Raw genomic sequence first — 42,050 nt, 5'->3', positions numbered from 1 at the left:
TGGCGAAAATGAGCAGCAGCAGAAACGCCAGCACGAAGCCCATGCCAAGAAACATCAGGGTGAAGCCCTCGCCTAACAGCGCAGCATCAGTCATAAAATAGCCTTTGGAGGGGCGCAATAATGGCGTGATGAACCCGCGATAGCAGAGTGGATTTCCCCAGACCACATGGTCAGAAGCCTCTTTATCGCGGAATTTAATTCTCGCCACTACTGCGCAATATATTTAGCCAGGAGTTATTTAATAAAACTTACGTGCTGACAGATCTCATCAGCGACAATCTCTTTGCGCTGATTAAATATCACTTTATTCTGCTCAAACAGGTTATTTCCATGGGTATCGATCGACACAATAAGTGGGCCGAATTCTTTTACCCGGCAAACCCATAAGGTTTCCGGCATACCTAAATCACGCCACTGGGCGTCTTCAATTTCTTCCACACAGACCGCGGCAACCACCGCGCAGCCGGCCGGGAATACGCAGTGCAGCGCTTTATGTTCGGCGCAGCCTTCTTCGGTACCTTTGCCCATGCCGCCTTTACCGACAATGAGTTTCACACCGGTCTTAGCAATAAATTCTTTTTCAAATTTCTCCATACGCATACTGGTGGTTGGTCCAACAGAGACCATTTCAAATTTATCTTCTGTACCTTTAATCGGCCGCACAATTGGCCCGGCATGTAATATCGCGCCGCCGGCAACGTTGACCGGCAATTCGCGACCGCCTTCAATTAAACGACGATGAGCAACATCACGACAGGTAACAATATGACCATTAAGATAAATAATATCGCCCGCTTTAATATCAGCTAAATCTTCATCTTTAATTGGCGTAGTAAGTATTTTTTTAGTCATCAGAAAGCCACTCCTGTGTGAGACGTAATGGTGTAATTCAAATCTTTATCGAAAACGATATGTCCTTTGCGGTGCGACCAGCAGCCGACGTTGACCGCCACGCCAATGGTGGAAGGGTGGCGTGCGGTATTTTCGATATTGACGCCCATCACGGAGGTATTGCCGGACATCCCCTGCGGGCCAAGGCCAATTTTATTAATGCCGTCTTCGAGCATTTTCTCCAACGATGCGGCGCGTTCATTCTCATTGCGCGATCCCACCGGACGCATCAGCGCTTTCTTCGACAGCAGCGCCGCCGTTTCAACGGAAGTCGCGACGCCAACGCCAACCAGCAGCGGCGGACAGGCGTTCAGGCCATAGCTGGTCATCACATCCAGTACGAAACGGGTTACGCCTTCGTAACCGGCGCCCGGCATCAGCACCATCGCTTTACCCGGCAGCGAGCAGCCGCCGCCGGCCATATAGGTGTAAATGCTGCACTGGTCGGAATCGGGGACGATCTCCCAGAATACCGTCGGCGTACCTTTACCCACGTTTTTACCGGTGTTGTATTCGTCAAAGGTCTCAACGCTGTTGTGGCGCAGCGGAGAATCCACGGTGGCTTTAATCACCGATTCGCGCAGCAGCGCTTCCAGCTCGCCAATCAGCGGGAAATTAGCGCCGCACTCAACCAAAAACTGAATGACGCCGGTGTCCTGGCAAGAGGGACGATCCAGCTCTTTCGCCAGACGCTGGTTTTCAATCATGGTGGTAAAGATGACGTCAGCCAGCTGGCTGGTCTCTTTCTTATGCAACTCTTTCAGTTTTGCAGTGACGTCATCAGGCAATACTTTGCCGGTATATCCCACGAATTTGGCCATAATATCGGTCATTCGGGATATCTGTTCGCTTTTGCTCATAAAGGCTCCTTAGTCAGAACAGCGTCCGTAAATTACGGGTGAAAAGGGAAAAGAATTGGCAGCAGTACGAGGCTGACAATGGTAGAAACGATAATCAGAGGAAGGCCCGATTTGGCGTAATCGACAAACTTATAGCCGCCTGCCGATAGCACCATCATGTTGGCGGGCATACCGATCGGCGTCGCGTAGGCGCAGGAACTGCCGATTACGGTCGCCATCAGAACCGCTTTCGGATCGGCGCCCATTCCGGCCGCGATCGACAAACTCACCGGTACCAGTAGCGCGACGGTGGCGGTATTGGACATAAAATTGGTCATGATGACGGACAGCGCAAAGACCACCACCATCAACATGAACGGGGAAGAGTTCTGGCCCAGCATGCCGATGACATGATCGGCAACCAGCTTGCCAGCACCGGTCATTTCCAGCGCTTTTGCCAGCGCCAGCGTGCCGCCAAAAATGAAAATAGTCTGTGAATCAATCGCCTTATAGGCCTGCTTTTCCGTCAGCACGCCGGTAAACACCAGGACTAACGCACCGATACAGCCTGCCACCGTCAGGCTAATGCCGGTCTGTTTCTCAAAAATCATGCCGAGGATCGTGGCGATCAGCACCACCAGCGACAGGATCTGTTTCCAGCGCGGAACGTGGCTGTAATCACGCTGTTCGCCGACGCTACCGACTTCACCGCTATTCGCGGTAGCAGGCAGAAATTTATAGCCGATAGTCAGGAAATAGAAGATGCCGCAGAGCAGCATCGGTAAACCCACTTTCGCATACTCAAAGAAGCCAAAGCCGCTACCGATATTCTGCAACGCCGATTGCGCGATCAGGTTGCCGGGCGCGCCAATCAGCGACAGGTTGCCGCCGAGCGCGGCGGCAAATACCAGCGGCATCAGCAGACGCGAGCGGGCAAAACCCGATTTCGCCGCGACGCCAATTACTACCGGGATCAATACCGCCGCCGTACCGGTGTTGGAAAGAAAACCCGACATCACGCCGACGACCACCATGATGGTGAAGATCAGCTGTTTTTCGGTTTTGGCGAAGTGAGTGATCACCCCACCGACTTTATTGGCCATCCCGGTTTCAAATAACGCCCCGCCGACGATAAACATGGCGACAAAAAGAATGACGTTGGAGTCGATAAAACCGGCAAAAGCTTGTTTTAGATCCAACACGCCGGTGAGCACTAACGCCACGCAGACCACCATGGAAGTCACTGCCAAAGGCACCTTCTCCCAGACAAACATGACGATAGCGAACACCAGCAAACATAAGGTGATGGTAATCGGTTCCATATTTATAATTATCCCTATCAATGATATATGATATTGTATCCAATATTGACGAGGGAGAAATTATGCCCATGCAAAAAGTAAGTCAATGCGTTTTTAAACAAAGATCGCGCAGTGCGATCTGCATCAAGATCCTCTGCAGATCGTCACAAGAGATGATTAATAGCGTTGATGAATACGACTAAAACCAACAGGCTTTAGCGCTATACAGAGGTTTCGGGAAGGTATCGCGTGAGCATATTTTCCATTGAGCGAATAATATGCTCGCGCATGCGCTGACGCGCCAGTTCTTCGTTATGCTGTTCAAGTGCCTGTAAAATCTCCTTATGTTCGCGAATGGAGATAGCGGCGTATTCTGCTTCGGTGACCTTGTGCCCCATCGACAGTCCGTTCCACATATTACAGAGCAGCATCTTCATTTTTTCGTTGCCCGCGGCGTTCCAGATCTCCATATGGAAGGCCTGGTTCAGGTCGGAATATTCAGTGAAGTTATTATCGGCCAGCGCTTTTTCCGCCGCATCGTGTACCCGGGCAATGGACGAAATATCCGTGCCGGGACGGGAGGCTTTCGCCACCGCCTCACTTTCCAGCAGCGCGCGAATTTCATAATGCTCGCGAATCGTCTGTTCGTTGATCCCCAACACCACCGCGCCTTTATTAGGGCGGACTTTAATCAGGCCATCGGCGGCTAAAATCTGAAACGCTTCGCGCACCGGCATGCTGGAAACGCCGACCATCCGGGCAATGCCTTCGAGAGTTATCTCCTGCCCTTCCACTAAATCCCGCGAAAGAATCGCTTTGCGTAATACCGCAGCGACCTGCTCTTTCGCCGAAAGAAGCTTAATTTTCCCTAATTTAGGCTTCTGCACTTTCCCAATCCTTCATATGTTGACGCATAATTTCCGCAAGCATGAGGAAATAACGCTGTGTTGCCTGAGCAATATTGCCCACATCGCCGCGGCTAATGGCTCCAGCCAGTTCATGTAGTATCAGTGCCGATTCCTGGCTATCGTCTTTCAGATACAGGATGACATAAGAAATATATCCATCCAAAAATTGCTGATACGCCTTCGCCAGATAGCGGTTATCGAGATAAGAAATCAGCAACTGATGAAATTCCAGTTCGCGAGTTTTGTCGCCAGGCTGCGCCAGCGCTTGCGCGCGCCCGAGCAGCAATTCCCCTTGGTTTGCCGGCACGAGAGTGAACAATTCGGCAGCCATCACCGCGATCACGCGAAAAATATGGCTAACATCATCGGGCACCAGCTTTGATACCTGCATATGACGGTTAGGCAAGCGCACCAGAAACCCCTCTTGTTCAAGAGACTGCAACGCTTCTCTAACCGGCATACGTGAAAGCCCTAGCTGCTCAGCAATACTCTCCTGCGCCAGCTCATCTCCCGGTTTTATCGCTCCGGAAAGAATTTGATAGCGAATGATTTGCGTAATGTGGTCCCTGGTCTGCTTTCTTTCGATCTTTTTCACAACGTCCTCATTGCGTGGGGCTTAAGACGCGGGGATTTTAGCAGATTTAGCCGCCAGGCGGCGCATTCGGCAGGGAGATGAGGCGATAAAAAAGCCGGAACGACGGTTCCGGCTTTTCTGCTAAGGAGATGTTACTTGTTGACGAAATCCTCGCCGAGGGCGATATCTTTCTTCAGCGTATCCAGCATGCCTTCCAGCGCCTGCTGTTCAAAAGCGCTGAGTTTACCGATAGACTGACGCTCTTCCACGCCATTTTTGCCCAGCAGCAGCGGCTGCGAGAAGAAACGGGCATACTGGCCGTCACCTTCGACGTAGGCACATTCAACCACGCCTTTTTCACCCTGCATGGCACGCACCAGTGAGAGCCCGAAACGCGCAGCCGCCTGGCCCATCGACAGCGTCGCCGACCCGCCGCCCGCTTTCGCTTCCACGACTTCCGTCCCGGCGTTTTGAATACGTTTGGTGAGATCCGCGACTTCCTGCTCGCTAAAGCTGACGCCAGAAATCTGCGACAGTAAAGGCAGGATAGTGACGCCAGAGTGGCCGCCAATGACCGGAACTTCAACCTCGGTTGCCGACTTGCCTTTCAGCTCGGCGACAAAAGTATTAGAGCGAATAATGTCGAGCGTGGTGACGCCAAACAGTTTGTTTTTATCGTACACGCCGGCTTTTTTCAGCACTTCGGCGGCGATAGCGACGGTGGTATTTACCGGGTTGGTGATAATACCGATGCAGGCCTGCGGACAGGTTTTTGCGATCTGCTGCACCAGATTTTTAACGATACCGGCGTTAACATTAAATAAGTCGGAACGATCCATGCCGGGCTTGCGCGCGACGCCGGCGGAAATCAGCACCACATCAGCGCCTTCCAGCGCCGGGGTTGCATCTTCACCGGAGAAACCTTTGATTTTTACATCTGTGGGAATATGACTTAGATCTACCGCCACGCCCGGCGTAACCGGAGCGATGTCGTACAACGAGAGCTCTGAACCTGAAGGCAGTTGGGTCTTAAGTAGTAGGGCAAGCGCCTGGCCGATGCCACCAGCGGCGCCGAGGACTGCAACTTTCATCCTAAACTCCTTATTATGGTTAATTTACACCCTGAATAATTCGAGTTGCAGGAAGGCGGCAAGAGCGTGAATCCCCAGGAGCTTACTGAAATAAGTGACTGGGGTGAACGATTGCAGCCAACGCACATGCAGCTCGAAGTATGACGGGTATAGTCTTTCGTTATTCCGTCGCCTGGACCTTAATTCACAAGATGAACAATTACAATAATTATGGCTGAAGAATGCGGGGTACGCGCAATGATGCAGCAAATTCGCATTTTTCTTCCTGAGACTGGCCATCCAGCAAAGCCGTAGTACCGGATCGACTATTGGTTACAATACACCCAGCTCGCTCGGCAAAACAATATCAATTTCATAACATTTATTTCACTTTTACAGCAATTTACCCGCTGTGATGCAGGCATGTTCCTCATCAGGGTTATTTGCTAAAATATGCGCCTTTCATAACATTATTTACGCTATTCCCTTGCGGATTATTTGCATAAAAATGCACTTGTATGCATAATGATGTTGTTTTTACCACCATAATCTGGGTGACTTATGCGTAGTTCGGCAAAACAAGAAGAACTGGTTAAAGCGTTTAAATCGCTGCTTAAAGAAGAAAAATTCAGCTCGCAAGGCGAAATCGTTCAGGCGCTGCAGGAAGAAGGTTTCGAGAACATCAACCAATCGAAAGTTTCCCGCATGCTGACAAAGTTTGGCGCCGTTCGCACGCGTAACGCCAAAATGGAAATGGTCTACTGTTTGCCTGCCGAACTCGGCGTGCCGACGACCTCCAGCCCGCTGAAAAACCTGGTGCTGGACATCGATTATAACGATGCGGTGGTAGTGATTCACACCAGCCCCGGCGCGGCGCAGCTGATCGCACGCCTGCTGGATTCCTTAGGTAAAGCCGAAGGTATTCTGGGTAGTATCGCGGGGGATGACACTATCTTTACCACCCCTGCCCGCGGTTTTTCCGTTAAAGATCTCTACGACGCGATCCTGGTCCTGTTCGAACAGGAACTCTAAACGCTCCCCCTCTGGTTCCCGCCAGAGGGTTCTTCCCCGTAAAACGCTCCCCCGCAAACCTTCAAATAAAGCAGCATTTTTTTAACATTTAGTGTGGTTTTCCACCTATATACATTCCTTTACCGAATGATAACGGCTAAAGCGCACAAAAGATCAAAGCGCAATATCTATTTGATTTAAATATAAATAATCATGACATTCACCCCATGAATGACATTTCTAATTCTTATACGTTATAAAAACGACATTTCTTGGAAATTATTTACACTGAAAACAATTAGCATGGTATTAATATTTTTGGTGATTAGTGTATACTTGATTTTGTGATGAGGGTCACGAAACAAAGCCCCCTAATAATAAAATTCGACGAGGTGAACATCATGAAAATCAAAACCACTGTAGCCGCACTCAGCATGCTATCCGTACTGTCCTTTGGCGCTTTCGCCGCTGATTCAATCAACAGCACTCAAGCGGAAAGCCGCCAGTCACTGGGCACCGTATCTATCGGCGCGGTAGGTTCTTCCCCGATGGATATGCACGAAATGCTGAACAAAAAAGCACAAGAAGAAGGTGCTTCTTCTTATCGCATTATCGAAGCTCGCACCGGCGACCACTGGCACGCCACTGCTGAACTTTATAAATAAGCTTTAACGATTGTCGGTCATTAACTGAAACAGTATCTCTTCAGCGGCCTGGGTTCATACGAAATCTCCCGCCGCTGCACAAATGGTTGGAGTAAAGATTATGAAAAGCGCAATTATCATCGCATCCCTGGGTCTGGCATCTGTTCTCTCTTTCGGCGCAAGCGCAGCCGTACAGCAAGTGAACGCCGATCAAGCACAAAATCTGCAACCAATGGGCACTATCTCTGTATCTCAAGTAGGTAGCGCGCCAATGGATATGCGCCAGGAACTGGCGGCTAAAGCCGAGAAAGAAGGCGCCAGCAGCTACCGCATTATTGAAGCTCGTACCGGCGACAGCTGGCACGCGACTGCTGAGTTGTACAAATAAACCCTCGTCGTCTTATCCGACGACTTGCCCCCGCCCTGCCGGGGGCTTTTTTATGCCCAACGGGCATTGAAACGTAGTAGTCCTTCCAGCTCCTCTTCCGCTTCATCGAACAGCAAAATGCACGAAATGCTGAACAAAAAAGCACAAGAAGAAGGTGCTTCTTCTTATCGCATTATCGAAGCTCGCACCGGCGACCACTGGCACGCCACTGCTGAACTTTATAAATAAGCTTTAACGATTGTCGGTCATTAACTGAAACAGTATCTCTTCAGCGGCCTGGGTTCATACGAAATCTCCCGCCGCTGCACAAATGGTTGGAGTAAAGATTATGAAAAGCGCAATTATCATCGCATCCCTGGGTCTGGCATCTGTTCTCTCTTTCGGCGCAAGCGCAGCCGTACAGCAAGTGAACGCCGATCAAGCACAAAATCTGCAACCAATGGGCACTATCTCTGTATCTCAAGTAGGTAGCGCGCCAATGGATATGCGCCAGGAACTGGCGGCTAAAGCCGAGAAAGAAGGCGCCAGCAGCTACCGCATTATTGAAGCTCGTACCGGCGACAGCTGGCACGCGACTGCTGAGTTGTACAAATAAACCCTCGTCGTCTTATCCGACGACTTGCCCCCGCCCTGCCGGGGGCTTTTTTATGCCCAACGGGCATTGAAACGTAGTAGTCCTTCCAGCTCCTCTTCCGCTTCATCGAACAGCAAAATTAACGCGCCAAAGCGACGACGCTGTTTTTCATCCAGATGAACAAATTCAATCTCCAGCGGGAACGGTAAGCGCCCTCCCGTCACCGCGCTCCACAGCGCGTCGAGGTTATCCACCTGCTTATCCGGTAGCGCGAAGGCGCGGGAAAACTCGCGATAGAAATCCTGTTGCTCAGCTATTTCATCAAAATCAAAGGTATAAATAGTCATTGCCCGGCGCCCCTTAAGCTCTGTCCCTCTACACCAAATAAGTATAGCGATAAAAAAACCGACGCCGGGGCGTCGGTTCGCAGCTTAGCTGTTGGTGAGCACGTGCTGATATTTCTTCAGCATATCGACCAGCCGTCGCACCGGCTCAGTGACCTGGGGCGACGCCTGCCAGTGAAGGAGTTTTTCCTGATAAACATCAAGCTCTTCCAGCAGACGGGTAAAGTAACGGCGGCGCTTATCATCGCTGCCGGCGGAGATAACGTGATCGGCGGTTCGCCGCAGCTGGCGGTGGAAGGCCGACAGATCCTCGTTTACCGGCACCGGGGCATCGCGTAGACGCTGGTGCGCGATAATCAGCGTCAGCGCCAGCCGGAAGCGGGCGATATCGCCGGGAAACTTGTTCAGCAGTAAAAATAGCTGTTGATACAGCGCCGGCAAATGGTTCTCTTTACGCCGGGCGCTATTCGTGGTGAGCGAAGAGACCGCCGCCGAGACGAACTGGTTCAATAGCACCCGTCCGGTGCGGGCCTGCGAGTTATCACGCACTAACAGAATCACCATCAGCGCGAGGAAACAGCCGACAATCTGCCCCAGGGCGCTATCGAGGAACTGGCTAAACTGGAACTGCATCGGGTTATCCAGCACCAGAATATTGATGGTGCTCGCCAGGGCCCCAAGCGATCCCAACCGCCGCTTTTGTACCTCAATGCCGATAAAGAACGCCATCGCGGCAAGGCTGATACACAGCAGCAGCATGCTCTGCTGCGTCGCAGGCATGACGACAAGGAAGAACAGCGCGCCGAGCGGTAGAGCGGCAAGGGTGCCATAGAGGAAGTCTAAGGCCACCATCCGCGGGTTAGGCAGACGCATCGCCAGCGCGGTCACCACGGCAATCATAACCATCGCCCCGCTACCGGATGTCCAGCCGGTCCACAACCAGAACAAGGTGCCGAGAATACAGGAAATAGAAGTTCGCCAGAAATTGACCATCGCGTGGTGACGCTCGGCGGACTCAACCTTCACCACCGTTTCGCCGCGTAAGACTTCATCTTCGATACGGCTGATTTTGGTATTGCCGACCACGCCGCGCTTCAGCAGCAGGTAACGCGTCGCCGCGCCGACCCAGCTATAAATCGTAACTGGCGTATTGTGTTCACCTTTCCAGGTCAGGAAGCGGCGCATACGCTTAAGCTGTTGATGCACATCCTGTACGGTTTCTACGGGCTCGGCAAACAGCTCGCGGTAGTCGTCAGTCACCATCTCCGGGCGAGAGTTCTGGATCAGATAGGTTTCGCAGGCCTGAGTAATCAGCGTCAGCGATAGCGTGTTGATCGCCTTTAGCCGCTGGTTTACCTTCGCCCAGCGCGAAGATTCCATGATCAGGTTGCCGCGCATCCCCTCCAGCGCGGCAGTACGACGCACCAGCGCTCCCCAGGCTTTATCCACCACCTCGCTATCGCCATGGGCGACACAAAGCTGCATCAGGCGATACTGATCCAGCAGCAGGTTATCCAGTTCGAGGTCGATCTCTTTTTTGATAGAACGCGGAGAAAATAGCAGGTCAGCGACGATGGCGCTGACGATCCCGATGACAATTTCGCTGCAGCGCTCGACGGCAAACTGCGGCGCCAGCATCGGGTCGGTATGAATGGTGATGATGATAATCAGCGCCGTATAACCCGCCAGCCCCCAGGCGTAGGAGTTTTCGACCTTCACCAGCGAGGAGATCCAGGTGCAGAAACCGGCCCAGAGACAGCAGACCAGCATCATCAATAGCGGCGCGCGGATCATGAGGATGATGATCGCCAGCGCGGCAATACAGCCGATAAACGTCCCGGCAATACGCAGCATCCCGCGGTAGCGAATCGCCCCGGAATAGGGCTCACCGCCAGCGGCAAATGCCGGACCGGCGGTCACGATAGCCGCGGTCAATACGGCCCAGCGCGGCGTCTCAAGCTGAAAATGAAAGCCGACGAACAGCGCCAGCACCACCGCGCATGCAAGCTTAATGGCAAAGCGGAGATGCCGGGGAGCAATGGTATAGGTCCCCATGGCGATTAACCAAACTCACGCAAGCGCATGGCGACTTTCTGGAAGAAGTTGGCCTGGCTGGCGTCGCGATCTTCTTTGCCGGTGATGACAACGGTCGCAGTGGTGCCCGACGGCCAGAGGTTGCCCTGCTGCTGGTCAAGACGGATACGTACCGGCACGCGCTGCGCCAGACGTACCCACTCAAGGTTGGAGTCAACGGAAGCCATGCCTTTCGCATCGCTGCTGCTGCTGGCGTTGGTTACGCCCGCGGCAACGCTGTCGACGGTACCTTTTATCACCTTACTACTGCCGAGCGGGGTGATTTCGGCGCGGTAGCCTGGACGCACGCCTTCCAGCTTGGTCTCTTCCAGATAGGCCATCACGTAGAAGGTATTTTGTTTCACCAAAGCGACCGCGGTCGAACCGCGGGTGATGAATTCGCCGGAGTAGACGTTCAGGTTGGTCACCCAGCCATCAGCAGGCGCACGGATAACCGTACGTTCAAGATCCAGCTTGGCTAAGTCGCGGCTGGCCACCGCTTTCGCCAGCTGATGCTCAACGGTTTGCAGTACGTTGTTGGCCTGGTCAATCTCTTCGCGCGACATGGCCTGCACGCCGAGCCTGTTACGGCGCCCGGCTTCAACGCGTTTTTCCTGAGCCAGCGTCTGGTAATAAGAGACGTCGGCTTCCGCCTCCGCCAGCGCTTTTTGGTAACGAGGTTGGTCAATAACGAACAATACCTGGTCTTTCTTAACCAGTTGGTTATCCTTGACATTCACTTGCGAAATGAGCCCCGACACGTCCGGCGCGATGGCGACGATATCGGCGCTAAAGCGCGCATCGCGCGTCCACGGCGACGCGGTGTAGTACACCCATGCGCGAAAAATAGCGATAAACGCCAGAATAACCAGTATCACAGTGATGGCAGTACGCAGGATATTTCTTGTTAGTGTTTTCACATCGACCTCAAACGAACAAGCGCGATATCAGATAAAACAGACAGCAATACAGCGCAGTATTAAACAGTGCAGGGTGCCAGACAAAATCATAAATACCGGTCGGAACCAGCAAACGGTGCACCAGCCAGAAGATGGCTAGCGACAATAGCAGCTCAAAGAAGATCGGCGGAAACGATAGGCCGAAAATCACTATGACAGGAAACAGACTCATGATGACCTTGATAAGAAGCGTACAGGTGGTAGCGTGATGCGTTTATTATGTAGCTAACTATATATTAACGTAACAATTGCAGCCTTATCTATAATATGTGATCTAAATCACTTTTAAGCCAGAGTGAATAATGGAACGACTAAAACGCATGTCGGTGTTCGCCAAAGTGGTTGAGCTGGGCTCTTTCACCGCCGCCGCACGCCAGCTCCAGATGAGCGTTTCATCTATCAGCCAGACCGTTGCTAAACTGGAAGACGAGCTTCAGGTAAAGCTGCTCAACCGCAGCACCCGCAGCCTGGGCTTAACAGAAGCGGGTAAAATTTATTACCAGGGCTGCCGAAGAATGCTCTTTGAAGCGCAGGACGTCCATGAACAGCTGTATGCCTTCAACAATACCCCTATCGGCACGCTGCGCATCGGTAGCTCTTCAACTATGGCACAGAATGTGCTGGCGCGCATAACCGCCGAAATGCTCAAAGAATATCCGGGTTTATCGATTAATCTGGTGACCGGCATCCCCGCGCCGGACCTGATTGCCGACGGCCTCGACGTGGTGATACGCGTCGGCGCATTGCAGGATTCCAGCCTCTTCTCGCGGCGGTTAGGCTCAATGCCAATGGTGCTCTGCGCGGCGAAAAGCTATCTTCAGCACGCGGGATGTCCGGAAAAACCAGCGGATCTTGCCAGCCACTCGTGGCTGGAATACAGCGTACGGCCAGATAATGAGTTCGAAATTATCGCTCCGGAGGGGATCTCAACGCGCCTGATCCCACAAGGACGCTTCGTCACCAACGACCCGATGACGCTGATCCGCTGGCTGACTGCCGGCGTTGGCGTGGCCTACGTTCCGCTGATGTGGGCGATCGACGAGATCAACCGCGGTGAACTGGAGATCCTGCTGCCGAGCTATCAATCGGATCCGCGACCGGTCTATGCGCTGTATACCGAAAAAGATAAGCTACCGCTGAAGGTGCAGGTATGTATTAACTATCTGACGGATTATTTTGTCGAGGTGGCGAAGATCTATCAGGGAATGCACGGGCGCGGGATGACCCGTTAACTGACATCCCGGCAGCGGCTTCGCGCCGCCGGGACCAGCCGTTATCAGGCGGTGCCGCCAACGGTAAGGTTGTCGACTTTCAGCGTCGGCTGGCCGACGCCGACCGGCACGCTCTGCCCTTCTTTACCGCACACGCCAACGCCGCTATCCAGCTTCAGGTCGTTACCGACCATGGAAATCTGCTGCATCGCTTCGATACCGGAACCGATTAGCGTCGCGCCTTTGACTGCCTTGGTCACTTTACCTTTTTCAATCAGATAGGCTTCCGAGGTCGAGAAGACAAATTTACCGGAGGTAATGTCCACCTGACCGCCGCCAAAGTTCGGCGCATAGATACCGTAATCGACCGATTCGATAATCTCCTGTGGCGTCGACTTCCCTGCCAGCATATAGGTGTTGGTCATCCGCGGCATCGGCAGATGCGCATAAGATTCGCGGCGACCATTACCGGTCGGCGCGACGCCCATCAGACGCGCGTTGAGCTTATCCTGCATATAACCTTTCAGGACGCCGTTTTCGATAAGCACGTTGTATTGACCCGGCGTACCTTCGTCATCAATCGCGACCGAACCACGGCGATCGGCCATGGTGCCGTCATCCACGACGGTGCACAGTTCAGAGGCGACTAATTCGCCCATGTGACCGCTGAAGACCGAGGTGCCGCGACGGTTAAAGTCACCTTCCAGGCCGTGGCCGACGGCTTCATGCAGCAGCACGCCAGGCCAGCCCGCGCCAAGCACCACCGGCAGCATACCGGCTGGCGCCGCAACCGCGGACAGATTGACTAATGCCATACGTACCGCTTCACGCGCCCAGACATCCGCCCGTACGTCGCCATCCAGCGGCGCGAGGAAATAATCATAGCCAAACCGTCCTCCGCCGCCGCTGGCGCCGCGCTCGCGTTTGCCGTCTTCCTCCACCAGCACGCTCACGGAGAGACGAACCAGCGGACGGACATCAGCGGCCAGCGTCCCGTCCGTTGCCGCTACCAGGATAAGCTCGTAGACGCCGCTCAGACTGGCGGAAACTTCCTGCACGCGCTTATCGGCGGCACGCGCCACCTTATCGACGCGGCGCAGAATATCCAGTTTCTCTTCGCGGCTCATGCTCTGCAGCGGATCGACGCTGGTATAGAGAGAGCTGTACTCCACCGCGCCGAGCGTCTGCACTTTGCCGTCGCCATGATCGCGGACGATAGTACGCGCCGCCTGCGCGCTCTGCTCAAGCGCCAGTTTGCTGATTTGGTCCGCATAGGCAAAACCAGTTTTCTCGCCGCTTACCGCCCGGACGCCTACGCCCTGGTCAATATTGTACGACCCATCTTTAATGATGCTGTCTTCCAGAACCCAGGATTCGTGATAGCTCGACTGAAAATAAAGATCGCCGTAATCGAGACGGCGCTCAGCCAGTTGGCCAAGGATGGCAAACAGGTCCTGATGATTCAGGCCATTTGCCGACAGTAATTGTTCACTTACCAGGTTCAAACTCATCGTTACGCTACTCGTTTATTGCCGCCTGACACAGGGGAATGCCATGCGGCGAAAAAGATGACGGGGAGAAAATGCCCTCTATTGAGAGTGCGATAATTCCCCGTACTCGTCAAATCATTGCTTTTTGTTGCTGCGCGCCTGGCGCAGCACTTCGTTGATTTCCGGCTGATCGATTGGACCCGTAATGCGATAGCGCAGAATCGACACTTTGTTCCACAGCGGCCCAAGCACCTTGCTGGCGGCAAAAACCGCCGCGCCGACGATCGGGTTGACGGCGAATGCCGCCGCTACGCCCACGGTCGCCGATATTTCCGGCGCCACCACCGCTTGTAAATCTAAACGACGGCGCACCAGATCGACCGAACCTTTCATCGCGATGTCGGCTTCAAGGCCATCCACCAGCGTATCATCCGTATTCAATACGCCGTCTTTAATCCATGCCGTACTGCGAATCGAATCAAACCAGAAGCCTTCCTGGAAGGTGTCGCTGAAATCGAAGCGTAGCTTACGCAGCAGCGCGTCAACGCTCAATAGCCGTAACAGCTGACCGGCATGACCGGTGCTCAGGTCAGTAAACTCGCCTTTGCCGAGGCGGCTTTTGAGGATCCCGTTCAGCGAAGCGACATCAGGCTGCCATGGCGGCGCGCGCCAGTGCAGATCGTAATCGACATCAAACGACGAGCCTTTTACCGGCGTCGAAACGCCAAAGAAGTTCACGAAGTCATCCGTTTTATTACCGTGCAGCTTGCCTTTCAGCGAGGTACGCACGCCGCCGGGCGCATTCACCCAGACGCCATCGGTAGTGAGCCGGCCAAAGCCGGTATCCACCAGGCCATTACTGAGGGTGAGCGTATCGCCCTTGATATCGAAGTCACCGTCGATTCGCCCATATTTTTGCCCCCACAGCCAGCACTCTTTACAGCGCAGCTGTAAATCAGGCCAGCCGCGGAAATCCAGACGGGTATCAGCCAGCGGGCCGCTCTCTTTTTTCGCCGTGCCGTTGTTATCGCTGGAAGGGTTGTAATAGAGATAGCGAATAGCCGCCAGCCAGGGCGCGTTCTTATGCATCGTCAACGTAGCGTTGATTTCGCGCCCCTGCGCCTCCACCTTCGAGCCGCTACCGTCAGGCTGGGAGACCAGACTGACGTTATTCCAGTTTTGCCCGGCGAACGCCAGCGACGGTGTACGAAGCGTCACGCGCTCAGGGAAAGCCATATTACTGCTCACTTCGTTGACGGCCCCCCGCTGGAACAACGCCAGCCATTGCGCGCCATCCATCGCCGGCATGTTCAGCTCGACGCCTGATGCTTCAGGCAGCGAAGGAATCGCTTTGCTGTCGGAGGTCAGAATCGCCCGGTCGAGCGTCAGCTTATTATTCAGTAACCAGCGGCTATTGACGTGGTTCTTGCTGCCGATGTTGCCGGTCAGATCGAAGCTGTTTAAGCCACCGGTCACGTTGATTTTCACCGGCAACGGTTCGCCCGCCGATTTATTCACCGGCGCAGGTAAGTGACTACTCACATTTTTCAGATCGCCGTTGATATCGACTTTGTAGCTCGCGCTACCGTGATACGGTAACTCAATGGCCACTTTGCCATCCCAGGGGACGCTGCCGCTGAGTTCATCATTGACCGCTTTCGGCAGCAGGCCGGTACGCGTCGGCTGCCAGTTAGCGTTCATGCCGACGTCAACGAGGAAGGCTTTCGCCCCTTCAGTAGTGGTGAAATTGAGGTTCAGCGGTTGATTAAACCAGGTCGCGCTTAGCGGCCCGCTTTTTAAATCTCCGTTCTCAAAGCTGAACTGACCATTGAGGTTCTTCAGCGTCGCGTCAATCGGCTTGATAAACAGATCGTTATTTTTCAGCCGCACATCGCCTTTGGCGGTGGTCATCTCGCCATCGAGCGGGATAGCAAGATGTAAGCGAGCGCTCACATTACCATCCAGCTGCAGTTCATCCAGCGCCGAGCCGAGCGAATCCTTCAGCGGGGTCTGTTTGAAATAAGGGCCGACCTCTTTGCCCGGTCCGTTAACATCGGCATCAATAAACAGTTTTTCATGGGAATAGTCGGGGATCACCGCGTCAAGGTTGCTGGCGGTGACGTTGCCCAGCATCGCTTTATCCGCCTTCATCCACAGGCCGTTATTAACGAAGTTAAGGTTGATATCCAGGCCGGTCAGCGCCGGCCAGTCCGGCTGGAAGGCGAAGGTCGCGTTCTTCAGCGGTACCGAGACCTGGAATTGGCCTTCGTTATGCTCATAGGGGAACAGATGCGGGTTGCCGCCGTAAACCAGGGTGGCATTGCTGGCCTGGCCACCCTTAATTGCGCCGCTCAGGTAATCCACCAGCGCTTTGCCCATCAGGTTTTCCGGGAAATAACGCCACGCCTGGCCGCCATCGTTGGTACTGATACCCGCCAGGATGCCTAACCACGGCTCATCGCCTTCCGGCTGCAGATAGCGGAAGCCGCCGCGCGCGCGAACGCCGGTAGCCTGTACGTCGATATCGCGGCCATCCAGCATAAAGCCCTTGCTGTTCTTCTCCCAGCTCAGAGTCGCATCGCCCTGGGCTATCTCCAGCGGCGCGCGAAAGACCGTTTCATAGGGCATTTTCGCCTGGGTCATATGCGCGCGCAGTTCGCCGTTTTCAACGCTGCCGCTCAGGCTGCCGGAAAAGTGCTCGGCCCCCGGCAGCAGCTTCCACTGCTTCCACGCCAGATCGCTCCAGTCGGCCTGGAAACGGGTCTTTTCCGTTGCCTGCAGCGGGATATCCAATGCCAACAGGTTGATCTTGCCGCTCGGCTGGGTAGTTCGCCACACTTCGCCAAAGCTCGGCGCCAGCTTATCGGCCATCGGCTGTAGACCGGTCAGGCCGCCAAGCTCGAGATTGCTGGCGCGGATGCGCAGCTCATCGCTACGCTGATTGTTATTACCACCCACTTCCTGCGCCGGGATCCACGCCATCGCCAGCGCGCCGCGCGGCCAGGCTTTACCGTCTATCGAGATCCGCGTGTCGGGGATATGAAATGCCCAACTTTGATTTTCGCGTGTGATATGCGCCGTCAGGTTATCCACCGACAGCTGATGCAGATGCTTGTCACCCTGCCAGCTGGCGCCGCCTTTTTTCAGCCACACATCGCCGCTGGCGACATCGCCTTTATCAATGGTCATCCAACCTTCGAGACTAAAGCGCGCGCTCTGCAGGGCGATGTTGTCCTGCATCCAGCGCCCGAGCCAGGGTTTAACGTCGATGTCGTCGGCCTGTAACCAGAGGCGCCCCTTATTGAGCAGGCCGTTCTCGTCACGTAAATCCATCCGCACCTGCATGACGCCGTGCTGGCCGGTGAGGCTCGAAAGGCTCAGTTGCCCCTCGGCGCGGTGGCGGTTTTTACCGTTAAGCCAGGTAAGCTGCGGGATCGCCAGCTCCGCGCGCTGACCGGAAATCGTCAGGAAGCTCAAATGGCTATCGCGGAGAATAAAGTGGTCAAACTGACGCAGGAACAGATCGCTGATGCGGTCGGTCTTCAGGCTGGCGCCGTCGTCGTTGGTCTGGATGGGGGTATTGGTGTGGATTTGCAGCTGCCAGAAGGTCAGGTCGCGGAACTGCCAGCGCATATGTAGCAGGCTTTGCCAGACGTCGAGCGCAAGGGTAACCCGTTTGATCGTCATTTCGCCACCGTCTTTCAAGGTGGCTTTAATATCACGAACGTCCAGCGTCGGGCCGAAGTTTTCCCAGTTGGCGTTGATCTGCGAGGCATCGACCGCCACCCCGGATACTGCGGTAATTTTCTCCAGCAGTTGGGGACGCCAGTTATTTAGCTGCGGCAATGCCAGACGCAGGCCGCTCACCAGCAGCGCAACAATCACCACCACGGTTGCCACGGTGAGCAGTAATATCCCGGGCCATCGCCTCAACGCATCTCTCCTTGTCAGCCTGTTACGCCTCATCCTTCAGCCCGCCTGTTTACCGCCCCCGACGCCATCGGGAACGACGGGCTGAATGATTACATCATTACCACATCGAACTGCTCTTGATTATAGAGCGGCTCAATTTGTACTTTAACCTGCTTGCCGACAAAGATTTCGACTTCCGCCAGCGCGTGGGACTCTTCCCCTTTCAGAGCTTCCGCGACGGCAGGTGAAGCATAGACCAGGAAGCGGTCTGAGTCATACGCATGATGCACGCGGACTATCTCGCGCATGATCTCATAACAGACCGTTTCGACCGACTTTACCGTGCCGCGCCCATGACAGGTAGGACACTCGTTACACAGCACATGTTCCACGCTTTCGCGGGTGCGTTTACGGGTCATCTCGACCAGCCCCAGCTGCGAGAAGCCGTTAATGCTGGTTTTCACCCGGTCTTTACTCAGCGCCTGCTCCAGCGAATGCAGTACCCGACGACGATGATCTTCATTATTCATATCGATAAAATCAATGATGATAATGCCGCCCAGGTTACGCAGACGCAGCTGGCGCGCGATGGCCTGCGTGGCTTCAATATTGGTATTGAAGATAGTGTCGTCGAGATTGCGGTGGCCAACGAACGCCCCGGTGTTGATATCGATGGTGGTCATCGCTTCGGTCTGATCGATGATCAGATAGCCGCCTGATTTCAGCTCGACTTTACGCTCCAGCGCGCGCTGGATTTCGTTCTCAACGTCAAAGAGATCGAAAATAGGCTGGCGGCCGCTGTAATGTTCCAGCTTGCTGGTCATTTCAGGGATGTATTCCGCGGTGAACTCCAGCAGCGCCTCGTAGGTCAGGCGCGAATCCACGCGAATGCGGTCAAGCTGAGCATCGGCGAAATCGCGCAGCACGCGCTGGGCCAGCGCCAGCTCGCCGTACATCTGATAACGGGTCTGGTTGCGCTTTTTGCGCTCCATGACTTTGGTCCAGACGCGCTTAAGGTAGGCCGCATCCGCCGCCATCTCTTGCTCATGCACGCCTTCCGCCGCGGTGCGGATAATAAACCCACCCTGCTCGTCGCAATATTCGGTGACCACGCTTTTCAGGCGTTCGCGCTCGGCCTCGCTTTCAATACGCTGCGATACGCCGACGTGCGAAGCGCCGGGCATAAACACTAAATAGCGGGAAGGTATGGTGATGTCGGTGGTCAGACGCGCTCCTTTGGTGCCCAGCGGATCTTTCACCACCTGTACCATCAGGTCCTGGCCCTGACGCACCAGTTCGGAAATATCGCGAACGGTAAACTGCTTCTGCTCTTCACCCGCCACGCACTCGGTGTGCGGCATGATATCGGATGCATGCAGGAAGGCGGCCTTATCCAGGCCAATATCTACAAAAGCCGCCTGCATTCCAGGCAACACGCGACTGACACGACCTTTGTAGATATTGCCTACGATTCCGCGCCGCGCTTCTCTCTCAATATGAATTTCCTGCAGGATCCCGCCATCGATATACGCGACGCGCGTCTCGGATGGCGTTACGTTAACTAATAATTCAGCCGTCATCTTTATCCCTTTTCTTCACGCAGTGAGTTAAAGTTACTCAGCAACTCATACGTTTCCACCAGCGGTAAGCCGACTACGGCGTGATAGCTGCCATTTATCTTCCTGACAAAACAACCACCCAACCCTTGAATACCGTATGCGCCTGCTTTATCTAAAGGTTCGCCGCTGGCTACGTAGGTAGCGATATCCTGCTCGGAGAGCAGACGGAAGGTCACTTCCGTCACCACCAGACAATCCAGCGTTTGCTGCTTATCCGCCAACGCCACCGCGGTCATCACCTGGTGGGTTTTTCCGGAAAGCATGCGAAGCATTTCTGCGGCGTGCCCGGCATCGCGCGGCTTTTCCAGCACTTCGCCGTTAAGAATGACAATCGTATCCGCCCCCAACACCGGCAGATCTCGCGGCGCCATAGCCACGCCAGCCAGCGCTTTTTCTCGCGCCAGACGCGCAACATAATACGCAGCGCTCTCCTGAGGGCCGCGCCGTTCCTCAATACCCGGAACCAGGCGTTCGAAAGAGAGGCCAAGCTGAGTTAACAGTTCCTGCCGACGCGGGGAACCAGAAGCCAGATACAGAGTTGTCATATCAACCTTTATTGAACCGCAAATTGCTGACGCACTTTACGCATTAGCAGGAATAGCCACGGCCAGAGCACACCGTTTACTACACTACTCCAGAACACTTCCGGACGGAAAGAGACGTTGATCACTAAAAACTCTGCCCAGAAAACAATGATATCAACGGCAAGAGACAACAGCATGACCACCAGCGCCTGTTGCCAGAGCGCCAGATTACGGAACAGCTGATATTTTAAAGCGACCAGATAGGCAACGATACTTAACGACAGCGCGCGTACGCCAAGCGTCGAACCGCTGATGAGGTCGAGAATCGCCCCCATCACAAAGCCGGTACCGACGTTAACCCGATGCGGCAGCGCCAGGATCCAGTAAAGCAGAATCAACAACACCCAGTTTGGCCGGAAGACGGTGATGTCCTGCGGCCAGGGCATAATCTGCAGCAATAGCGCAATAAGAAACGAGAGCCAGATAACCCAGCGTCCCTGGCTACGATAACTTGCCACTATTGCCCCCCTGCTGGCAGAGGTTGCGCGGACGGCGGCGGCGTCAGGCCCGTCGCCGGCGCCGGCATCTGCGGCCCCATCGCATCAGGCGCAGGCAGCACCTGCGGCATCATTTGCATCAGGCGTTCATTGGCAACGCGGTGAACCTCTTCCGGGGTCATTGGGTTGGCGCCGTTACGATCGGCGCCCCACAGCAGCAGCAGATAGCGTAAACGCTGCAGCCCGGCAGTCGGACGAGCCTGGATTACCGTGTAAGCACGCTGAGTATCCAGACGTACCGAGGAGACCACCCCAACCGGATACCCTTCCGGGAAGCGTCCGCCGAGCCCGGAAGTCACCAGCACATCGCCGACGCGAATATCGGTATTCGCCGGCAGATGTTCAAGCTGTAAATCATCAGTGCAGCCGTTACCGGCGGCAATCACGCGGATATCGTTACGCAGCACCTGAATCGGCAAGGCATGGGTCGCATCGCAAATCAGCAGCACGCGGCTGGTCATTTTCGCTACCGCCACCACCTGACCGACAACGCCCTTGTCGCTGATAACCGGCTGGCCTTCATAAACGCCGTTAACGCTGCCCTTGTCGATAACGACCTGATCGCTGTAGGGGTCGTTAACCGTCGAGATAACCTGAGTTACCATCTTCTGCTCGTCCTGACGCAGCGGCGAGCCTAGCAGTTCACGCAGGCGGGCATTTTCTTGTTTGTATTGGCCAAGCATCAGCAGATCGCTGTTTTTCAGCAATAACTCCTGACGCAGCGCGCGGTTTTCCAGTTCGAGCTGATCGCGGGTCGCCAGCGATTGCGATACGCTGTCGAGCAGTTCCCGGGGACCATTTGAGATAAAGTAGAAAGGACTGACGGCAGTGTCCATGTACGTTCGAATCTGGCTGAACGTACCCAGGCGGCTGTCGGCGATAATGACGCCAAGCGCCACCAAAACCGCCAGAATAAGGCGAATCTGTAGCGACGGGCCACGGCTAAAAATTGGCTTCATAGGCTATGCGTATTCTCGTGTCAGTAAAGACCAGAGGCAGCCCTTAAGCTGCCCCAGACCTTCAGGCTGACTACTCTTCGCTGAACAAGTCGCCGCCGTGCATATCGATCATTTCCAGCGCCTTACCGCCGCCACGAGCGACGCAGGTCAGTGGATCTTCTGCAACTACGACAGGGATCCCTGTCTCTTCCATTAACAGACGGTCAAGGTTGCGCAGCAGCGCACCGCCGCCGGTCAGGACCATACCGCGCTCGGAGATATCGGATGCCAGCTCCGGCGGGCACTGCTCCAGCGCGACCATAACGGCGCTGACGATGCCGGTCAGCGGCTCCTGCAGCGCTTCGAGGATTTCGTTGGAATTCAGGGTGAAGCCGCGTGGAACGCCTTCAGCCAGGTTACGGCCGCGCACTTCGATTTCGCGTACTTCATCACCCGGGTAAGCGGAACCGATTTCGTGTTTGATACGCTCAGCGGTCGCTTCGCCGATCAGGGAACCGTAGTTACGACGCACGTAATTGATCACGGCTTCATCGAAACGGTCGCCGCCGATACGTACGGAAGAAGAGTAGACCACGCCGTTCAGGGAGATAACCGCGACTTCGGTAGTACCGCCGCCGATATCAACAACCATAGAACCGGTCGCTTCAGAAACCGGTAAGCCTGCGCCGATCGCGGCCGCCATCGGCTCTTCGATCAGGAAAACTTCACGGGCGCCAGCACCCTGCGCGGATTCGCGGATAGCACGACGCTCAACCTGGGTCGCGCCAACCGGCACGCACACCAGCACACGCGGGCTCGGGCGCATAAAGCTGTTGCTATGCACCTGTTTAATAAAGTGTTGCAGCATCTTTTCAGTCACGAAGAAGTCGGCGATAACGCCGTCTTTCATCGGGCGAATCGCCGCGATGTTGCCCGGCGTACGGCCCAGCATCTGCTTCGCTTCATGACCTACAGCGGCAACGCTTTTCGGCGAACCGGCACGATCCTGACGAATGGCCACAACGGAAGGCTCATTCAATACGATGCCTTGTCCTTTTACATAAATAAGGGTATTCGCGGTACCCAGGTCAATGGACAGGTCATTGGAAAACATGCCACGAAATTTTTTTAACATACTAAGGGATAATCCTGAAAGCTGGGGCGGAAAACAAAATCCGCTTACTTTACCAACCACACGCAGCAGCGACAAGGCGCAAAAATCATCTGCTACGGTGAAAATTAGTGCAGTTCATTTCCTTTGTTACAAACATTTACGAAGTCCCTTCGGCGCTGAATAAATCAGCTGCGCTCCGTGCTCTGTTTGTACCTGTCAAAGGTCAGTCTTGCGTAAGTTGCGACATTCCGGCGGGTAGACAAGCACACCCCCTTTACTATGGCGCGCGTTATTCTACGTGAAATCACGCCAAACGGCAGATCAAACAGAGTATCTTTGCGAATATTTTTTCACATTTGTGTCAAGTGGCTGTGAGGCGGCAAAAAATTCCCCCTGCCCGCCGGTCACGCCGCATTGCGACAGCACCTGCCACTCGCTGCGACTGCGTACTCCCGTCGCAAAAACCTGTACCGGCATCCCTTTACAGGCCTCCACCAGACTTTGAACCAGTAACTGGTTCTCGCTGCGTTTTTCAATATTGCGCGATAGCCCTTGATGCAGCTTGATCACTTCCACGTCCAGCTGCTTGATCCAACTGGTGCCAACCAACGTCAACCCGGCCTGAACCACGGCGACGCGAATGCCCAGCGCGTTTATCAACCGCATAACCGGGTGTAAACGGCCGATATATTGACAAACATCCGCCTCTGCAAGTTCAAAAATAATCCGCCGACGTTGTGATTTTTCGCACTGCATCATGGTATCGCGCAGCCAACGCTGGAAACGCGGGCGAATCAGCGACTCCACGGTCACCTGCAGGGCCAGCGTTTGATCAGGCCAATAACTTAATAACGGCAGCAAACGCGTAATCTGTAGGCGATCGTACTCTTCCGCTAAGCCAAACTGCTGCACCATTGGCATATACTCGGCGGCAATCACCTCTTCTTTACCGTCATAGATGCGACACATTAGCTCGCGATGATGTACCCGCCCATCGCGCATGACCGCCGGTTTCTGATACAAGCGCGGGCCGCCGCGGCTGAGCATCTGCTCGATAAGCGTCCGCCAGCGCACGTTGCCGCGCCCTTTCTCCGGCAGTGAATCATCGTAAACCGCCCAGCTATTACTCCCCTGTAGCACGGCGTTGCGGGTAGCCGCTTCGGCGTGTTCCATCACCTGAGAAGTGGACTGGCCGCTGCGGAACGCGCAGATGCCGATATGCATCGTGTCGTCTTTATCCAGCACCCGCGTTGACGGCAGCGCATCCATCGCCTTGAGTAACTGCCCGGCGATACTATCAGCCTCTTTTAAAGTGCGATGCGGCAATAAGACGGCGAAATCGCTACGGTGATAGCGCGCCAGTAGCGAGCCGGGATAGCGCATAATAAAAGTAGACAGCAAATTAATTAGCGTGAAGTAATGCTCTTCCGCCGCCGCCCGTCCCCAGTTGTCGCGCAGCAGATCAAACTCCGGCAGGCGAATCATCATCACGATACCGTGCGCCCCTACCTTTTCCTGATCGTCCAGCAGCGTCGCCAGCTGGTTATCAAAGAACAGGCGGTTATTGAGGCCGGTTTTGGAATCCTGAGCGGCGTAGGATCGAATCAGGGTATCCATGCGGCTGCGCTGATCGCTGGCGAACTGCAGTTCCGAGAGCAGCATATCCAGCGCGCTGCTGGTACTGGCAGGCCATTCATGGACCGAACCGCGCACCTGCGGCCCGCGCTCGCCGCTGAGAATGCGCCGCGCGCGCAGCTCCAGTAGTTCTTGCCCCGCCAGCTGGCGGCGGATCCAGCGAATCGAAAAGAAGATAATCAGCACCATGAAGCCGATGGCGAAGGAGAGCGGCGCGGTGACGTGAAGCGAGCGGAAATAATTGACCATCGGGTCCATGTAGACCAGACGAATCGAAATTCCGGGATGTTTGAGCGAGGGTACCGTCATTTCACGATACTGGTTGTTACTACCCAGCGGACGATAACTGTCGCCGCGGGTATGGCTGTAAAGCGATTTGCCGTTGAGCAGAAAATCAATATGTTCGACTTCTACCGGCGTCAGCAGCTCGTCCATTTGCGGTTCGAGCTTTTCAAAAGAGGTGGTTACCAGGCGGCTGTCCAGCATCGTCGCCACCGCCTGCACGCGATTCTCAACTTTAATCTGAATGCCGTTGTAAAAGCTCAGCGACGCGCCGATGAGCGTGACAAAAATCGTCAGGCTGGTGAGCAGCGTAACAAATGCTGAGAATTTCGTCGTTAATCGCATCCCTGTGTTAACTCCGCGTGTGAATAACTACCCGAAGGGCATTCGGGCCCCTTTTAAGACTTTTGCTTAAGTAAGTACTAACTTTCTGAAGCGACGCATACTACCAAAGCTGGCGTATCTGGCAATTTATTGCGTTACATCTACGTAATAATGCCGTTAGCGAGTATAGTCTGCAGAATAATTTTTCCAATCTTCAAACCGCGAGGAACCACATATGCAGGCTTTAATCTTAGAACAGCAGGATGGCAAAACCCTTTCCTCGGTGCAAAACATCGATGCCAACCTGCTGCCGCCAGGCGATGTGACGGTCGATATTCACTGGTCGAGCCTCAATTATAAAGATGCCCTGGCCATTACCGGCAAAGGAAAAATTATCCGCAACTTTCCGATGATTCCTGGTATCGATTTTGCCGGTACCGTCCATGCCAGCGAAGATCCGCGTTTTCACGTTGGCCAGCAGGTGTTGCTCACCGGTTGGGGCGTGGGAGAAAACCATTGGGGCGGCCTGGCCGAGCGCGCCCGCGTCAAAGGTGAATGGCTGGTGGCCATGCCTGAAGGTCTCGACGGACGCAAAGCGATGACCATCGGTACCGCAGGCTTTACCGCCATGCTATGCGTGATGGCGCTGGAAGACGCCGGCGTGCGACCGCAGGATGGCGAGATCGTCGTAACAGGCGCCAGCGGCGGCGTTGGCAGCACGGCGGTCGCTCTGCTGCATCATCTGGGCTATCAGGTGGCGGCGGTTTCCGGTCGCGAAAGCACCCATGACTTTCTGAAAAGCCTCGGCGCGCAGCGTATTCTGGGCCGCGATGAGTTTACCGAGACCCGGCCGCTGGAAAAACAAATCTGGGCGGGCGCTATCGATACCGTCGGCGATAAAGTACTGGCGAAGGTACTGGCGCAGATGAACTATGGCGGCTGCGTCGCGGCCTGCGGCCTGGCGGGCGGTTTCGCGCTGCCGACCACCGTGATGCCGTTCATCCTACGCAACGTACGCCTGCAGGGCGTCGATTCGGTAATGACCCCGCCTGCGCGCCGCGCCGAAGCCTGGCGCCGGTTGACGCGCGATCTGCCGGAATCTTTTTACGCGCAAAGCGCGACTGAAATCTCCCTTGCCGATGCCCCGGCCTTCGCCGATAAAATCATGAACAACCAGATCCAGGGTCGTACGCTGGTCAAAATCGGCTAATCTGCAATTTTTCGTGACATATTCGCGATCGCGCTCCGCCTCCGTCATGCTTAGGAAAAAGTATGACGGAGGACGCCATGAAAACCAGAAAACTGACGGAAGCCGACGTAACGGCGGAATCGGTATTTAACCTGCAGCGCCGCCAGGTGCTGAAAATGCTCGGTATCGGCGCGACGGCGATGTCGCTCTCAACAAAGGCCCATGCCGACCTGCTCGATTGGTTCAAAGGCCATGACCGCCCGCCGGCGCCCGCCGGAAAGGCCCTCACCTTTGATAAACCCGCAGCATGGCAAAGTAAGCTCGCCCTCACCCCGGAAGATAAAGTCGCCGGCTACAACAACTTCTACGAATTCGGCCTCGATAAAGCCGATCCGGCGGCTAACGCAGGCAGCCTGCGCACTGACCCCTGGACGCTTACCATCGGCGGCGAAGTCGCCAAACCCCTGACGCTCGATCACGACGACCTGACCCGTCGCTTCCCGCTGGAAGAACGAATTTATCGTATGCGCTGCGTGGAGGCCTGGTCGATGGTCGTACCGTGGGTCGGCTTCCCCCTGCATAAACTGCTCTCGCTGGTGGAGCCCACCAGCAACGCCCGCTACGTCGCTTTCAAAACGCTGTATGCGCCGGAACAGATGCCGGGACAAAAAGATCGCTTCATCGGCGGCGGCCTGGCCTATCCCTATGTCGAAGGATTGCGCCTTGATGAAGCGATGCACCCGCTCACGCTGATGACCGTTGGCGTCTACGGGAAAGCGTTGCCGCCGCAAAACGGCGCGCCCATCCGCCTGACCGTGCCGTGGAAGTACGGCTTTAAAGGGATTAAATCGATCGTGAGTATTGAGTTAACCCGCGAGCGGCCGCCGACCACCTGGAATCTGGCGGCGCCGGATGAATACGGTTTCTATGCCAATGTGAACCCGCACGTCGATCATCCGCGCTGGTCGCAGGCCAGCGAGCGGTTCATCGGCGCCGGCGGCGTACTCGACGTAAAACGCCAGCCAACGCTGCTGTTTAATGGCTATGCCGAGGAAGTCGCCTCGCTGTATCGCGGGCTTAACTTACGGGAGAATTTCTAGTGCGTCTGAGCGTTAAACAGATAGGCTGGCTGAAAGTTGTGCTGCATTTAGCCGGTTTTTTACCGCTGGTCTGGCTGTTCTGGGCCGGGCATCAGGGCTACTTCAGCGCCGATCCGGCGAAGGATATCCAGCATTTTACCGGACGGATGGCACTGAAGTTTTTGCTCGCCACCTTGCTTATTACGCCGCTGGCGCGTTACGCTAAACAGCCATTATTGATACGCACCCGTCGTTTATTAGGGTTATGGTGCTTTGCCTGGGCAACGTTGCATCTCACCAGCTATACGCTGCTGGAGCTAGGCATTAACAATCTGGCGTTACTCGGTTCCGAGATAATCAACCGTCCGTATCTCACGCTTGGTTTAATCAGTTGGCTGGTTTTACTGGCGCTGGCGGCGACGTCAACCCAGTACATGCAACGAAAATTAGGCCGTCGTTGGCAAACATTGCACAACTTCGTCTATCTGGTCGCGATCCTCGCCCCTATACATTATCTATGGTCGGTGAAAATTTTATCGCCGCAGCCGCTGATTTATGCCGGGCTGGCAATGGTACTTTTAGCCAGCCGCTATAAGAAGTTTCGCCAGTGGTGGCGCTAATCTCCGGATATGTGCAGTTCCCCGCAGAACGTTTATCAACCGCGGCTCTTTTTACGATAGCGGTTGATAATCTTCCCTGATAAGACCAGTATTTAGCTGCCAATTGCTACGAAATCGTTATAATGTGCGACTTTGGTTTTCCTGAAGGGATTTTCGAACCCTGAAAAGGTGACAAGCGCGCATCGAAGGTATATTTTGTTTTTTGCCCGAGATTAGCAGGAGATAGCTGCACAATGGCTGACAAGTTTCGCATTTTGCTTTTGAACGGACCAAACCTTAATATGCTCGGCAGCCGTGAACCCGAGAAGTATGGTTCGCTAACGCTGGCAGAAATTGTTAACCGTTTAACCGCAGAAGCGGAAGCGCTAAACGTGACGCTCGACCACCTGCAATCCAATGCGGAGTTCGCGCTCATCGACCGAATTCATCAGGCTAAAGACTCTGTGGACTATATCCTGATCAATCCGGCCGCGTTTACGCATACCAGCGTGGCCATCCGCGACGCGCTGCTTGCCGTGAGTATCCCGTTTATCGAGATCCACCTGAGCAACGTGCATGCGCGCGAGCCGTTCCGTCACCACTCGTATCTGTCTGATGTCGCCTCGGGCGTTATCTGCGGATTAGGTGCGGACGGCTATTCATACGCTTTACAGACGGCGGTAAAACGCCTGTCACAAACACACTAAACAAAGAGTACGGAACCCACTCATGGATATTCGTAAGATTAAAAAACTGATCGAGCTGGTTGAAGAATCAGGCATCTCCGAACTGGAAATTTCTGAAGGCGAAGAGTCTGTACGCATCAGCCGTGCAGCGCCGGCCGCCAGCTATCCGGTAATGCAGCAAGCTTATGCTGCGCCAATCGCCCAGCCTCAGGCGCCAGCCGCCGCAGCGCCGGCAGCAGCACCTGCCGCTGAAGCGAAAGCGGAAATCAGTGGTCACATCGTACGTTCCCCGATGGTCGGTACTTTCTACCGCACCCCGAGCCCGGACGCGAAAGCCTTTGTGGAAGTCGGTCAGAAAGTTAACGTGGGCGACACCCTGTGCATCGTAGAAGCGATGAAAATGATGAACCAGATCGAAGCCGACAAAGCCGGCGTGGTTAAAGCCATTCTGATCGAAAGCGGCCAACCTGTAGAATTCGACGAGCCGCTGGTTGTCATCGAGTAACGAGGCGAACATGCTGGATAAAATTGTCATCGCTAACCGTGGCGAGATCGCACTGCGCATCCTGCGTGCCTGTAAAGAACTGGGCATCAAGACCGTTGCTGTGCACTCCACCGCGGATCGCGATTTAAAACACGTATTATTAGCGGATGAGACGGTCTGCATCGGCCCGGCTCCGTCCGTAAAAAGCTATCTGAACATCCCGGCTATCATCAGCGCGGCGGAAATCACCGGCGCGGTAGCGATTCACCCGGGTTACGGCTTCCTGTCCGAAAACGCTAACTTTGCCGAGCAGGTTGAGCGTTCCGGTTTCATCTTCATCGGCCCGAAAGCCGACACTATCCGCCTGATGGGCGACAAAGTGTCTGCCATCACCGCAATGAAGAAAGCTGGCGTTCCGACCGTTCCAGGTTCTGATGGCCCGCTGGGCGACGACATGGACGCAAACCGCGCGCATGCCAAACGCATCGGCTATCCGGTTATCATCAAAGCCTCCGGCGGCGGCGGCGGTCGCGGTATGCGCGTCGTGCGCAGCGACGCTGAACTGGCGCAATCCATCTCCATGACCAAAGCGGAAGCGAAAGCGGCTTTCAACAACGACATGGTCTACATGGAGAAATACCTGGAAAATCCTCGTCACATCGAGATCCAGGTGCTGGCGGACGGCCAGGGCAACGCTATCTATCTGGCAGAACGCGACTGCTCCATGCAGCGTCGTCACCAGAAAGTCGTCGAAGAAGCGCCGGCGCCGGGCATTACCCCGGAACTGCGTCGCTACATCGGCGAACGTTGCGCGAAAGCCTGTGTGGATATCGGCTATCGCGGAGCGGGTACCTTTGAATTCCTGTTCGAAAACGGCGAGTTCTACTTCATTGAGATGAACACCCGTATTCAGGTAGAACACCCGGTTACCGAAATGATCACCGGCGTCGACCTGATCAAAGAACAGCTGCGCATCGCGGCGGGTCAGCCGCTGTCTATCAAGCAAGAAGAAGTCCAGGTTCGCGGCCATGCGGTAGAATGCCGTATCAACGCCGAAGACCCGAACACCTTCCTGCCGAGCCCGGGTAAAATTACCCGCTTCCACGCGCCGGGCGGTTTTGGCGTGCGCTGGGAGTCTCATATCTACGCCGGTTACACCGTACCGCCGTACTATGACTCAATGATCGGCAAACTGATCTGCTACGGCGAAAGCCGTGATGTGGCGATTGCTCGCATGAAGAACGCGCTGCAGGAACTGATCATCGATGGCATCAAAACCAACGTTGAGCTGCAGATGCGCATTATGAGCGACGAGAACTTCCAGCATGGTGGCACCAATATCCACTATCTGGAGAAAAAACTTGGACTGCAGGAAAAATAATCCTGTACTCGCTGCAAAAGGCCGGATAATCCGGCCTTTTTTCTTTTTCTCTCCCCTCGACTTTTCCATGCGGTACAATCCCCGCTTTCTTCATCCTCAAGGGACAAAAAATGGACAAAAGATTTGTTCAGGCCCATAAAGAAGCGCGCTGGGCGCTGTGGCTGACCCTTCTCTATCTTGCCGCCTGGCTGGCTGCGGCCTATCTACCGGGCGTCGGTATTGGCTTTACCGGGCTGCCACACTGGTTCGAACTGGCCTGCCTGCTGGTGCCGCTGCTGTTCGTTCTGCTGTGCTGGGCGATGGTGCGCTTTATCTTCCGCGATATCTCTCTGGAGGATAACGATGCAGCTTGAGATTATCGTGGTGCTGATCGCTTATCTGTTTGTGGTCTTCGGGCTGTCTCTTTACGCGATGCGTAAACGCAGTACCGGGAACTTCCTTAGCGAGTATTTTCTTGGCAGCCGATCGATGGGCGGTTTTGTATTAGCGATGACCCTCACCGCCACCTATATTAGCGCCAGCTCGTTTATCGGCGGTCCCGGCGCCGCCTACAAATATGGACTGGGCTGGGTACTGCTGGCGATGATCCAGGTACCGACGATCTGGCTCTCTCTCGGGATCCTCGGCAAGAAGTTCGCGATCCTGGCGCGCCGCTACAACGCCATTACCCTTAACGATATGCTGCAGGCGCGCTACCAAAGCCGCGCGGTGGTATGGATTGCCAGCGTCAGCCTGTTGGTGGCCTTTGTCGGGGCCATCGCGGTGCAGTTTATTGGCGGCGCGCGCCTGCTGGAAACCGCCGCCGGTATCAAATACGAAACCGGACTACTGATATTTGGCATCACGATCGCGCTCTATACCGCGTTCGGCGGCTTCCGCGCCAGCGTACTCAACGATACCATGCAGGGAATGGTGATGTTGATCGGGACGATCGTCCTGCTGGTTGGCGTAGTGCATGCCGCTGGCGGTCTGCATCAGGCGGTAGATACGCTCCAGCGGATCGACCCGCAGCTGGTGTCGCCTCACGGCGCCGATGATATCCTCACGCCAACCTTTATGACCTCGTTCTGGGTACTGGTCTGTTTCGGCGTCATCGGCTTGCCGCATACCGCCGTGCGCTGTATCTCCTATAAAGACAGCAAGGCCGTGCACCGCGGGATCGTTATTGGCACCATCGTGGTGGCGATTCTGATGTTCGGTATGCATCTCGCCGGCGCGCTTGGCCGCGCCGTCCTGCCGGGCCTCACCGTCCCCGATCAGGTGATCCCGACGTTGATGGTCCAGGTGCTGCCGCCGTGGGCCGCGGGGCTATTTTTAGCGGCGCCGATGGCCGCGATTATGTCTAACGTTAACGCCCATTTACTGCAGGCATCGGCTACGATCATTAAAGATCTGTGGCTCAGCGCTCAGCCTACGAAAAAGCGTAATGAGCAGAAGCTGAAGCGGATCTCAACGATCGCCACCTTAGTGCTCGGCATACTTATGATGCTGGCCGCCTGGCGGCCGCCGGAAATGATTATCTGGCTTAATCTGCTGGCCTTTGGCGGCCTGGAAGCGGTGTTCTTATGGCCGCTAGTGCTGGGTCTCTACTGGGAGCGGGCAAATGCTGCTGGCGCGCTCAGCGCGATGTTAGTGGGCGGCGTACTGTATGCCGTGCTCGCGACGTTTAATATTCAGTACCTGGGCTTCCACCCTATCGTGCCCTCGCTGCTGCTAAGTTTGTTGGCTTTTGTCGTCGGGAACCGTTTCGGTCAGCCCGTACCGCCAGCCCCTATTATGACTACTGATAAATAAAGAGTTTTGCCATGCCTTGGATCCAACTAAAACTGAATACGACCGGCGCTCACGCGGAAGAACTGAGCGACGCGCTGATGGAGGCCGGCGCGGTCTCGATTACCTTCCAGGACACCCACGACACGCCGGTGTTTGAGCCGCTGCCGGGTGAAACCCGTTTGTGGGGCGATACCGACGTTATTGGCCTGTTCGACGCGGAAAGCGACATGAACGAAGCGGTTGCTATCCTTGAGCAGCATCCGCTGCTCGGCGCAGGCTTCGCGCATAAAATTGAACAGCTGGAAGATAAAGACTGGGAACGCGAGTGGATGGATAACTTCCACCCGATGCGTTTCGGCGAACGCCTGTGGATTTGCCCGAGCTGGCGCGATGTTCCTGATGAGAATGCAGTCAACGTGATGCTTGATCCAGGTCTAGCCTTTGGTACCGGTACTCACCCAACGACCGCGATGTGTCTGCAGTGGCTCGATGGCCTTGACCTTCAGGGCAAAACGGTTATCGATTTTGGCTGCGGTTCCGGCATCCTGGCGATCGCCGCGCTGAAGCTGGGCGCCGCCAAAGCTATCGGTATTGATATCGATCCGCAGGCCATTCAGGCCAGCCGTGATAACGCCCAGCGTAACGGCGTCTCCGAACGCCTTGAACTGTATTTGCCGCAGGATCAGCCAGAAGCCATGAAAGCCGATGTGGTGGTCGCAAACATCCTGGCAGGCCCGTTGCGTGAGCTGGCCCCTTTAATCAGCGTCCTGCCGGTTACAGGCGGTCTGCTGGGCCTTTCCGGAATCCTGGCAAGCCAGGCAGAAAGCGTCTGCGAAGCCTACGCCCCGCTCTTCACCCTCGACCCGGTGGTGGAGAAAGAGGAGTGGTGCCGAATTACCGGACAGAAAAACTAAGTAAGACTGCGGCCTACGGGCCGCATTTTTGTTTCCAGTAACCGCCGAATATTGCCAGGAAATGAGAGCCGGATCGCATTACGATGCCCTTTTTTGGCTACAAAAACAGCGTTTTATCCCGTCTCGTATCGCCTTCGTCTCAGAAAAATCGAGAAGTTTTGCGATTTTATAATTGGACACAAATTATCCCATTGCTAATAACGCAATGATTAATATGATAATTTATTCATGACTATTACGTTACTCCTGGATTCATTGATCTGTAACAGAGGATTGGTCAAAGTTTGGCCTTTCATCTCGCGCAAAAAATGCGTAATATACGCCGCCTTGCAGTCACAGTATGGTCATTTCTTAACTCATGCGCATCGGACACCACCAGCTCAGAAATCGCCTGATCGCAGCACCTATGGCTGGCATCACTGACAGACCATTCAGGACGCTGTGTTACGAGATGGGAGCAGGTTTAACCGTCTCCGAGATGATGTCCTCCAACCCGCAGGTATGGGAGAGCGACAAGTCCCGGTTACGGATGGTGCACATTGATGAGCCCGGTATTCGTACCGTGCAAATCGCCGGTAGCGTACCGGAAGAGATGGCCGCGGCCGCCCGTATTAACGTGGAAAGCGGCGCCCAGATTATTGATATCAATATGGGGTGCCCGGCTAAAAAGGTGAATCGTAAGCTCGCTGGTTCAGCCCTCTTGCAGTATCCCGATCAGGTGAAGTCAATCCTGACCGCGGTCGTCAAGGCAGTGGACGTTCCGGTGACTCTCAAGATTCGCACCGGTTGGGAACCGGAACACCGTAACTGTGTAGAGATTGCCCAACTGGCTGAAGAATGTGGCATTCAGGCTCTGACTATTCACGGACGCACTCGCGCCTGCTTGTTTAACGGAGAAGCTGAATACGACAGTATTCGGGCAGTTAAGCAGAAAGTTTCCATTCCGATTATCGCGAATGGCGACATTACTGACCCGCTTAAAGCCAGAGCCGTGCTCGACTACACGGGGGCTGACGCCCTCATGATAGGCCGTGCGGCTCAGGGAAGACCCTGGATCTTTCGGGAAATCCAGCATTATCTGGACACTGGGGAGTTGCTGCCCCCCCTGCCGTTGGCAGAGGTTAAGCGCTTGCTTTGCGCGCACGTTCGGGAACTGCATGACTTTTACGGTCAGGCAAAAGGGTACCGAATCGCGCGTAAACACGTCTCCTGGTATCTCCAGGAGCATGCTCCAAATGACCAGTTTCGGCGCACATTCAACGCCATTGAGGATGCCAGCGAACAGCTGGAGGCGTTGGAGGCATACTTCGAAAATTTTGCGTAATAGAAATAAAGAGCTGACAGAACTATGTTCGAACAACGCGTAAATTCTGACGTACTGACCGTTTCTACCGTTAACTCTCAGGATCAGGTAACTCAAAAGCCCCTGCGTGACTCGGTTAAACAGGCACTGAAGAACTATTTTGCTCAACTGAATGGTCAGGATGTTAATGATCTGTATGAGCTGGTATTGGCTGAAGTTGAACAGCCACTGTTGGACATGGTGATGCAATACACCCGTGGTAACCAGACCCGCGCTGCCCTGATGATGGGTATCAACCGCGGTACTCTGCGTAAGAAACTGAAAAAATACGGCATGAACTGATATTAATCAGTAAATTGCTGAATTAAAAAGGCGCTCTTCGGCATGGGGAAGCGCCTTTTTTTATGGCCTGATTTTTGATACTGGACTACTGCCCCACGGCAGCCATCGGCCACCCGCTATGGCCAGGTTGCTGCAGCGATAACGCCGACATAATATTGTCTACCAGCACGGGCGCCTGCTCATAGAGATTGAATTTTTCAGGGTCCATTAACCAGTTCTTAATAATTCCTGTAAAAGCGCCATGTAATATAATTAACGTGATTTCGATATTTGTTTCCGCCGGTAATAACCTGTTTCTGACACAACGTTGTAGTACGTCACGGACTATCGCGTAATTAAAGCCAATTCGCTTGCGGATTTCCGTTTCCGGCAGCATATCGCTGGCGAATTCGCATTTGTGATAAAGAATCTGTAACAGCGCCTGCTGTCGGGGTGTTTCGGCAATATATTGCAACCCGGTAATAAATTTTTTACGTAACCCCATTAACGGATTTTGGTTATCCAGTTCCCACTGCTGATGGGGCAATAACTCCCTAAGCGGCGGCTGCTGCTGCCACATTTCATTAAACAACTCCGCCTTGCTGGAAAAATGCCAGTACACCGCTCCACGCGTGACGCCAGCGGCGTCGGCGATATCAGTCAGCGTGGTATTGGTAACGCCGCGCTGTGCGAACTGCTGGATCGCGGACTCAATCAGGAGCTGACGCGTTCTTAATGCGTCCTCTTTGGTTTTTCTGGCCATAACCTTTCCCACTAGCTGCCGAACGGTGAATACAAATCTTACTGACATACCTACCAACTTAACATTCCTTAAATATTATTATTTAGCAAAAATGCAGATACAAACATTTAATAACAGAGATATCTTATACATGAGACAAATATAAACAAAGAACATATTCACAAAAGAAATATTAAAGGAAGAGGAGCTAAATCAATCGCCTTTTTTTTGTTTTTGCGTGCCTTGTTCATTGTCCAAAAATAACTATTTCTTACATCCATCGGTGATTATTTGTAGGATAACGAACCGCTTTAATATTCATTATTTCTTCGCAGATTCGCCGCCCTATCCGGCCCGTAATCTATAAGGAACAGCAATGACGAGTCATGCCAGAGTTTCTCTTTTAGCCAGCCTAATTATCTCCACCTTGTTGCTTACCGGTTGTGATAATTCAGGCGATCAACAGGCGCAGCCGCAAGCGCCTCAGGTTAGCGTACATGTGGTGCGCAGCGAACCGCTCTCCGTTACTACCGAATTACCGGGGCGGACTTCGGCTTTTCGCGTCGCTGAAGTTCGCCCCCAGGTCAGCGGCATTATCCTGAAACGCAATTTTGTCGAGGGCAGCGATATCAAGGCCGGTGAATCGCTCTATCAAATCGACCCCGCCACTTATCAGGCCGCGTGGAACAGCGCCAAAGGCGACGAGGCGAAAGCCGAAGCCGCAGCGGCTATCGCCCATCTGACGGTAAAACGCTATGTTCCTCTGCTTGGAACGAAATACATCAGCCAGCAAGAATACGATCAGGCCGTCGCCACCGCACATCAGGCCGATGCCGACGTCGTGGCGGCTAAAGCCGCGGTCGAAAGCGCCCGTATCAACCTGGCGTACACCAAAGTGACCTCGCCGATTGACGGTCGCATTGGTAAATCCAGCGTAACTGAAGGCGCACTGGTGACCAACGGCCAGGCTGACGCTATGGCGACGGTGCAGCAACTCGATCCGATCTATGTCGACGTGACCGAATCCAGCAACGATTTTATGCGTCTGAAGCAGGAAAGCCTGCAGCGTGGCGATGACAGCAAAAGCGTGCAGTTGATTATGGAAAATGGCCAGCCCTACTCCTTGAAAGGATCGCTGCAATTCTCCGATGTCACCGTCGATGAGAGTACCGGGTCCATCACGCTTCGCGCGGTATTCCCTAACCCGCAACACACTCTCCTGCCGGGCATGTTTGTTCGCGCCCGTATTGATGAAGGCATCAATCCGCAAGCGATTCTGGTACCACAGCAGGGGGTTACCCGCACGCCGCGCGGCGATGCCACGGTGATGATCGTCAATGCGCAGAACCAGGTGGAAAACCGTGAGGTCACCGCCGCGCAGGCGATAGGCGATAAATGGTTGATCACCAGCGGTCTGCAAAACGGCGACAAAGTCATCGTTAGTGGATTACAAAAGGTTCGCCCTGGCGTCACCGTGAAGGCGACGGAAGATACCGCTGCCCCAGCTGCACAATAAGGTATGAATCGCTATGTCTAAGTTCTTCATCCATCGACCGGTGTTTGCATGGGTGCTGGCAATCATCATGATGATTGCCGGTGGCCTGGCCATCATGCAGCTCCCTATTGCGCAATATCCCACGATCGCGCCGCCTGCGGTGGCGATTTCTGCTACCTATCCTGGCGCGGATGCGCAAACCGTGCAGGACACCGTCACCCAGGTTATCGAACAGAACATGAATGGTATCGATAATCTGATGTACATGTCCTCTACCAGCGACTCATCCGGTAGTGTGACCATAACGCTCACTTTCAAATCCGGCACCGATCCGGATATCGCTCAGGTTCAGGTACAGAACAAACTGCAGCTGGCGACGCCGCTGCTGCCACAGGAAGTACAGCAGCAAGGTATTAGCGTTGAGAAATCCAGCAGCAGCTTCCTGCTGGTTGCCGGTTTTATCTCTGATAATCCAAACACTACCCAGGATGATATTTCCGACTACGTTGCCTCTAACATCAAAGACCCTATTAGCCGCCTTAACGGCGTTGGCGATGTGCAATTGTTCGGCGCGCAATATGCCATGCGTATCTGGCTTGACGGCAACCTGCTGAATAAATATAACCTCACGCCGGTCGATGTTATCAACCAACTGAAGGTGCAAAACGATCAGATTGCCGCCGGGCAACTTGGCGGAACACCATCTGTTAAAGGTCAGCAGCTTAACGCCTCGATCATTGCTCAAACTCGCCTGAAAGATCCGGAGGAATTCGGTAAAGTCACGCTGCGGGTTAACGCCGATGGTTCCGTCGTTCGCCTGAAGGATGTCGCGCGCATTGAATTAGGCGGCGAGAACTATAACGTTGTCGCCCGCATTAACGGTAAACCCGCCTCTGGATTGGGGATTAAACTGGCGACCGGCGCCAATGCGCTGGATACCGCTACGGCGATTAAGGCGAAACTTGCCGAGCTGCAGCCCTTCTTCCCGCAAGGGATGAAAGTTGTTTATCCCTACGACACCACGCCGTTCGTTAAAATCTCCATTCATGAAGTGGTGAAAACGCTGTTTGAAGCCATTATCCTCGTCTTCCTCGTGATGTATCTGTTCCTGCAGAACATCCGTGCGACGCTTATCCCGACGATTGCCGTGCCGGTGGTTTTGTTGGGTACCTTTGCGGTACTGGCGATGTTCGGCTACTCCATCAATACGCTAACGATGTTCGGCATGGTGCTGGCGATTGGGCTACTGGTCGATGATGCCATCGTGGTGGTAGAGAACGTCGAGCGCGTCATGGTCGAGGACAAGCTTTCCCCCGTTGAAGCCACAGAGAAATCAATGGAGCAGATTCAGGGGGCGCTGGTTGGTATCGCCATGGTGCTCTCGGCGGTATTCGTCCCGATGGCCTTCTTTGGCGGCTCTACCGGGGCGATTTACCGCCAGTTCTCAATTACTATCGTTTCCGCAATGGCGCTCTCTGTGCTGGTCGCGTTGGTGTTGACTCCGGCGCTGTGCGCGACCATGTTAAAACCGTCATCCGCCGACCATCATGGCAAGAAGGGGTTCTTCGGCTGGTTTAACGCCAGGTTTGACCAAAGCGTTAACCATTACACCAATAGCGTAAGCGGGATCTTACGAGGTACCGGGCGCTACCTGGTCATCTACCTGCTGATCGTTATCGGCATGGCAGTACTGTTTATCCGCTTGCCTACATCCTTCCTGCCTGATGAAGACCAGGGTGTGTTCCTGACCATGGTTCAGTTACCTGCTGGCGCTACGCAAGAGCGTACGCAAAAGGTGCTCGACTCCGTCAGCGACTACTATCTACAGAAAGAGAAGGCTAATGTTGAGAGCGTGTTCACCGTTAACGGCTTTAGCTTCAGCGGACAAGGACAAAACTCCGGTATGGCGTTTGTCAGTCTGAAACCATGGGAAGAGCGCAGCGGTTCGGAAAACGGCGTTGAAGCCATTATCAAGCGTGCCACCGCCGCATTTAGCCAGATTAAAGATGCAATGGTCTTCCCGTTCAACATGCCGGCCATCATCGAGTTAGGTACCGCGACCGGTTTCGACTTCGAGCTGATTGACCAGGGGGGCTTAGGGCATTCACAGTTGACCCAGGCTCGAAACCAGCTTTTAGGTATGGTAAGACAGCATCCGGATCAACTTGTGCGCGTACGCCCTAACGGTCTGGAGGATACGCCGCAGTTTAAACTTGACGTCGATGAAGAGAAAGCGCAGGCGCTGGGGGTCTCACTATCCGACATTAACGAAACCATCTCGGCAGCCCTCGGCGGCTACTACGTAAATGACTTTATAGACCGCGGCCGCGTGAAGAAAGTCTATGTTCAGGCCGAAGCGGAATTCCGAATGTTACCAAGCGATATCAATAACATGTACGTTCGCAGCGCCAACGGCGAGATGGTGCCCTTCTCAGCGTTTGTCACCTCGCATTGGGTATATGGCTCCCCACGACTGGAACGTTACAACGGCCTGCCTTCAATGGAGATCCTCGGCGAAGCGGCTCCGGGCAAGAGTACAGGGGAAGCGATGGCGCTGATGGAACAACTCGCCAGTAAACTACCTACGGGTATTGGCTATGACTGGACCGGCATGTCCTATCAGGAGCGTCTATCAGGTAACCAGGCGCCAGCGTTATATGCTATTTCGCTGATAGTCGTCTTTCTCTGCCTGGCAGCGCTCTATGAAAGCTGGTCTATTCCATTCTCAGTTATGCTGGTTGTGCCATTAGGGGTTATCGGCGCATTATTAGCAGCTTCGCTTAGAGGGTTGAATAATGACGTTTATTTCCAGGTTGGCCTGCTAACGACTATTGGTTTATCTGCGAAGAACGCTATTCTTATTGTCGAGTTCGCTAAAGATCTTATGGATAAAGAAGGGAAAGGCATTATTGAGGCAACCCTGGAGGCATCCCGTATGCGTCTACGCCCTATATTAATGACTTCATTAGCCTTTATTCTTGGGGTCATGCCGTTAGTGATTAGCCATGGCGCTGGTAGCGGCGCGCAAAACGCTGTCGGTACGGGTGTGATGGGCGGTATGCTTACTGCAACGCTATTGGCCATCTTCTTCGTGCCGGTGTTCTTTGTGGTCGTAAGGCGTCGCTTTACCCGTCACGCAGAATAATCGACTATAATTATCAAGGCGCCACGCGGCGCCTTTTTTTATATTTATCAGAACAACAAGTTAGTAGAAATATTAATTTTTCATCCCCAACTAACGCATTGGTATATCCCTTCCTGCATATTCTCTTCATTATTTCTCATTTCTCTTCACGATATTTACACTGCTCATAATTTGAGATTATTTCCCCTTCCAGGCCCGGGTCATTGCGGTGGTAAAATAAGCTATTCCGTTATGTGTTAACAACGTTGACAGCAAACGGTTATTTAGAGGTAATACCATGAAAAAATTAATATTAGTGACATTGTTAGCAACGTTGCTTGCTGGCTGTGCCCATGATTCCCCGTGCGTGCCTGTCTATGACTCGCAGGGCCGACTGGTGCATACCAATACCTGTGTAAAAGGCACAACACAGGATAACTGGGAAACGGCTGGCGCGATCGCCGGTGGGGCCGCAGCGGTTGCCGGTCTCACGTTAGGTATCGTGGCGCTGACTCGTTAGCAATTCCTCTCCATGAATGCTCAGCCTGGAGGCGTTCCCTTTGGCTCAGTCGCCAGAAAGACAAAAGGCCCAGTCGTGTGACTGGGCCTTTTGTTTACGTTGATATGGCAGCGGCTTTTCCCGGAGGCGGTGCTGCGCACCTTTTCCGGGCTACGGGTTGCGTAGCCCCGGTAAGCGTAGCGCCACCGGGGAACTGGTACCGCGTCTGGCCGCAAAAGACAAAAGCAGAAAGCCCGGTCTTCCGACTGAGCCTTTCGTTTACGTTGCTATGGCAGCGGCTTTCCCCGGAGGCAGTGCTGCGCACCTTTTCCTAGCTACGGGTTGCGTAGCCCCGGTAAGCGCAGCGCCACCGGGGGAGATGGCGGCGTGTCTGGCCGCAAAAGACAAAAGCAGAAAGCCCGTCTTCCGACTGAGCCTTTCGTTTACGTTGCTATGGCAGCGGCTTTCCCCGGAGGCGGCGCGATGCGCCTTTTCCGGGCTACAGGACTGTAGCCCCGGTAAGCGCAGCGCCACCGGGGGAAGATGGCGGCGTGTCTGGCCGCAAAAGACAAAAGCAGAAAGCCCGTCTTCCGACTGAGCCTTTCGTTTACGTTGCTATGGCAGCGGCTTTCCCCGGAGGCGGCGCGATGCGCCTTTTCCGGGCTACGGGTTGCGTAGCCCCGGTAAGCATAGCGCCACCGGGGAACTGGTGCCGCATCTGGCCGCAAAACATAAAAACAAAAGGCCCAGTCTTTCGACTGAGCCTTTTGTTTTATTTGATGCCTGCCAGTTTATGGCGGGCGTCCTGCCCGCCACCCTCCGGGCCGTTGCTGCGCAACGTTCAAATCCGCTCCCGGCGGATTTGTCCCTACTCCGGAGAGCGCTCACCGACAAACAACAGATAAAACAAAAGGCCCAGTCTTTCGACTGAGCCTTTTGTTTTATTTGATGCCTGGCAATTCCCTACTCTCACATGGGGAGACCCCACACTACCATCGGCGCTACGGCGTTTCACTTCTGAGTTCGGCATGGGGTCAGGTGGGACCACCGCGCTCTCGTCGCCAGGCAAATTCTTTACAAGTGCCGAACTTTAACCTAAAAAGTGGTGCTGATACCCAGAGTCGAACTGGGGACCTCACCCTTACCAAGGGTGCGCTCTACCAACTGAGCCATATCAGCACGCTAAATTTGATGCCTGGCAGTTCCCTACTCTCACATGGGGAGACCCCACACTACCATCGGCGCTACGGCGTTTCACTTCTGAGTTCGGCATGGGGTC

The 42,050-nt window shown here is 54.4% G+C and carries 39 protein-coding genes, 1 tRNA gene, 2 rRNA genes and 2 pseudogenes; 20 read left to right on the top strand and 24 right to left on the bottom strand.

The window, feature by feature from the left end; all coding sequences use genetic code 11:
• The 7 genes and pseudogenes from PGS10_RS24605 to mdh all read right to left on the bottom strand — a co-directional run.
• Window positions 1-94: pseudogene (locus PGS10_RS24605) on the bottom strand (oxaloacetate decarboxylase gamma chain); the annotation flags it as partial.
• Window positions 95-234: 140 nt separating this feature from the next.
• The gene (ttdB, locus tag PGS10_RS24600; protein WP_015703618.1) at window positions 235-852 is read right to left on the bottom strand and encodes a L(+)-tartrate dehydratase subunit beta; all 618 of its coding nucleotides are present in this window, start codon (window positions 850-852) and stop codon (window positions 235-237) included.
• Entirely contained in the window at window positions 852-1,751 is a 900-nt protein-coding gene (gene ttdA / locus PGS10_RS24595; RefSeq protein ID WP_045397212.1) for a L(+)-tartrate dehydratase subunit alpha, read from the bottom strand. The genes ttdB and ttdA overlap by 1 nt, the downstream gene beginning before the upstream one ends.
• 32 nt (window positions 1,752-1,783) lie before the next feature.
• Window positions 1,784-3,052 carry an SLC13 family permease gene (locus PGS10_RS24590; protein WP_213293005.1) on the bottom strand — a complete coding sequence of 423 codons (1,269 nt, stop codon included), beginning with the start codon at window positions 3,050-3,052 and terminating at the stop codon, window positions 1,784-1,786.
• 200 nt (window positions 3,053-3,252) lie between these two features.
• Window positions 3,253-3,918, bottom strand: a complete 666-nt coding sequence (locus PGS10_RS24585; RefSeq protein ID WP_045397216.1) for a GntR family transcriptional regulator — start codon at window positions 3,916-3,918, stop codon at window positions 3,253-3,255.
• Window positions 3,905-4,534, bottom strand: a complete 630-nt coding sequence (locus PGS10_RS24580) for a GntR family transcriptional regulator (RefSeq protein WP_047047146.1) — start codon at window positions 4,532-4,534, stop codon at window positions 3,905-3,907. The genes PGS10_RS24585 and PGS10_RS24580 overlap by 14 nt, the downstream gene beginning before the upstream one ends.
• A gap of 131 nt (window positions 4,535-4,665) precedes the next feature.
• Complete coding sequence (mdh, locus tag PGS10_RS24575; protein WP_045397222.1) at window positions 4,666-5,604, bottom strand: malate dehydrogenase; 939 nt, start codon at window positions 5,602-5,604, stop codon at window positions 4,666-4,668.
• Between the two features lie 540 nt (window positions 5,605-6,144).
• On the opposite strand from mdh, the gene argR reads away from it, so the two are divergent.
• The 3 genes from argR (at window position 6,145) to yhcN-B (PGS10_RS24560) (ending at window position 7,626) form a co-directional block, all read left to right on the top strand.
• Complete coding sequence (gene argR, locus PGS10_RS24570) at window positions 6,145-6,615, top strand: transcriptional regulator ArgR (RefSeq protein ID WP_015369474.1); 471 nt, start codon at window positions 6,145-6,147, stop codon at window positions 6,613-6,615.
• 380 nt (window positions 6,616-6,995) lie between these two features.
• On the top strand, window positions 6,996-7,259 hold the full coding sequence (gene yhcN / locus PGS10_RS24565) for a peroxide/acid stress response protein YhcN (RefSeq protein ID WP_015369473.1): 264 nt from the start codon (window positions 6,996-6,998) through the stop codon (window positions 7,257-7,259).
• Window positions 7,260-7,359: 100 nt separating this feature from the next.
• On the top strand, window positions 7,360-7,626 hold the full coding sequence (gene yhcN-B / locus PGS10_RS24560; RefSeq protein ID WP_015369472.1) for a DUF1471 family stress response protein YhcN-B: 267 nt from the start codon (window positions 7,360-7,362) through the stop codon (window positions 7,624-7,626).
• Window positions 7,627-7,676: 50 nt separating this feature from the next.
• On the opposite strand, the pseudogene PGS10_RS24555 reads toward yhcN-B (PGS10_RS24560), so the two are convergent.
• A pseudogene (locus tag PGS10_RS24555) lies at window positions 7,677-7,745 on the bottom strand (barstar family protein); the annotation flags it as partial.
• A gap of 7 nt (window positions 7,746-7,752) precedes the next feature.
• Here PGS10_RS24555 and PGS10_RS24550 point away from each other — a divergent pair.
• Together PGS10_RS24550 and yhcN-B (PGS10_RS24545) are read left to right on the top strand one after the other, a co-directional pair.
• The gene (locus tag PGS10_RS24550; protein WP_410477094.1) at window positions 7,753-7,854 is read left to right on the top strand and encodes a YdgH/BhsA/McbA-like domain containing protein; all 102 of its coding nucleotides are present in this window, start codon (window positions 7,753-7,755) and stop codon (window positions 7,852-7,854) included.
• Window positions 7,855-7,954: 100 nt separating this feature from the next.
• Window positions 7,955-8,221 carry a DUF1471 family stress response protein YhcN-B gene (yhcN-B, locus tag PGS10_RS24545; protein WP_015369472.1) on the top strand — a complete coding sequence of 89 codons (267 nt, stop codon included), beginning with the start codon at window positions 7,955-7,957 and terminating at the stop codon, window positions 8,219-8,221.
• A gap of 50 nt (window positions 8,222-8,271) precedes the next feature.
• Here yhcN-B (PGS10_RS24545) and PGS10_RS24540 read toward each other — a convergent pair whose 3' ends face one another.
• From PGS10_RS24540 to aaeX, 4 genes are all read right to left on the bottom strand, one after another.
• Entirely contained in the window at window positions 8,272-8,547 is a 276-nt protein-coding gene (locus PGS10_RS24540; RefSeq protein WP_045380213.1) for a barstar family protein, read from the bottom strand.
• A gap of 84 nt (window positions 8,548-8,631) precedes the next feature.
• On the bottom strand, window positions 8,632-10,599 hold the full coding sequence (aaeB, locus tag PGS10_RS24535; RefSeq protein WP_047047143.1) for a p-hydroxybenzoic acid efflux pump subunit AaeB: 1,968 nt from the start codon (window positions 10,597-10,599) through the stop codon (window positions 8,632-8,634).
• Between the two features lie 5 nt (window positions 10,600-10,604).
• Window positions 10,605-11,537: a p-hydroxybenzoic acid efflux pump subunit AaeA gene (gene aaeA / locus PGS10_RS24530; protein ID WP_045397228.1), complete on the bottom strand. Its 933-nt coding sequence runs from the start codon at window positions 11,535-11,537 to the stop codon at window positions 10,605-10,607.
• A 7-nt stretch (window positions 11,538-11,544) separates the two neighbouring features.
• Window positions 11,545-11,748, bottom strand: a complete 204-nt coding sequence (gene aaeX / locus PGS10_RS24525) for a p-hydroxybenzoic acid efflux pump operon protein AaeX (protein WP_002918640.1) — start codon at window positions 11,746-11,748, stop codon at window positions 11,545-11,547.
• A 130-nt stretch (window positions 11,749-11,878) separates the two neighbouring features.
• On the opposite strand from aaeX, the gene aaeR reads away from it, so the two are divergent.
• On the top strand, window positions 11,879-12,808 hold the full coding sequence (gene aaeR / locus PGS10_RS24520) for an HTH-type transcriptional activator AaeR (RefSeq protein ID WP_015703623.1): 930 nt from the start codon (window positions 11,879-11,881) through the stop codon (window positions 12,806-12,808).
• Between the two features lie 44 nt (window positions 12,809-12,852).
• On the opposite strand, the gene tldD is transcribed toward aaeR, so the two are convergent.
• The 8 genes from tldD to csrD form a co-directional block, all read right to left on the bottom strand.
• Window positions 12,853-14,298: a metalloprotease TldD gene (gene tldD, locus PGS10_RS24515; protein ID WP_015369467.1), complete on the bottom strand. Its 1,446-nt coding sequence runs from the start codon at window positions 14,296-14,298 to the stop codon at window positions 12,853-12,855.
• Between the two features lie 114 nt (window positions 14,299-14,412).
• Window positions 14,413-18,210 carry an AsmA2 domain-containing protein YhdP gene (gene yhdP / locus PGS10_RS24510; protein ID WP_047047140.1) on the bottom strand — a complete coding sequence of 1,266 codons (3,798 nt, stop codon included), beginning with the start codon at window positions 18,208-18,210 and terminating at the stop codon, window positions 14,413-14,415.
• Window positions 18,211-18,299: 89 nt separating this feature from the next.
• Complete coding sequence (rng, locus tag PGS10_RS24505; protein WP_015369465.1) at window positions 18,300-19,769, bottom strand: ribonuclease G; 1,470 nt, start codon at window positions 19,767-19,769, stop codon at window positions 18,300-18,302.
• 2 nt (window positions 19,770-19,771) lie between these two features.
• Complete coding sequence (locus tag PGS10_RS24500; RefSeq protein WP_316423614.1) at window positions 19,772-20,353, bottom strand: Maf family protein; 582 nt, start codon at window positions 20,351-20,353, stop codon at window positions 19,772-19,774.
• Between the two features lie 8 nt (window positions 20,354-20,361).
• Window positions 20,362-20,850 carry a rod shape-determining protein MreD gene (gene mreD / locus PGS10_RS24495; RefSeq protein WP_015369463.1) on the bottom strand — a complete coding sequence of 163 codons (489 nt, stop codon included), beginning with the start codon at window positions 20,848-20,850 and terminating at the stop codon, window positions 20,362-20,364.
• Window positions 20,850-21,848 (bottom strand): rod shape-determining protein MreC, encoded by a 999-nt coding sequence (gene mreC / locus PGS10_RS24490; RefSeq protein ID WP_015369462.1) that lies wholly within the window; start codon window positions 21,846-21,848, stop codon window positions 20,850-20,852. The genes mreD and mreC overlap by 1 nt, the downstream gene beginning before the upstream one ends.
• A gap of 70 nt (window positions 21,849-21,918) precedes the next feature.
• Window positions 21,919-22,962, bottom strand: coding sequence for a rod shape-determining protein MreB (gene mreB / locus PGS10_RS24485; RefSeq protein ID WP_002918653.1), 1,044 nt, complete (start codon window positions 22,960-22,962; stop codon window positions 21,919-21,921).
• Window positions 22,963-23,262: 300 nt separating this feature from the next.
• Window positions 23,263-25,203 carry an RNase E specificity factor CsrD gene (gene csrD, locus PGS10_RS24480; RefSeq protein ID WP_015369461.1) on the bottom strand — a complete coding sequence of 647 codons (1,941 nt, stop codon included), beginning with the start codon at window positions 25,201-25,203 and terminating at the stop codon, window positions 23,263-23,265.
• Window positions 25,204-25,417: 214 nt separating this feature from the next.
• On the opposite strand from csrD, the gene PGS10_RS24475 reads away from it, so the two are divergent.
• From PGS10_RS24475 to fis, 11 genes are all read left to right on the top strand, one after another.
• Complete coding sequence (locus PGS10_RS24475; protein ID WP_047047136.1) at window positions 25,418-26,392, top strand: MDR family oxidoreductase; 975 nt, start codon at window positions 25,418-25,420, stop codon at window positions 26,390-26,392.
• A 77-nt stretch (window positions 26,393-26,469) separates the two neighbouring features.
• Window positions 26,470-27,471: a protein-methionine-sulfoxide reductase catalytic subunit MsrP gene (gene msrP, locus PGS10_RS24470; RefSeq protein ID WP_045397237.1), complete on the top strand. Its 1,002-nt coding sequence runs from the start codon at window positions 26,470-26,472 to the stop codon at window positions 27,469-27,471.
• A complete protein-coding gene (gene msrQ / locus PGS10_RS24465) occupies window positions 27,471-28,070 on the top strand; it encodes a protein-methionine-sulfoxide reductase heme-binding subunit MsrQ (RefSeq protein WP_047047133.1) in 600 nt (199 codons plus the stop codon). Before msrP ends, msrQ begins: the two co-directional genes overlap by 1 nt.
• Before the next feature lie 233 nt (window positions 28,071-28,303).
• Window positions 28,304-28,756 carry a type II 3-dehydroquinate dehydratase gene (aroQ, locus tag PGS10_RS24460; protein ID WP_015369457.1) on the top strand — a complete coding sequence of 151 codons (453 nt, stop codon included), beginning with the start codon at window positions 28,304-28,306 and terminating at the stop codon, window positions 28,754-28,756.
• Window positions 28,757-28,778: 22 nt separating this feature from the next.
• The gene (gene accB / locus PGS10_RS24455; protein ID WP_015369456.1) at window positions 28,779-29,240 is read left to right on the top strand and encodes an acetyl-CoA carboxylase biotin carboxyl carrier protein; all 462 of its coding nucleotides are present in this window, start codon (window positions 28,779-28,781) and stop codon (window positions 29,238-29,240) included.
• A gap of 10 nt (window positions 29,241-29,250) precedes the next feature.
• Window positions 29,251-30,600, top strand: a complete 1,350-nt coding sequence (gene accC, locus PGS10_RS24450) for an acetyl-CoA carboxylase biotin carboxylase subunit (RefSeq protein WP_015369455.1) — start codon at window positions 29,251-29,253, stop codon at window positions 30,598-30,600.
• A 110-nt stretch (window positions 30,601-30,710) separates the two neighbouring features.
• Entirely contained in the window at window positions 30,711-30,953 is a 243-nt protein-coding gene (locus PGS10_RS24445; protein ID WP_015369454.1) for a DUF997 family protein, read from the top strand.
• Window positions 30,943-32,394 carry a sodium/pantothenate symporter gene (gene panF / locus PGS10_RS24440; RefSeq protein ID WP_045397242.1) on the top strand — a complete coding sequence of 484 codons (1,452 nt, stop codon included), beginning with the start codon at window positions 30,943-30,945 and terminating at the stop codon, window positions 32,392-32,394. Before PGS10_RS24445 ends, panF begins: the two co-directional genes overlap by 11 nt.
• 11 nt (window positions 32,395-32,405) lie before the next feature.
• On the top strand, window positions 32,406-33,287 hold the full coding sequence (prmA, locus tag PGS10_RS24435) for a 50S ribosomal protein L11 methyltransferase (RefSeq protein WP_015703628.1): 882 nt from the start codon (window positions 32,406-32,408) through the stop codon (window positions 33,285-33,287).
• A 358-nt stretch (window positions 33,288-33,645) separates the two neighbouring features.
• Window positions 33,646-34,611 carry a tRNA dihydrouridine synthase DusB gene (dusB, locus tag PGS10_RS24430; RefSeq protein ID WP_015369451.1) on the top strand — a complete coding sequence of 322 codons (966 nt, stop codon included), beginning with the start codon at window positions 33,646-33,648 and terminating at the stop codon, window positions 34,609-34,611.
• 24 nt (window positions 34,612-34,635) lie between these two features.
• Complete coding sequence (fis, locus tag PGS10_RS24425; protein ID WP_000462905.1) at window positions 34,636-34,932, top strand: DNA-binding transcriptional regulator Fis; 297 nt, start codon at window positions 34,636-34,638, stop codon at window positions 34,930-34,932.
• An 85-nt stretch (window positions 34,933-35,017) separates the two neighbouring features.
• Here fis and envR read toward each other — a convergent pair whose 3' ends face one another.
• Complete coding sequence (gene envR, locus PGS10_RS24420; RefSeq protein WP_047047122.1) at window positions 35,018-35,674, bottom strand: acrEF/envCD operon transcriptional regulator; 657 nt, start codon at window positions 35,672-35,674, stop codon at window positions 35,018-35,020.
• Window positions 35,675-36,029: 355 nt separating this feature from the next.
• On the opposite strand from envR, the gene PGS10_RS24415 reads away from it, so the two are divergent.
• The 3 genes from PGS10_RS24415 (at window position 36,030) to PGS10_RS24405 (ending at window position 40,792) form a co-directional block, all read left to right on the top strand.
• Window positions 36,030-37,169: an efflux RND transporter periplasmic adaptor subunit gene (locus PGS10_RS24415; protein WP_047047118.1), complete on the top strand. Its 1,140-nt coding sequence runs from the start codon at window positions 36,030-36,032 to the stop codon at window positions 37,167-37,169.
• Between the two features lie 13 nt (window positions 37,170-37,182).
• A complete protein-coding gene (locus PGS10_RS24410) occupies window positions 37,183-40,293 on the top strand; it encodes an efflux RND transporter permease subunit (protein WP_316423613.1) in 3,111 nt (1,036 codons plus the stop codon).
• Window positions 40,294-40,570: 277 nt separating this feature from the next.
• On the top strand, window positions 40,571-40,792 hold the full coding sequence (locus PGS10_RS24405; protein WP_015369447.1) for a hypothetical protein: 222 nt from the start codon (window positions 40,571-40,573) through the stop codon (window positions 40,790-40,792).
• 929 nt (window positions 40,793-41,721) lie between these two features.
• Here the strand turns inward: PGS10_RS24405 and rrf (PGS10_RS24400) are convergent.
• The 3 genes from rrf (PGS10_RS24400) to rrf (PGS10_RS24390) form a co-directional block, all read right to left on the bottom strand.
• Window positions 41,722-41,837: ribosomal RNA gene (gene rrf / locus PGS10_RS24400) — 5S ribosomal RNA — on the bottom strand.
• 37 nt (window positions 41,838-41,874) lie between these two features.
• Window positions 41,875-41,950: transfer RNA gene (locus tag PGS10_RS24395), tRNA-Thr, on the bottom strand.
• Window positions 41,951-41,964: 14 nt separating this feature from the next.
• Window positions 41,965-42,050: ribosomal RNA gene (gene rrf / locus PGS10_RS24390) — 5S ribosomal RNA — on the bottom strand; the annotation flags it as partial.

The organism is Klebsiella sp. 141153 (assembly GCF_032601995.1).
Taxonomy (GTDB): Bacteria; Pseudomonadota; Gammaproteobacteria; order Enterobacterales; family Enterobacteriaceae; genus Klebsiella; species Klebsiella aerogenes.
This window is presented reverse-complemented; position numbering and strand designations above follow the sequence as displayed.

Coding starts and splice junctions, on each gene's coding strand:
- accC (WP_015369455.1), top strand. CDS start 29,251: ATGCTGGATAAAATTGTCATCGCTAACCGTGGCGAGATCGCACTGCGC.
- accB (WP_015369456.1), top strand. CDS start 28,779: ATGGATATTCGTAAGATTAAAAAACTGATCGAGCTGGTTGAAGAATCA.
- PGS10_RS24540 (WP_045380213.1), bottom strand. CDS start 8,547: ATGACTATTTATACCTTTGATTTTGATGAAATAGCTGAGCAACAGGAT.
- mdh (WP_045397222.1), bottom strand. CDS start 5,604: ATGAAAGTTGCAGTCCTCGGCGCCGCTGGTGGCATCGGCCAGGCGCTT.
- yhcN-B (WP_015369472.1), top strand. CDS start 7,360: ATGAAAAGCGCAATTATCATCGCATCCCTGGGTCTGGCATCTGTTCTC.
- csrD (WP_015369461.1), bottom strand. CDS start 25,203: ATGCGATTAACGACGAAATTCTCAGCATTTGTTACGCTGCTCACCAGC.
- panF (WP_045397242.1), top strand. CDS start 30,943: ATGCAGCTTGAGATTATCGTGGTGCTGATCGCTTATCTGTTTGTGGTC.
- dusB (WP_015369451.1), top strand. CDS start 33,646: ATGCGCATCGGACACCACCAGCTCAGAAATCGCCTGATCGCAGCACCT.
- PGS10_RS24500 (WP_316423614.1), bottom strand. CDS start 20,353: ATGACAACTCTGTATCTGGCTTCTGGTTCCCCGCGTCGGCAGGAACTG.
- PGS10_RS24410 (WP_316423613.1), top strand. CDS start 37,183: ATGTCTAAGTTCTTCATCCATCGACCGGTGTTTGCATGGGTGCTGGCA.
- msrP (WP_045397237.1), top strand. CDS start 26,470: ATGAAAACCAGAAAACTGACGGAAGCCGACGTAACGGCGGAATCGGTA.
- envR (WP_047047122.1), bottom strand. CDS start 35,674: ATGGCCAGAAAAACCAAAGAGGACGCATTAAGAACGCGTCAGCTCCTG.
- PGS10_RS24445 (WP_015369454.1), top strand. CDS start 30,711: ATGGACAAAAGATTTGTTCAGGCCCATAAAGAAGCGCGCTGGGCGCTG.
- PGS10_RS24590 (WP_213293005.1), bottom strand. CDS start 3,052: ATGGAACCGATTACCATCACCTTATGTTTGCTGGTGTTCGCTATCGTC.
- ttdB (WP_015703618.1), bottom strand. CDS start 852: ATGACTAAAAAAATACTTACTACGCCAATTAAAGATGAAGATTTAGCT.
- aroQ (WP_015369457.1), top strand. CDS start 28,304: ATGGCTGACAAGTTTCGCATTTTGCTTTTGAACGGACCAAACCTTAAT.
- prmA (WP_015703628.1), top strand. CDS start 32,406: ATGCCTTGGATCCAACTAAAACTGAATACGACCGGCGCTCACGCGGAA.
- mreB (WP_002918653.1), bottom strand. CDS start 22,962: ATGTTAAAAAAATTTCGTGGCATGTTTTCCAATGACCTGTCCATTGAC.
- mreC (WP_015369462.1), bottom strand. CDS start 21,848: ATGAAGCCAATTTTTAGCCGTGGCCCGTCGCTACAGATTCGCCTTATT.
- yhcN (WP_015369473.1), top strand. CDS start 6,996: ATGAAAATCAAAACCACTGTAGCCGCACTCAGCATGCTATCCGTACTG.
- aaeB (WP_047047143.1), bottom strand. CDS start 10,599: ATGGGGACCTATACCATTGCTCCCCGGCATCTCCGCTTTGCCATTAAG.
- aaeX (WP_002918640.1), bottom strand. CDS start 11,748: ATGAGTCTGTTTCCTGTCATAGTGATTTTCGGCCTATCGTTTCCGCCG.
- PGS10_RS24405 (WP_015369447.1), top strand. CDS start 40,571: ATGAAAAAATTAATATTAGTGACATTGTTAGCAACGTTGCTTGCTGGC.
- rng (WP_015369465.1), bottom strand. CDS start 19,769: ATGACGGCTGAATTATTAGTTAACGTAACGCCATCCGAGACGCGCGTC.
- ttdA (WP_045397212.1), bottom strand. CDS start 1,751: ATGAGCAAAAGCGAACAGATATCCCGAATGACCGATATTATGGCCAAA.
- PGS10_RS24475 (WP_047047136.1), top strand. CDS start 25,418: ATGCAGGCTTTAATCTTAGAACAGCAGGATGGCAAAACCCTTTCCTCG.
- argR (WP_015369474.1), top strand. CDS start 6,145: ATGCGTAGTTCGGCAAAACAAGAAGAACTGGTTAAAGCGTTTAAATCG.
- tldD (WP_015369467.1), bottom strand. CDS start 14,298: ATGAGTTTGAACCTGGTAAGTGAACAATTACTGTCGGCAAATGGCCTG.
- yhcN-B (WP_015369472.1), top strand. CDS start 7,955: ATGAAAAGCGCAATTATCATCGCATCCCTGGGTCTGGCATCTGTTCTC.
- PGS10_RS24550 (WP_410477094.1), top strand. CDS start 7,753: ATGCTGAACAAAAAAGCACAAGAAGAAGGTGCTTCTTCTTATCGCATT.
- fis (WP_000462905.1), top strand. CDS start 34,636: ATGTTCGAACAACGCGTAAATTCTGACGTACTGACCGTTTCTACCGTT.
- aaeR (WP_015703623.1), top strand. CDS start 11,879: ATGGAACGACTAAAACGCATGTCGGTGTTCGCCAAAGTGGTTGAGCTG.
- PGS10_RS24415 (WP_047047118.1), top strand. CDS start 36,030: ATGACGAGTCATGCCAGAGTTTCTCTTTTAGCCAGCCTAATTATCTCC.